Consider the following 57671-nt stretch of genomic DNA (forward strand, 5'->3'; position numbering starts at 1 on the left):
CTTCTTCCTTAACTATTCCTTCATCCTCCTGCTTATCGTAATCATAAGTTATTGTAATTGTGGCATCAGTCACGTCCAGAATAAGCATAATATCATCGGTGATGGCAGAAACAGATAAGTGCAAACCTCTAATGAAATCACTGAAATTGGCCTGACTTAATAGCTCTGACTGGCCTTCTTTATCTAAAATGTTTTGTTGAAAAAAATCAGGATCTAATGCCACCCGAATACCTGGTTGGATTCGCTCGGGCTCATTGAGAGATTCATCTGCCTCGGTGTCGGGATCGTCTTCAGGAAAAACCAGTGTTTCCTCATCTGATATAATTACCTCCCCGTCAAACAGTACGTCAGAAACAAAATCCGGTGAAAATTCCTGAGTTGAATAGTATTCCTGTGATTCCAGAAACCCTGTATCCGGATCCAAATCTCTTAAAAAATACGTAGATCGTTCTACTTTGAAATTAAAAGGAGCTTCCCGGTTTCCATAAATACTGTCAAGGTCAACTTTTCGTGGATACCTATTTATAGTATTATCCGTATCTGTACTATCGCCTATCCCATCACCATCCGTATCTTCATTAAGCGGGTTTGTTCCGAGTATTCTTTCATCATTATCGGTAAGGCCATCTCCATCACTATCACTGTTAGGGTCCTCTGGGTCTGCATCAAAAGTGTCTGGAACACCGTCAAGATCGCGATCACCATTTGGGTTTTGAAGATAAGGGATATAAAGAATTACTTCTTTTACAGTTTCATTCTCCTCAATCGCCGTCTCGTCTGGATCGGTTAGAGAATTATCTTCTCTTTGCTGGCTAGAAAGTCCAAATATTGGATTCCCAAAACCTCCTTGCAATCTTAGTTGGGAAGTAATACTCGCCTCGGTATTGCCAAAAAGTGGGTCATCATATATTCCTATTTGGTATATTGGAAGTTTGTTCGTCTCAACAGCAGTGATTTTTTTGTTAAATACAAAAACGTCATATACTGCTTTACTTGTTTTAAAAGGATCGTCTCCAATAAGACCATCTCCAATTGTTGTAAGGTCTTCATCACACGAAACGGCGCTAAGCATAAGTACCAAAACTGCAATTGCAGAGAATACCAATTTTAATAAAATCTTCATGAGGCCTATTTTAAAACTTCAGTGCTATAAAAGTTCGCATATGCTTCTTCAAATTCCTGTAAAGAAACATATGGCAACAGAGGTTTTTGGAGGTTGGAAATATATTCACTTAAATCTTCTGAAACTTCTTCGGAGGCTAAAATAATGGCATCAGAAAAATCTACAGCAACTTTTAACAAATTATTATAGGTGGGAGACTCTAGATGGGAGATACTATCCTCAGTAATCCCATCAAATAATATTTTTTTCTTCATATTACCATCCAGATTTCCATCAAAACCCTGGCTATAAACTGAGGTTACTATTTTGCTGTCGGCAAATAGTGGTTCATCTGCGTAATAGGTTCTTAAATATAAGGGCAAAAGTGAAGCCAGCCAGCCATGAACATGGATAATATCCGGTGACCAATTCAATTTTTTTACTGTTTCCACTACGCCTTTTGCAAAGAAAATCGCCCTTTCATCATTATCCGGGAATAGCACTCCATTCTCATCAGTAAATGTAGCTTTGCGTTTAAAATACTCCTCATTATCTATAAAATAGACTTGTATACGCTCCCGGGGTATTGAAGCAACTTTAATAATAAGCGGCATGTCCATATCATTGATGACGAGGTTCATACCAGAGAGTCTGATCACCTCATGCAACTGATGCCTCCGCTCATTGATATTGCCATATCTTGGCATAAATATTCTTATTTGGCCTTTTTTACTATTAACCATCCTTGGCGTTTCGTAAGACATTAAGGAAACTTCATTCTCTGGTAAATAGGGCACTAATTCAGAAGATACAAACAATATCTTTTTACCATTCATAAAAAAATGTATTTTGTTTATCGGAAAAACATAGCTGCAAAATTACAAAAATAATGTAGAATAGCAGTAATTATAGTAAGTTTGCTGGCTTTTATAATTGATTATGTTGTTATTCCGTAGAAAAAAGGATTTAATAGCTCATTTGGCCATATTAAAAAATACTTCAACATCTGTGGGTTTGGTTCCTACTATGGGGGCATTGCATGAAGGTCATCTAGCTATAGTCAAAAAAGCCATCTCTGAAACTAAAGTCGTTGTAGTCACTATTTTTGTTAATCCTACCCAATTTGATAATCAAGATGATTTAAACAAATATCCTGACACGCTTGATTCAGATCTTGAAGCTCTAAAAACTATTTCAGAGGAGCTCATTGTTTTTGCCCCAGCAGTAACAGAATTATATTCAAACAACATCAGTTCAAAGGAATATGATTTTGATGGTTTGGATACAACGATGGAAGGTAAATTCAGATCGAATCATTTTTTGGGAGTGGCAACGGTTGTGGAAAAACTTTTTTCGATTGTTAAGCCAAATAAAGCCTATTTCGGAGAGAAGGATTTTCAGCAACTATTAATCATCAAAAAATTAATTGAAATAACGAATATGCCAATTGAAATTATTGGCTGCCCAATTGTCAGAGAACCTCACGGACTTGCAATGAGTTCCAGAAACGAAAGACTACCAAAAGACTTAAGGGTTAAAGCCTCTTTTATCTATGAAACTCTTTTGGCTGCCAAAGAAATATTTGGCATGAAAAGTGCTACAAACGTAATGAATTGGGTTAAAAACAAATTTGATAAACAGGCTGAATTCGATTTGGAATATATAAATATTACTGATCAGGATACTTTGAATCCAGTAAAAAGAAAACAAAAAAATACAAAATATAGGGCCTTTATAGCAGTTTATGTCAACGGGGTGCGCCTCATAGATAACATAGTCCTTAATTAATTAACTTTGTGCCATGCAAATAGAAGTTGTAAAATCTAAAATACATCGGGTTCGAGTTACAGGAGCTGACCTTAATTATATAGGAAGTATTACTATAGATGAAGATCTTATGGATGCTGCCAATATTATTCAAGGTGAAAAAGTGCAGATTGTCAATAATAATAATGGTGAACGATTGGAGACCTATGTTATTCCCGGACCAAGGGGTACGGGTGAACTAACACTAAATGGTGCCGCGGCCAGAAAAGTGGCAGTAGGTGATATTTTGATTTTGATTACATATGCCCGAATGGATATAGAAGAAGCTAAAAAATTCAATCCGGCTTTAGTTTTCCCAGATGAAGAAACTAATTTATTAAAATAGTCTTGACCAAAGAACCGAAAAAGATCTTAAAAATTATACTCCCAATTGCTTTGGGAGTTTTTTTAGTCTGGTATTCATATAGAATTACTTCTGAAGAGGACAGGATACAAATAATCAGGTACATTAAAGAAGCTGATCTGTTTTGGGTAGGAATCTCAGTATTTATAGGAGTTTTGAGCCATATTTCCAGGGCGATCCGATGGAATTATCTTTTGGAACCCTTAGGGTATGCCCCAAAAGTGACTAACAATATTTTCATCATCTTAATGGCCTACTTTGCTAATTTAGGCATCCCAAGGTCTGGAGAAGTATTAAGAGCAACGGCACTAGCAACCTACGAGGACGTTCCTTTTCAAAAAGGTTTTGGGACAATTGTTACCGAACGGGTTGTAGACTTACTGATGTTACTTCTCATAATACTAATAGCCCTTTTTTCACAGACCGAAATAATACTTGCCTTCCTAAACGAAAAAGGGGTTGGCTTAACAACTACCCTAATTTTTCTTTTTTTGGGTTTTATAGGGCTATTTTTTATCATGGGCTTTTTAAAACGTTCAAGTTCGAGATTTGCCATTAAAGTCAGGGACTTTATGAAAGGTTTATTAGACGGTGTTTTAAGTATATTCAAAATGAAACATAAATGGCATTTTGTCATACACACTATTTTTATTTGGGGTGCTTATGTTCTTATGTTTTGGGTTATAAAATTTACCGTGCCAGAAACTATTAATCTTTCATTTGGGCAACTATTAGTAGCCTTTGTTGGTGGTGCATTTGCAATGTCTACGACAAATGGAGGCATAGGCCTTTACCCCATCGCAGTAAGCAAATCCCTAAATATTTTTGGTATTACAGCTGTTTCCGGAAATGCATTTGGTTGGATTATGTGGATATCACAAACTCTTATGGTTGTGTTTTTCGGTGCAATATCTTTCCTGCTCTTACCGTTATTGAACAGGAATAAATAGCATAAAGCTGTTTTCAAATATATTCGGATGGTACGTAATTTTTTTCTATTTGCTTTAATACTGTTCTGTACAGGTTTAAAAGCACAAATAACACAAGAGATTTTTGAATCTTTTAAACTGCAGGAGAGAAGGGATGTGAAATATTATATCCCAGAAGATTACAGCCCTGAGAAAAAATATCCTTTAGTGGTTGTTCTCGACGGAGAATACCTTTTTGATCAGGTAGTTGCAAATTCTAAATTTTATAGCACTTTTCAAGGAACTCCAGAGACCATAATTGTTGGTGTTTTCCAGAAAGAAAATGATTTGAGATGGGAAGATTGCGCCTTTGAGGAAGACTCCGGACTTCCTGCAGAAAAAGGGAAATTATTTTTTGAATTTCTAGGGATGGAACTGATTCCTTACCTTAAAACAACTTACAATACAGCTCCTTTCACCATGTTTGTTGGTTATGATATTACGGCAAATTTTGGGAATTATTATTTATTCAAAGAAAAATCGCTCTTTAATGCATTCATTAGCATATCGCCCTATCTGGCACCTGAAATGGAGAACCGAGTACCGGCAAGACTTAGTGAAATAAATCAGCAAATTTTTTATCATTTAATTGTTGGTGGAGAAAAGAATGATAGCAGAAATGCAATCCTGCAAATGGACAAGGCATTAAAAAGCATAGATAAAGTAGGTTTCAATTATCGTTTTGATGAATACCCTACGGCCAATGAGGTATCTATAGTAACCTATGGGATTGGGAAAGCCTGGGGAAGTATGTTTGAAATGTTTAAACCAATTAGTCCAAAGGAATACAAAGAAAATATCCTTACATCTGAAGAACCCGTTTACAAATATTTAGATGATAAATATAATTCTATTGAAGAATTATTTGGGTTCAGGAAAGAAGTTGAATTAAATGATATTATGGCCATATATGCGGCAAGCAGGAAAAAAGATGATTTTGAGTCTTTAAAACCCCTGTCGGAATTGTGTAAAGAAGAATTTCCGGGTACAATGCTTGGATTCTACTTTGAAGGAGAATATTATGAAGAATTAGGAGAGGGCAAAAAAGCATTGCGAACTTTTGAGAAAGCCTTTGCGATGGAAGAGATCGATTTTCTGACAAAAGAAATGGCTTTGGAAAAAATGGACGCTTTAAAAGCAGACTTTGGCTTTTAAAACAATACCGCTGTATTATTTTTTATTTGATATGGAATGATATTTAAAGTATCAACATTCTTTTGATTTTTATAGTAACCACAATATCTTTAGCCAAAACCAGCTTAGGTGCAAATGGCTAAAACGAAAACAGCTTTTTTTTGTCAGAATTGCGGCACACAATATGCCAAATGGGTGGGACAATGTGGTGCCTGTAAAGAATGGAATACCATCGTAGAAGAAGTAATCCAAAAAGATAATGATATTCCCTGGCGAAGCGCCAAAGATACTAAGACAATTACTTCCAAGCCCGTTCTTGTTGGTCAGATCAATACTTCCAGGGAATTTAGACTAGACATTTGCGATAAAGAATTTAATAGGGTTTTAGGCGGAGGTTTGGTCCCTGGTTCACTGATTCTACTCGGTGGAGAACCCGGTATTGGTAAAAGCACATTGCTGCTGCAAATTGCATTAAGACTCAACTTAAGGACCTTATACGTTTCGGGCGAGGAAAGTCTGAAGCAAATAAAAATGAGAGCTGAGAGGATTCATCCGAATAATCAGACCTGCTACATACTTACCGAAACCAAAACCCAAAATATTTTTAAACAGATAAATGATATTGCACCCGATATAATAGTCATTGATTCAATTCAGACGCTCCACTCAGATTATATAGAATCTTCCGCGGGTAGTATATCTCAAATTCGTGAATGTGCTGCAGAACTTATAAGGTTTGCAAAAGAAACGAATACACCTGTTATCTTAATAGGGCATATTACGAAGGATGGAAATATTGCAGGGCCTAAGATTTTGGAACATATGGTAGATACTGTCCTGCAATTCGAAGGCGATCGCAATTATGTTTACAGAATTTTACGGGCGCTGAAGAATAGATTTGGTTCAACAGCAGAGCTGGGAATTTATGAAATGCAGGGAGATGGTCTTAGGGAGGTAAATAATCCATCGGAAGTATTGCTTTCAAAAAGTGATTCGGGACTTAGCGGAACAGCCATTGCTTCAACGGTAGAAGGCATGCGGCCTTTGATGATAGAAATTCAGGCTTTAGTGAGTTCAGCAGTCTATGGTACTCCTCAACGCTCTACCACTGGATATAATGCTAAACGGCTGAATATGTTATTGGCTGTTTTAGAAAAAAGAGCGGGTTTTAGACTAGGGGCAAAAGATGTTTTTTTAAATATTACGGGGGGCATAACCGTAGACGATCCGGCTATAGATCTTGCAGTAATCGCTGCTATTTTGTCCAGCAATGCAGATATTCCAATTGAGAAAAATGTATGTTTTGCGGCAGAAATAGGCCTGGCCGGAGAAATAAGACCTGTGCAAAGAGTGGAACAAAGAATTCTTGAAGCCGATAAACTTGGGTTTTCTATAATTTTTGTTTCAAAGAATAATAAAATTGCACTTAAGAATACAAAAATAAATATTGAATTGGTCTCTAAAATTGAGGATGTGGTTAACAAACTCTTTAATTAAAAGAACTTTTAAAATATCCTTATTTAGCCTAAAAATTTATCCAACCTATAAATAATGATATACGCACTTAAAAATAAAATTAAGGCGCCGGATCAGGTATATTATTGTGAATAGATTCAATCCCCTTTATTAACTCATCAGAGAGATCAACTTCAATACTGGATATATTTTCCTCCAGTTGTTTCATGGACGTTGCACCAATAATATTGCTGGTTACAAATGGTCTTGAATTTACAAATGCAAGTGCCATTTTGGTAAGTGAAAGATTATGCTCCTGGGCTAGTTTGTAATATTCCTGAGTAGCCCGGCTTGCATTGTCACTGATGTAGCGGTTATATGCCGGAAATAAGGTAATCCTGGCGTTGGCAGGCTTCATGCCTCCCATATACTTTCCACTAAGAACTCCAAATCCCAAAGGAGAATAGGCTAGGAGGCCAATATTTTCTCGTATTGAAATTTCTGAAAGCCCCACTTCAAACTGGCGGTTTAATAAATTATATGGATTTTGAATGGTAATCATTCTGGGTAAGCTGGAGTGCACTTTACTTTCCTCTAAAAAACGCATGGTTCCCCATGGGGTTTCGTTGGAAAGTCCTACATGTCTTATTTTACCTTCACTAATCAGTTCCCTCAGGGTTTCCAATACCTGGTGAATATTATCTTGCCAATGATCTGTCAGATCATGTTTATAACCTCTTTTTCCAAAATAGTTGGTAGCACGCTCCGGCCAATGCAATTGATATAAATCTATATAATCTGTTTGAAGTCGTTCCAAACTTCCTTCAACGGCTTCAATTAAGGATTCCCTTCTAAAACCTGTTGATCTGATAAACTTAGTGAAATCGGCCTTCCCCGCAATCTTGGTTCCTAGAATAATCTTGTCTCTGTTCCCTGTTTTTTTAAACCAGTTGCCAATAATTTTTTCGGTATCAGCATATCTGTCGGGATGTGCCGGAATAGGGTAAAGTTCCGCGGTGTCAAAAAAGTTTATTCCCTTATCAACTGCATAATCCATTTGCTGATGTCCTTCCTCTTCGGAATTCTGACGGCCCCAGGTCATTGTGCCTAGACAAATCTTACTAACTTCTAAATCCGTATGAGGTAATTTTTTATATATCATAAGCAAACACTATTCTTTTTTGGCCCCACAAATTTAACAATTCCCACGTTTACATTTTGGTAAGAATCCTTTAATTATTCATGCAATTCAATCAGAATCGGGCAATGATCACTGTGTTTTGCTTCCGAAAGTATAACAGAACGCTTTAGTCTATGTTCCAGAGAACGACTTACCATACCATAATCCAGACGCCATCCTTTATTATTATTGCGGGCATTTGCCCTGTAACTCCACCAGGTATAATGATGTGGTTCTTTGTTAAAAAAACGAAAGCTGTCTATAAACCCGCTTTCAATAAAACTACCAATCCATTCCCGTTCAACCGGTAAAAATCCCGATACATTTTTGTTTCTCACCGGATCGTGAATATCAATTGCCTGATGGCAAATATTGTAATCCCCGCAAATAACAAGGTTAGGGTAATCTGTTTTAATTCTATTTATATACGACTGCAGATCCGCCATATATTGCAATTTCAGATCCAATCTGGCCAGATTGGTACCTGAAGGAAGGTACATACTCATAATAGAAACTCCATCAAAGTCTGCTCTGAGGTTCCTGCCCTCAAAATCCATATAGTCTATTCCTGTCCCATATTCTACATGGTTAGGCTTCTGCTTAGACAAAATCGCTACTCCACTATATCCTTTCTTTTGGGCACTAAACCAATGATTATGAACATATCCGTTTTGTTCAAAGATGGATAGATCCAATTGTTCTTTCATGGCTTTGATTTCCTGAAGGCAGATGACATCAGGATCTACCTGATTAAGCCATTCCATAAAACCCTTATTTAAGGCTGCCCTTATACCGTTTACATTGTATGAAACTATTTTCAAATCAATTTAATTTAATTTCAAAAATAGTGAATGTTTAAAGCAAGTTGCAAAGTGTATTTTAATATATAACTTAGGACAATCTCATTAGCATATTTTTTATACTTATTTTTAGACTGAAAATTAATTAATGAAATACTACATTCTATTTTTCATCTTTGTTTCCAATTATTTTTATGGGTATTCACAGGAATTGGAAAAAGATTCTATTACTTACCTTAAGGAAGTTATTATTTATAATCCAAGTAGAACTAACAAAACTCTTGGAATTACCCCATCGACGATTATTCGAGAAAAGGCTTTTCAAAATCACAGTCCGATAGATGTTGCCTCCTCAATAAATCAAATATCGGGAGTTTATCTGCTTTCAGGCGCGTTAAACACAAATCGTATAACCATTCGAGGTGTGGGTGCACGAACCCCATTTGGCACAGACAAATTGCGCCTATATTTTGAGGATATTCCTGTTACCAACGGAAATGGCTTTTCAACAATTGAGGCTTATGATCTGGAAAATCTTACTTCAATGGAGGTGATTAAAGGACCCAAGGGAACTGCCTATGGCACAAACCTGGGCGGTGCAATACTTCTTAAAACTAAAAAACAAATTAGTAACGGAACTTCTTTTTCCAATAACTTTACCGTAGGTTCTTATGGACTTATTAAAGACAATTTAAGTATCACACATTCCACAGATAGTCTGGAGTTTAATTTGCGTTATAACCATTTAAATACTGAAGGCTATAGAGAGAACAGTAACTTTAACCGTGATGGTTTACTTCTGACAACAGCTGTTAAACTTAACTCCAAGAGTTCAATTGCCATTTTGGCAAATTATATTGACTACACCGCTCAAATACCAAGTTCTTTAGGAATAACTGCTTTTACGGAAAACCCAAGACAAGCTGCTTTTACATGGAACCAGGCACAGGGATTCGAATCTAATAAATATACACTACTGGGGCTCTCCCATAACTATAAAATAAGTAGCAAACTAGAGAATACTACAAGTCTATTTTACTCATATCTAGATCATTATGAAGCCCGTCCCTTTAATATTCTAGATGAGTTTACTAATAGTTATGGTTTCAGAACCCAATTTATTGGTCATTTTGGATATCAGGATAGAAAAGCGTCTTACTTATTTGGAGGAGAGCTCTACAAAGATGAATACGATTGGGGAACTTATGAGAATTTATATGAGGATAACAATGGAAATGGAAGTCTGCAGGGAAATGAACTTAGCCGCAACAAGGAATACCGAAGACAATTTAATGCATTTGCCTCTCTGACACTGCCACTCGCCAAAAGATTCAATATGCAACTTGGTATAAACCTAAACAAAACGCATTACGATTACAGAGATTTATTTAACACAGGAGAAGCTAATAAGAATGCAAAACGAAATTTTGATCTTATAGTAATGCCGAGTCTGGATTTGGTCTATTCCATAAGTGAAGGGAAACAGGTTTATGCAAATATTAGCAGGGGATTCTCTAATCCGGGTTTGGAAGAAACACTTACACCTGAAGGAATAATAAACCCTGAGATAACACAGGAAAAAGGCATAAATTATGAGCTCGGCACAAAACTTTTTCTTGCAAGGAACAAACTATGGTTGAACCTGGCTATATTCAGGATGCATATTAATGATTTATTGGTTTCACAGCGTATAGGAGAAGATCAATTTGTTGGTAAAAATGCCGGAACTACAAGGCATCAGGGCCTTGAATTAGATGTTAATTATACTATCGATTTAAGCCCTGAATTACAAATCATTCCTTTTGCAAGTTATACTTTAAGTGATCATAAATTTGTTGATTTTGTAGATGGGGACAATGATTATTCAGGAAACCCTTTAACAGGTGTCCCAAAGAATAGAATAAATTTGGGACTGCGCTTTAACTATAAAAAGGATTTTTATTGGAATACCACCTATCAATATGTAGATGGTATTTCACTAACAGATGCCAATACCCTGTATAGTGAACCCTACAATATTCTAAATACAAGATTGGGTTACAAAAAAGAGATCGTAAAGAATTTTTACATTTCTTTAGATTTGGGCATCAATAATATTTTTGATGTTAATTATGCCCAATCTGTATTAATCAATGCAGTAGGATTTGGCGGAACCGAACCTCGCTATTATTACCCAGGGAATGACAGAAATTTTTATGTAAGTCTGGGGCTTAAATATCAACTATGAGCTAAACATTTGAATAAGACTTTATTCCGTTTTTTTCAACCAGTTCCTTATTCCAACTTCATTGGCTATAGTTTCATTTACAACACCTAAGGCTATTCTGTTCTGTTCCATGGTATCTCTATAGCGAATGGTAACTGTTTCGTCTTCCAGAGTTTGATGATCCACGGTAATGCAAAAAGGCGTCCCGGCAGCATCTTGCCTTCTATACCTCCGCCCTACGGCATCTTTTTCATCATAGACCACGTTGAAATCCCATTTAAGATCATCAATAATTTTATGCGCTATTTCGGGTAATCCATCCTTTTTAACAAGAGGCAGAACAGCTGCTTTGGTAGGTGCAAGTACCGCCGGAATTTTTAATACCGTTCGCGTAGTTCCATTCTCTAATTCCTCTTCCTTTAGGGAATTGGAAAAAACAGCAAGAAACATTCTGTCTACACCAATAGAAGTCTCCACTACGTATGGCACATAATTCTCATTGATCTCCGGATCAAAATACTGCAATTTTTTACCTGAATATTTTTCATGGCTCGCAAGATCAAAATCTGTTCTGGAGTGTATCCCTTCAAGTTCTTTGAATCCAAACGGAAACTTAAATTCGATGTCAGTTGCAGCATCTGCGTAATGCGCCAGTTTTTCATGATCGTGAAAACGATAATTCTCCTCACCCATACCCAGCGATAAATGCCACTTCATGCGTAATTCTTTCCACTTTTCATACCATTCTATCTGTGTTCCTGGTTTAATAAAGAATTGCATCTCCATTTGTTCAAATTCCCTCATCCTGAATATAAATTGCCTGGCAACAATTTCATTTCTGAATGCCTTACCAATTTGTGCTATCCCAAATGGTATTTTCAGTCGCCCGGATTTTTGAACATTAAGAAAATTTACAAATATGCCCTGGGCTGTTTCAGGTCTTAAATAAAGATCAGTGGCACTTTCGGCAGAAGCTCCTAATTTTGTTCCAAACATTAAATTAAATTGTTTAACATCTGTCCAGTTTTTAGACCCTGAAACGGGGCAAACTATTTCCAATTCTTCGATTAAATTCTTAACATCCTCTAAATCTTCAGCTTCCAAAGATCTGCCCAGGCGTTTAAGTATACTCTGCGCTTTTTCCTGATAGGCCAAAACGCGTGGATTAGTTGTCAGAAATTGGGCTTTGTCGAATGACTCACCAAATCGTTTTAGAGCTTTTTGAACTTCCTTATCAATTTTTGCTTCAATTTTGGCCACATAGTCCTCAACCAATACATCTGCCCGATATCTTTTTTTAGAATCTTTGTTATCTATTAGCGGATCATTAAAAGCATCAACATGCCCGGATGCTTTCCAGGTAGTAGGGTGCATAAAAATTGCGGCATCAATTCCAACAATATTCTCATGCATCTGCACCATGGCCTTCCACCAGTATTCCTTAATGTTTTTTTTAAGTTCTGCTCCGTTCTGAGTATAGTCGTATACCGCACTCAAACCATCATATATTTCGCTTGATTGCACCACATAGCCATATTCCTTAGCATGTGAAATTACCTTTCTAAAGATGTCTTCTTGATTTGCCATCCGGCAAAAATAGAATATTATGGCATTTAATTTTTAAGACTTTGAAATAAAATGGAATAACATTAAAAAAAGTAGCCTTTATTTCAATTGAAATTCTGAAGATGACAGTAGTTTTTCATCTTCAAAAACATTAAGGGTGTAGGTGCCAGGTTCCAACGAACCTTCAGGAATTGTTATAAAATCACATACACTAATATCATCTCCGGTGGATATAAGTTCCACCCTTTTACTGTAAATATTTCCATTTACTGAAATAATATTAGCATTGTCTTCTATAACGCCCATATTAGGGCCAAGAAACTGAAAGTAAATGATCTTTTCATTGTTCACATCATTAGGGTTTCCCATTATAGTTACACATCCTCTTAGCTTTTCAATAGTTGATGCCTTGGTAGTTTTAATAGGTTTCGCGCTTCTCAGTCTAAAACCACTTCCTTCGGAATTTTGCAATTTTAAATAACTCTTTATTCGCAATTCCTTGTTAAGCTCTTTATTTTTCTCACGTAACAATGCTTCCGCTTCTGCAAGGGAACTACTTTTGCCCCTTAATTCTTCAATCATTTTGCGAGTCTCCTCATATTTATCGGAGAGTAACATATTATTGTACTTAAGAAAATTGTTTTTAAGTTTAAGACTATCGTGTTTTACTTCCAATTCACGAAGCTCTTTCTTGTATTCCTTTAATTTGGCAACGGTAAAGTTGAGTCTGCCTACAGAATCCAACAGTTGCTGAACACGATATCTGGAATCTTGTAATTCTATTTCGTTTACCTCGTTAAGCGCAGAAAGGCGGTCTACTTCAGTCTTCATAAGGGTTAAATCCTTTACAAGCAGCCCTTTTTCATCTTCCAGGTAGTTTATTTGAGTTCTGGATTGGGCATAACTATAGTAGAAAGCAATTAATATGCCTATAATTACCGCAACTAATGCAGCAAGTATTATCTTATAGTTAAATTTATTATCTTGAATATCCATTCAGATAGGCTAAGTAAATAAGATTAGGTTTATTAAAGATTTGTACTTTTCCAAGCTTTCAAATATAATAAATGATATCAACACGGTACTTCTACCGAGGTTGTGTTTTGGATGTAATGTTCAATTATATCGAGGAGAGCAGCTCTTGTGTACACTTTGTCGGAACCAAATACCACTTACCGAATACGATTTTATTGAGCAAAATGCAGTGGATACGATATTTTATGGCCGAATTGACATAAAAAAGGCCTCTGCGTTCCTTTTTTATTCAGACCAAGGGATTGTTAAAAATTTAATCCACTTTTTAAAGTATAAAAATCAACCTCAAATAGGGCAATTTTTAGGGGATTGGTATGGCCAGGTTCTAAAAGAAAGTAACGCACTAGACTATATTGATATTGTAATACCTGTTCCATTACATAAAATAAAGCTCAAGAAACGAGGGTATAATCAAGTATCCGGATTTGCAAAAAGAATTGCAGACCACCTTAATGCTGGTTATATGGAGCATATTCTTGTTAAAACAGCCAATACGCGTACCCAAACAAAAAAAAACAGGTTTTATCGCTGGAGGAGTATGCCAGACCATTACAAAGTGACTAATCCAGATTTTTTATCTAACAAAAATGTATTATTGATTGATGATGTGATTACTACCGGTGCTACAATAGAAGCTTGTACCCGGGCCATAAAAGAGGCGAAAGATGTTACTGTTTCAGTTGCTGCAATGGCGGTTGTTCCTTAATTTCACAATTCTTTAAATTAATTGTTTCTTTGCCTTATAGAAAAATCTAATGCCTCGAATACAGCGTATTTTATCCTTTTTTTTTCTAATTGCAGTTGTTCTGGCCGCTTTACAGTGTGCCAGGAGAGGAACTCCTACCGGTGGGCCCAAAGACACTACACCTCCCGTTTTATTAAAAGCAGAACCTGAAAACCTTACCACTGAATTCAAGGCAAAAAAAATCAAACTCTATTTTGATGAATATATCAAATTGGAGGACGTTCAAAATCAGCTTATCGTATCTCCGCCTTTAAAATATAATCCTGAAGTTTCACCTCAGGGCGGGGCCAGTAAATATGTAGAAATCATTTTAAAAGATACTTTGTTAGAAAATACAACCTATACCTTAAATTTCGGACAGAGTATCGTAGATAATAATGAGGGCAATCCTAACAGCTTTTTAACTTATGTTTTTTCTACAGGTACCTATATTGATTCATTAACGGTATCGGGGGTAGTTAAAGATGCCTTCAATAAAAAAGCAGATGAGTTTATTAGTGTTATGTTATACGAAATAGATACTGCGTATACCGATTCAACAACCTTTAATAAACCTCCGAATTATATAACAAATACGCTGGATAGTACCACTATCTTCCAACTTAAATACCTCAAAGCGGGTAAATATGCCATTATTGCCATCAAAGATGAATCCAAAAACAATGTATTCGATCAGAATACGGATAAAATAGGCTTTATTGAAGACACCGTCTCACTGCCAACGGATACTGTTTATCTTCTTAATCTTTTTAAAGAGATCCCTAACTATAGTCTAAAGACACCAAATTATGCGGCGGCTAACAAAATTATATTTGGCTATTCTGGTGGTGATGTAAAATTAGATATTGAAGCTTTAACCGAAATCCCCGATTCTATAAGCACTCTTGTTGTCAAAGATCCTGAAAAAGATACGCTTAACTATTGGTTCACCCCTTTTGAAATAGATTCTATCATTTTTAAGGTGACTAATGAGAGATTGAGGAAAATTGATACGTTTACCGTAAAAACAAGAAAACTGGCGGCCGATTCTTTAATGCTTAGTCCCAGTCATCGAAGCAAAATAAACTTCGCTGATGAATTCTATATCACATCCAGTATTCCGGTTGTTGCTATAGACACAACAAAGATGGCTATTTTCAACAAGGATACCATAGCAGTTAATTTCAAAGCTCAGTTAGACACCGCAAAAAACCGGATGCTTATGGACTTTGAAAAAGAGGCTGATGAGATCTATTTCCTAAATTTGCTTCCTAATTCTATTACAGACTTCTTCGGGGAAACTAATGATACGATTAACTATAGATTATCTACCGGTGGGTATGCTGATTTTGGCAATTTGCGCTTGAATTTAGCAGGTGAAATAACTTATCCCATTATTGTACAATTAACCGATGCAAAAGAAAAATTATACAGGGAAATATATGTGTCCGAAGCGAAAACCCTGGATTTTAATACCCTTGAGCCCGGAAATTATCTTGTCCGGATTATTTTTGATAGTAATGGAAATGGGAAATGGGATACAGGAAATTATTTAAAGAAGATTCAACCAGAAAAAGTTATCTACTACCCAAGTGTTATTGAAATGCGGGCCAATTGGGAAAAAATTGAAACATTTACTGTTTTAGACTAAAATGATCCCTATCCTCTAAAAATTTAAATCGGGCCCTTAAATCCTTTAAATGTTTCAAGCTTAATGAAGCATAGAGAACCTCATCTTTTTTAGAGAAAACCATCTGATTTCCCAAAGGGTCATATAGGGCTGAATGGCCAGGGTATCTATGTGTATTATTATCCTCACCCAATCTATTAACCCCAATACAATAGCTCATGTTTTCAATAGCCCTTGCTTTCAATAAGGTATCCCAGGCTTCAATTCTGGGTTCAGGCCAATTGGCCACAAAAAGCAAAACATCATAATCTCCTTTATATCTCGACCATACCGGAAATCGAAGGTCATAGCATATTAAAGGGCAAATACGGAATCCTTTATAAGAAATCACCAATCTCTTTGTCCCGGAATCATATACGTTATCCTCTCCGGCAAATGTAAAAGTATGTTTCTTATCATAGCTTTTGGAAGTACCATCAGGATATATAAAAAAAAGGCGGTTTGTAAAGTTATTTTTTTTCTTAAATGAAATACTCCCAACCAAAGCCATGTTTTTTTCTCTGGCTGTTTCCTTCATCCATTTTACGGTAAATTCTCCCTCTTTGGCATTTACTCTTTCCGGATTCATTGTAAATCCGGTTGTGAACATTTCTGGCAGGATAATCATGTCCGTATCGCTTGGAATCTCCCTTATCTTTTCGGAAAACATTTGTCTATTCTCCAAAGGATTCTCCCATATTAATGCGGTTTGTATCAGCGCTATTTTAAGTACATTTTGCTCAATCATTACAAAATATCATTTTTGTCCAGAAGGGATATAATAGCTGGAAATCCCTGCATTTTAGCATGATCCAGGGCTGTATTTCCCCGGGCATCTTTCATGGATACATCTGCGCCATATTCCAGTAACAGCTTTACTAATTCTTCCTTATTAAAGGTAGCAGCATAAATTAGACAAGTGCCACCCATCTCATTTCTGACATTTACGTTAGCCCCTCTGTTTATTAAATCCTTGGCTATTTGAATTATGCCTTTAAAACTAGTCCCCATTAGCGCAGTATTCCCGGAAGCATCTTTAGCATCAATTTTAGCTCCCTGGTCCAAAAGGAAGTTCGTAATCTCTCTGTGATCATAATATGTTGCAAGAATTAAAGGAGTTGATCCTCTCTGATCTAAAGAATTTACCAGGTCGGGGAATTCTGTAACCAATTCTTTAACTGTTTCAATATTTCCTTTTCTTATTTCGTTGAAAAAAGTTGTTACTGTGTCTTCCATAAGAATTAAATGTATAAAAAAACTACCACTATTAGATCATACAAATGGTTACAGTTATTAATAAATTATCGTATTCCCGGCGAATAATCTTCAGGTGCATTCCGTGGTAAATTTAAAGTTTCGGAACCTCCTGTATCATTATAAATGGTCCATTCACTAAATGTAAAGACAGAGTTCCCGGTCACAATATTTATATTCCTTTCGGCTTTTCCATCCTCAAATTCATGATTTGTGCCGGAACCATCTTCTCCTATAACTCCAAAGATATCAATTACAGTTCCAAAAGGGTCTATCAGTACTAAATTGTCATCGCCATTAGAATCTGCCGGGCTATTGGTTCCTGATTCAAAATCAGGAGGAAAGCCGTATATAGTTTCAAATTCCATGGCGTTTGGTGAGAAAACCAAGGTGCTATTTGAATCTATTATTATCCCTGAAAGATTAATTTCAGATCCTGAAGTAACATTATCATTCGTGTATCTTAATAAAAACCAACCATCTAATTGAATTTGATTGTTACCCGCGTTATAAAGTTCAATAAATCGGGCTTCAGCATTATTATTGGGATCAGCTATCTCAGATATAAATATTTGGTCAGATGTCAAAAGAACTTCTGAATCTGCACAACGCTCATTTTGCATATCCATATCATTTAATTTGCGAATGATTAACTGATAATCATTATTTTCTCTGTAAAGAACCGCAGTTACGGATCCATTACCCGAAGGTAATATTGTATCCTGAAAATCTGAATATCCACTATTTAATAATTCAATCATACCACCATTGCAATCCGTAAGATTCCTTATGGTTTCCTCCTCCGGAAGAGCAAAGGTTAGGTTTTGTTCCTCCGCTATTACCTCCAAACTTTCAAGTTGTATTAAAGTGCTTATTAAGTCTTCGCTTAGTTCTGATATGGAGATAATTTTAGGAACCAAATTACTAGTAGGATCACATGAAAGAAACAGATGATCCCATACCGCTGTAGCTGGCAGCCTTCCTATACTTAAATTTCCAAAAGACGTGAACACGCCTCCCAGCTTGTAAACACCTTTACTCTTCCCTAAATATAGCCCCTTCAGCTTAATATAAATTTTCCTTCCCAACTCATAAAATAAGTAAGAATCCCTGAGTTCTATATCTATTTGAAAACCTGCTGTTGCGTTTATTGAATCATCTTGTATATGAAGTGTGCTAAAAAAATTTCCCGCCTGATCTGATGAGATAACATAACCCTCAATTACTAAATCCTGTTGTATTTGAATTACTTCTCCTTGAAATAAATTTTTGACCTCATCAAAAGTAACATTAGCCATTAATTGATTATTACAGGTAGTTTCCGGGCTCTTAAAATCAGGATCCTTTGCACAGCTGAAAATTAGAAGCAAACAATAATATTTTAGCAAAAAAGCTGGTTTCAATTTCTTTGTGATTTTCACTTTAATAATTATTCATATCTATTTAGTTGACTCTATTTTATCTTAAAAGCTTATGGCAAGGTTCAAAAAATAAGTCCGTCCATAACCAAACCAATATTTAGGGCCAAATGATGGTGAACCACTGAGATTGTCCTGAACTAATTGTCCGTAATTACCATTTCTATTTTGCTCATAACCTCCGGTTCTAAAAACTGTATTAAATAGATTGTTTACACTCACAAATACACTTAGGTATTTTCCATTTAGCAACCAGGATTTACCTCCTAGAAGATTTAAGAGATAAATATCACCCAAAGGTTTTTGCTTTAAGATTCTATCAACATTATCCGGTGTGGCAATATCAAATGGTTGACCTGTCTCGGGATTCAAATAAAAACTTCGGGTTCTTCTTATAGCTGATATACTTGTGTAATTATCAGACAGATAATTGATTTTGGTGCTAATCCACCAGAACTTGGGATCTCTGTATTCCACTCCCAAAGAAAGTGCCATTTGGGGTCCGGTTGGTAGTTTATAGTTTTTAATTTTTGCTATTCCTAAGTCCTTTGTTCCTTCAATGTTGATCAAATTTTCTTCATCCCCTGCAGTATCAAAATTTATTGCCAGATTGGGATCACTGGCATAAACATGCTTCCCCAGGGCAAAGGCCGCAGATAAATTTACAGATGAAGAAAGCTGGTAAGACAAACCCAACTCTATTCCCATATTGAGTTTATCAAGATCAGTAATTACTTCTTGTACAAAATCTGAACCTACTCCTGCATCTACAAAGAAAAAATTAATATCAGTAAGCTTTTGAAAACGGGTATAAAAGCAGGTTAATCTTCCAATAAGGTTTGGAAACCTGGTAATGTAATTTATATCAAAACTCGTGATTTTTTCGCTATTTAAATTGGGGACGATTGCATTGTTCTCCCTTGGGTTTATAAAGGTATTTACCAGTAAAGGGGCTCTATTTAAGAGTATTCCATTTGTAATAATCCATTGTCTCCCATTAAATTTATAAGTAAATCCGCCTTTAATCCCATAATTCCTGAATTGAACGGGCTTACTTTTTCCCATTGAATTTTCGGGGAAGCGTTCATTTAAAAAATACCCATTTCTCTGGTTCCTTGAATTGTTATAGTTAGCCGCTATAAAAAAGTTCCATTTACTTTTAAACATACTCATCTGGGCAAAAGCTTCAAATACTTGATAATTGAGAGTATAATCATAATTAAAGGTATCTCCCTTACCCTTTTTTAATTGCCCATTTACATCATTTCGGGTTTCTGAAAAAGGATCTCTATCTGCATGATAATCTGCACCTAACAGATCACTGATTTTAGCAAAATTATTGGAAATAGTGTTCCTAAAAGACAAATTCATGTCTATAGAAATCACGTCATTAGGCTTAATATTAAAGGTAGTATTTAGAGTCAATTGTTTGTCTGAGCTAGTATCGTTGTATAAAATATAGGCGGCCAGTCCATTCGCTAAGTTTGTAGAATTTGCTTTATAAAGATTTTCCCATTGTAATTGAGGTTTTAACAAAAAAGCTTTTTTAGCCAGATTAGCATTTAAAAAATTTGCGCCAATTGGGCTATTTATGTAAAAACTAGGTAAATATCTAAAATATGTGGGGTCGGGATTAGGAGCATTAAAATAACCTATCCTACTTTTTGAAAAGCTCCCAGATTGGTAAGATATTCCAGCATTGACACGAAGTTTTCGAAATTTACCGTAATAGTTAAGCATAACTATAGGCTCCATAATTTTGCGTTCCCTTGAATTGCGATAGTATCCGTTCTGAAAGCCCCAATAGGGATTGTACTTATTTCCGGCTAAGTGATATACCTCTTCGGTTATAGCTGCGGAACTGCCACGGCGATTGGAAGAAAGAATTCCCGTAAAAAGTAAACCATTATTAGTATTGAATTGATACTCCATTGCGCCGTATACGGAAAAGGCATCATACAGTGTTCCGTTTATAAAACCTTCCTTTGCCCATCTTCTAGAGGCTGCAAGAGAATAGATAAAATTACCCTTAGTCTTTCGGGAGGTATAACTTGCCATAATACGCCCGAAATAAGTCCGGTTAGAAAGGGAACCAGACAATCTAAATCCGGGGCGAAGTCCTGATGGTCTTGTGTCTATATTAGTAACACCCAGAAGGCCTCCAAACCGATATGGAGATGCCTTTAATCCTAAATAAAAATCCTGGTTCCTTAATACATCATTTAGACCACCCCAATTGTTCCATTGTGGCCTCCCATCACGTAGTTTATTCATCAGGACTCCATTTATTAATATACTACCATTTCGGGAGTCGTAGCCTCTAACTTTAAAAAATGCCTGCCCAAAATCAAAAGCAGCGCGGTTTAAAAAGACATCCTGCGTAGCTGTTAACATCCCCAAACTTCCTCCCTCTAATTCCCCATCAATAATTTGGTTATCAGTCAGTGTTATTAAAATATCATTTTGATCAATAGAAACATCTTTTTCCAATAATATTCGCCCCAACTTTAATTCGTTTAGAGAGATGTCTACAGGAAGCCTTTTTACAATATATTCCCTGGCCTTTATGGCTAAAATGAATACCCCGTTTAAAGTTGTGATTATTTCAAACCTCCCTTCCTTATCAGTATATACTTTTAATGAAGTACCCTCAATTTCTATACCTGCATAAGAAATTGCCCGACCACTTTGTGCATCCCATATACTCCCGTTTATACTTATTTGTTGGCCATTAAGTATTTGAAAAAATAAAAAGACTATAAAAATACAGCGGATAAATCGCATACAAATTGCCATAAGGTTCAGACACAAAGTATTCTTACTCGCTGCATTTTGCATGCGGCACTCAGGTATAACTTGCCATAAATAAAACCTTGTAATTGTTAGAGACAATAAAACCCCATGGTTTCAAAGCACCTATTTTTGATTTTTATTCTTTTATCAAATATTGCTCAATCCCAAAAAGAGGACCGGTATAGTATTCGCACTATCGCTTTCTATAATGTTGAAAATCTTTTTGATACGGTTAACGATTCACTATATTTTGATGATGAAATGACCCCGGAAGGAAATTACAAATGGACCTTAGCTCGTTATAGACTAAAAATAACTCATATAGCTGATGTACTTTCAAAGATTGGAAAATCAACTACACTGACTTGCCCCGATATAATAGGTCTTTGTGAGGTTGAGAATTTGAAAGTAATAGAGGACCTGGTAAAGCATCCCTTTCTTAGGCCTTACGATTACAATATTATTCATTATGATTCCCCGGATGAGAGAGGTATTGATGTGGCACTAATATATAAAGGCAGCCGATTTATTCCAATGTCATTTAAGAGTCACAGACTTTTGATATTTAATGATTCTGATGTGCGAGACTACACCAGAGATCAGCTGTTAGTAGGTGGATTATTAGAGGGCGAAGAACTATATATTATAGTTAATCATTGGCCTTCCCGTAGTGGAGGAACAGCAAGAAGCAGGCCTTACAGAAAAGCGGCTGCTAGGCTCAACAGAAGAATAATAGATTCTCTGAGGAGACTTAACATTGATGCCAAAATAATTAGTATGGGGGATTTTAATGATAATCCTACTGATAGCAGTATAAAAAATACGCTGATATTGTCTGATAAGGAGAATGAAAAAAGTCCTGCTTTCTTTAATCCAATGGAAGCCCTATATAATAAAGGTGACGGGTCTCTCGCCTATAGAGATCAGTGGAGTTTGTTCGACCAAATTCTACTCTCAAGAAATCTTATAAATGAAAATAGGAATTCATATACATTTTGGAAAGCTGGTATCTATCACCCATCATTCTTAAGGAATAAAACAGGGAAGTACAAAGGTTATCCGTTTCGCACCCATGTAGCAGGAAGATACACCGGTGGATATAGCGACCATTTCCCGGTTTATGCTTTTCTAATAAAAAAAGCCGAATAGGATTTACTCCGGAGTGGTAATTTTAATATTTCTCCATTTCACCTTTATTCCCCCGCCATCATGAATTTGTAGTGCTATAGAGCCTTCTCCCGCACCAATTTTATCATCTTTAATGGAAACCATTTCCACTCCATTGAGCCAGGAAACAAGCTCATCTCCCATAACCCTGATTTTCATCGTATTCCAGGTGCCTTCTTTAAGTACCTCCTCTTTTTCGGCTTCAGGTTTTATCAACCAGCCCCTGCCATAGGATTCATAAACCCCTCCGGTATGATGTCCTTTTGGGGCAACTTCTACCTGCCAACCACTAACTTTGGTTCCATCGACCGTAGACCTTATAAACACTCCGCTGTTACCATCCGCTTCCTGAAAAAATTCCAGTGTAAGTACAAAGTCCTTGTAATGTTTATCTGTTGCCAAATAACCGTATTGAGCGTCAGGGCCACTTTCAGAAACCAATAAACCATCTTCCACATACCATTTTTCTGTGCCGTAAATAGTCCACCCGGAAAGATCTTTCCCGTTAAATAAAGATTGTTCCTGCGCCAGAGCTACTATGCTACAAAACAGGATTACCAGCGTATTGATTAGTTTCATAATTTATATAGTTTAATTAAACCACTGCCCCCACGGTATTCTACTCAAGATAAGTACAAGACCAAGACCATAAAAAATGGCTATTGTTTTAAATTTCTTTTTAGCCTCCATAAACTTTTTATGGCGAGACCAGCCAATAGTGATTAAAACTATCGCTATTATATTGATAAAAGGGTGTTCTACCGCTAAAAGTCTTGCGGCCGAATTTAAACCGCCCATCCCAAGTTCTTTAATTGCAGCAAGCCCATTGGATGAAACAAAAAACAGGATAAGACCCAAAATTAATTGTATATGCGAAAGTATAAGGGCAAAAAGACTTATCCTAAAATCCTTTTCCAATGTAAACATTCTGTTGCCCATTAAACCCGTAATTGCATTAGCTACTGCAATAAAGAGAATTGCAAGAACCACATAAGCCAGGTAAGAATGAGCCGTTTGTAAAATTTCCATACTGATTTATTTTTTCTAAAAATACGGAATTTTAGCAATTAAAAAGCCCCAACAAAAATGTTGGGGCTTTTCTATTCAATTTTGGATAAACTTAATTAAATATATAACGTAATCCCAGTTGCATTTGCCATCTGGAAGACTGCAATCCTGAATCGTCCAATTCAACAATATTCGGTGATCCATCATCATTAATAACACCGGAATTAATATCGAATGTTGGTATATCACCGGTTGAAACAGTAGTAAGCGGGCTTACATTCTGTCTGACAAATTTTTTCTGTCCCCAATCTTTATTCACAAGATTAGTGAAATTAAAAATATCTGCAGAAATTTGAATGGTATTCTTTTTACCACCTACATCAAAGGAAAAATCCTGAAGAAATTTCAAATCAATAATATTACTCCATGGGCCCCGAGAGCCATTTCTCTCAGCATAGCTTCCTCTGTTTTCTCTTAAATAATCAACGCTGTTGATAAAAGTATCCAATTGTTGCCATTTAGCCGCCTGTTCAGCAGGATCACCTGAAAAAACTATTTCATCTTGAGATGCCGGAATATACATTAATGCATTGTCTCGAGAATCATCATTTAACAAGTCGCGCCCTTCCCTATAGGTAAAACTATAAGGTTGGGATTGTGACCCATCATAAAAAACACCAAAAGTTGTTTTGACATTTTCATTCCATCTAACTTCATAACTAACATTCGCAGTTACTCTGTTTCCCAGTGCAAAATCTGAACGACTAACCGGTAAATTGGAATTTTTACCATTAACAGATTGTATGTTTCTCCATTGAGAGCTATTCTGTGAAGAAGTGCCATCAAAAACCTTGAAAGAATCACCCCATGAATAGGATACCTGTCCGGCAAAACCATTCTCAAACGGTTTTCTCAACGAGAAAGTAAAGTTGGTAGCATCACCTCCACCGGTATTGGAGGCCAAATAAACACCCCCATAAGTGTCATCAATTAAATCCCTTCTATCATAAAAGGGTCGGTTATCTGCCCCGGAATAGAATCCAACAGGACCTTTAAGATTTAAATTCTCATAATAGATATCTGTAATAACATCTGTATAAAGAAAATCTGCGGAAGCTATCAATCCCCAAAGAGGCAATTTCTGATCTATTGCAATATTGTACTTAACAACCTGAGGCAGTTTAAAGTCTTTGGAAATTAAATCTATATTACCCCCAACACCACCTGTGCCTGGAAGAGGATCTTTAAACTGATTGTTTACGTCCGGTTCAAAAGGCTGATCAAATTCAAACATAAAGCCTCCTGTAACGCCATTATTGTTATAGGTGCCTCCTGGCCATACCAGCGGAAGTCTGGATGTAAACACACCTAAACCACCTCTTATTTGTGTGGTATTGTTACCATCAACGTCCCAGTTAAATCCAACGCGGGGCGCAATCATAGCTGTTGGGCTTATACCCTGTCCAACTCTGGCGCCTTGTAAATTTTTACCGGCAGCTTCAAGCAATCCAACAGTTCTTGTATTAAAATCTTCATTAACAGGACCGTCTGACCAATAAGGTATGTCTACCCGAAAACCTAAGGTTGCCTTTAAATTGTCTGATACCTGTATCTCATCCTGAACGTAAAGACCAAGTTGGAAGGTATCGAATTCTGATGCGCCGGCTGATTGATCCCCAACCGTACCATCGCCTACCAAAGAATATCCATGCTGGTACACATCACTATTTTGGATAGTTAAAAACTGATTCAAACCACTGGAAAGTAGCGTCCCAGCATCATCAAATTGGTCTTCAAAAGTGTAATCCCCATAGTTAAACGCAAAAAATAAGTTTTTAACTTTTGCAAATTCGAGGTTAGTACCAAAAGTAAATGTATGCCTGCCAGCATAAACATCAAAATTATTGGTAATTGTAAAAACATCCTGATCCAGTAAGTTGGCTGTTGAAAAAGGTTCAGCCCCAAAAGAAATTGTGCCTCCGCCATCCTGTATATCTACAGTTGGGAATGGAACTCCGGCCGGATCCCTGTCATCCCTTACCCGGGTATAGCCTAAAACAAAGTTATTGGCAAATTTATCCCCATACCTTGAACTCCATTCCAAGGCAGTTGAATTTGTGGATGTGATAAATTCTTCTGAACCATTGATAAAACCAATATTTCTATTCCCAGAGCTACGAGCTTCTAGATTCTCAGCTTTGACATAACTATGCCTCAAGGAAATCTTGTGATCCTGATTTATGTTCCAATCTATTTTCGCCACAAGTTTATTACTTGTAAGTGTCCTTGTGTTGTTATCGAAGATACCCGGGTCATAGCCATAAGTAGATTGCAAGAAATTCGAAAGTCCGTCAATATCTGCAAGTGATGAGTTACCTGTATAATTGCTGAAATTAAAAGGCTGGGGTGTTTCTTCATCTTGTCTTTCGTAGTTTACAAAAAAGAACAGTTTATCCTTTACAATTGGTCCTCCCAACCTTAAGCCGTATGTATAAGCACTAAAATCTGATACTTTTTCTCTTTGCTCATCATCACCTACCAAATCAGGAGGTGTATTTCCAACAAGATCCTGATTTCTGATAAAACCGTATGCAGAACCACTAAATTCATTGGAACCAGATCTGGTAATAGCGTTAATAGATCCTCCGGAGAAACCTGATTGCCTTACATCAAAAGGTGCAATATTCACCTGGAAGGTCTCAATAGCATCCACGGAGAACGGATTTACACCTGTTTGTCCCCCATTTGTACCTGATCCCGCCAATCCAAATACGTCATTGTTTACAGCTCCATCAATATAAATGGCATTGTACCTGTTGTTTTGACCGGCAAGCGAAATAGAAAAACCATCATTGCCCTCAGTAAGCTGTGCCTGAGGTGTAATCCTTACAAAATCTGCAAGGGACCGGGAGGCAGAAGGTAAGGTCTGAATATCCCTTTGAGACACATTGGTTTCCGTACCTGTTTTACTTGAACTGAAAACCCCATCACTTACCCCGGTTACAACCACTTCATCTAGCGCTGTAGCCGACTCCGATAATTCGGTGCTTATTCTACTTGACTGTCCTAAAGTCAGGCTTACATTTTCCTGAACATAATCGTTAAAACCAACATAGGAAATAGTAATTCTATAAGGGCCTCCAGATCTCATGTTGGAAATCCTGTAAAAGCCATCAAAATCTGTTGCAGCTCCATATTTTGATCCTGAAGGAACATGAACTGCAACTACTGTAGCCCCCGGTAATGGTTCGCCAGTATTGTCTGTTACTTTTCCTCCAATAGAAGAGGTTGTAACTCCTTGTGAAAATGCCATTACTGACACTAAAAAAGCAATTAAGCCAAAGTAGATTTTTTTCATTTTACTAAGTGTTAATTTATTTTTGTTTAATCCTGCAAATGTGCTGTATCTAAGGCACATATGCATTAAGGCAATGTTAAAAAACCAATAACAAACCTAACACTAGTTTGGCAACAAATCTTTAAAAATCAGCGTTATTTTAAAGAGAATTTTCGAATTATGAAGTAGCCTATTTAATTCTTAAAAAAATGCAAAAGATTTAATGTAGAACTATCATGTTTGGCAATATCTGAATTATTTATGTCTTTCAATATTCTGGAAGCTAGTTGCTTTCCTAATTCCACACCCCATTGATCAAAACTATATATGTTCCAAACAATCCCCTGAACGAATATTTTGTGCTCATACATGGCAATTAACATTCCTAATGTTTTGGGGGTAAGTTTATCTATCAATAAAGTGTTTGTAGGTTTATTTCCTTCAAAAGTTTTGAATGGAAGCAGTGCTTTGATCTCATTTTCGGGCATTTTTGCAGCTTCTAATTCCTGCCGAACCTCATCAGCGGTTTTGCCATTCATTAACGCCTCGGTCTGCGCAAAAAAATTGGCCATCAATTTATTGTGATGATCAGAATCTCCATGCAATGAATCCTTAAAACCAATGAAATCTGCCGGAATTAATTTTGTGCCCTGATGTATTAATTGAAAGAAAGCATGCTGCGCATTTGTTCCCGGTTCACCCCAAATAATAGTTCCTGTCTGATAGTTCGTAAAATTCCCATCACGGTCCACACTCTTCCCATTGCTCTCCATCATACCTTGCTGTAAATAGGCAGAAAATCTATTTAGGTATTGTGTATAAGGAATAATGGCCTCTGTTTCTGCCCCGTAGAAATTATTGTACCAAATGCTTAAGAGGGCGAGTATAACAGGAATGTTTTCATCAAAATTGGCAGTCTTAAAATGGGTATCCATTTCATTTGCTCCGGCTAAAAGAGCTTCAAAATTCTCATATCCTATAGCTAGTGAAATAGATAAACCTACGGCACTCCAAAGAGAAAATCTTCCTCCCACCCAATCCCACATGGGAAATACATTTTCATCACCTATTCCAAATTCACTAATCTTTTTAGTATTTGTAGAAACGGCAGCAAAATGTTTTGCCACATCCCTTTCTGTAGCAGATTTTAAAAACCATTCTCTAATTGTATTGGCGTTACTAAGTGTTTCCTGAGTAGTAAAAGTTTTAGAAACAATAATGAACAGTGTAGTCTCCGGATTCAGCTCCTTTAAGATCTCATAGACATGATCTCCATCTACATTACTAACAAAATGAGTACGTAAGTGATTTTTGTAATATTTTAAAGCCTCTGTGACCATTAAGGGTCCCAAATCAGATCCTCCAATGCCTATATTTACAATATCTGTAAACGCTTTACCCGTATACCCTTTCCTTTGTCCATTGATTACATCTTCAGAGAATTGACGAAGCTGTTCTTTTATTCGATAAACTTCAGGGATAATATTAACCCCTGAGACCATTACCGTTTCAGTTTTTTTTGCTCTAAGGGCTGTATGAAGAACGGCTCTGCCTTCGGTCTGGTTAATAGGGTCGCCATTGAATACTTTTTCAATGGCATCCTTTAAATTTACTTCTTCTGCAAGTTGCAATAAAAGTGATAAGGTTTCATCTGTTATTCTGTTCTTGGAATAATCAACGATAAACTCCTGAAATCTTAATGTGAATTTTGTGGCGCGTTCCTTGTCGTCTGCAAAGAGGTCCTTGAGTTGTAAGCTTTTTGTTTCTTTAAAATTCTCTCCAAGCAGTTTCCAGGCTGCAGTGGTTGTTGGGTTAGTGTTCAGTAATGGCATTGAGTTAGTTAAGTGTTAGCAATTCTTCATCAGGTTTTTCCGGAAATTCTATACAGTCTAATTGCGCTTTTTGTGGACTAATAAATTTGAAATAATCTGGTCTTACCTCTTCAGGAAGAGGTTCTGCGGCAGGAAGTTTTTCCCTGAAAGGATCCACCTGACGGCCATTTTTCCAAAAGCGATAACACACGTGCGGGCCTCCGGTATTTCCCGTCATGCCAACCCATCCAATAACATCTCCCTGTCTGACAAATTCTCCTCTCTTAACTTTTTGCTTTCTCATATGGAGATATTGAGTACTATATGTGCCATTATGCCTGATTTTTACATATTTTCCATTTCCCCCTTTTCTTGTGGATTCAGTAACGGTGCCATCGGCCGTTGCCATTATAGGGGTTCCAACCGGTGCAGCATAATCAGTACCCCGGTGTGGTCTAACTTTATATCCATAGTATCGAATTTTTCTCTTTAGATTATAGCGAGATGAAATTCTACTAAATTTTACAGGTGCCCTCAAAAAAGTTCTTCTAAGATTATTTGCCTCGTCGTCAAAGTAGTCAACTATATTTTTAAGGGAATCAGATTCATAGGCGAAAGCATATAGAGGTGTACCATTATGCTCAAAGTAGGCAGATTCAATGGGTTCTGCCCCTGCATAAATAGTATCGTTGATATACTTTTCCTTATAGATAACCTTAAATTTATCTCCCTTTTGCAATCGAAAGAAATCTATGGTCCAGGCATAAATTTCGGAAAGGTCATTGGTAACATTATAATCTATTCCCTGATCCAATATTGCCTCAGAAAGTGAAGTCTCAATTATTCCCGCCGCTTCTTTTTGTACATATTTTACCTGCTTACGATCTTTATAGGCCAGAACGGAGTCGCGAAAATCAACCACAGTGTAGTTTATAAGGTCGTTCTGGTAAATAAAAACCTGAGCCCCTTCTGTGGTATCTTTTGATTTGAGAATGAGATAAGGTTTGCCTACTCTAATTTTGCGAACATCAAAAGTATCCCTATAATCCTCAGATACTTTAGCAATTTTAGGATAATCCACTTTATTTTTAATCATTAATTCCCCAAAACTATCCCCGCGTTTTACAGTATCACGTACTACTAAATAGTCTTCAAGATTAAATCCGAATTGTTTAGCAGTGGATAATTCATTTGAGATTACGATTTCTTCAACCGCACTAACTTCTTTGTCGGTTTGAACTTGCTTGCAGGAATTAAATATACTAAGTAATAAAAATGTGCCCCAATATTTATACATGGTCAGTTTTCAATTTTTTCAGGGTTAAAGATATGGTCCACCCATTGTTTTCCCCAATTATTTAACTCTTGTTTTGAATACAAATTTGGAAAAAATACAACCTTTTGAAAACTTGGAGGCAAATATTCCTTCCAATTAGTTCCCCCGGTGGCCTCAATTGAAGTGTTCTCTTTGTTTAGATATCTATGGGCTGATCCCAAATGCATCAAAGGCCAATTTATATTTGCATTTATGTCCATTATTTTTAACGCCTTAATTAGCACTTTATTATGCCTGCCTTCTTCTGGTAAATTTAAATATTTGTGATATATCGTATTGTTTTTCAACTGTTTGGCAATTCGTATAAATCTGGGGGTATACCTGTATTCAAATTGTTTAAGCGTAAGGGTCTTTTCACCGGTACTTTTATCAGTCGCTCCCTTTTTCCAATAGATTTGTTCATATAGCTCTTCAATACTATTTTTTTTAGAAAATTCTTTTCTTTTTGGAGGAAACACTAAGTGTTCCAGGGGCGTTGCATAAATCTCTATTGTCCTATATTGAGCAGATTGAAATCCACTGGCCGGCAACAATGCCATTCTATATTGAAGGAATTGTTCACGTTCCATTCCATGAATCATAATACTAAAGGAAGAAATTAATGCTTTGTAATAATTATTAATGCGATTTAATTTTTCAATAAAGAAATCCACATTTTGGGATTTATCATCTACAATTTGTTTTTCTTCGTGTAGTATTAGCTTAAAATACAGTTCTGTGATTTGATGATACATGATAAATATTTCCTCATCGGGGAAATGTGTTCGGGGGACCTGCAAACTCAAAAGCGTATCGAGATGAATATAATCCCAGTAGGTAAGGTAACGTTGGTACAAAAGACCATCTAGGTAAGAGCTTAAATCCTGACCCGAATCCTTATATTTTTCTTCTAGTTTTAATATTTGGGATTCTAAGCGCTCCTTATTTTTCATATTTGTTTAGTCCATTATTATTTTGAACTGGTGCTTTAAACCATTGTACCCATCCAAATCTGCCGAAATTGCACCCACCGTGAGATTCGCTTTAATCCTAATTGGTATTTTGTTCGAATCATTTGACACCCATAAGGCTAAACTTTCCTGTTCTTTAAAAACGCGTCCAGATTGGACCAAAGGCTGAAATTTAAGGCATTCTACTTTACCAAATTTTGTTTTAATTATTTCCTTACCCAAATATCTCAGTTTAAACCTATATATACCGTCATCGTCATAAAGAACTTTAAGTTCCAAAGCCTCTCCCTGGACCAAATCATCAAATTCATAGTTATTTCTTAAATAATAAAACGCCGAAATAAGATCCTGAACACTATCCTGTAGGGTAAAATTAAGTTTTTTATCGTTCTTTTTATCATTTAGAACCGCTACTTCTTTTTCGTGATCAAAATTTATTTCCACGTCCTTTGTGTAGCCACCTTCATATAACTTCCTGACAAAGCGGTAAGGTTTGCCGTCCTTTTTGTCAAAATAGCTTTCATAGGTGTCATCAACTTTAAAAAAAATGCTTGCGAAACCAGTTGTTTTCCCCCTGCCCACTACGTGATATACCGGAATACTGTCTATCATATTATTCTTCACGTGTAGTGTGGCATAACTTGCGTTTAAAAAGCCATAGTGCACCCTGAATTTTAGCCATTCTCCCGGTTTGAAAGCTGAAGACTTAGAATCTTCCTTAACTGCGTTATCGTCGTTTTTTTTGTAGGATTCAACAACAGCATACTGCCCGGCTAGTGACAGGGTTATAGTAGCAAAAAATAGAACAATGATCTTTTTCATATCCAATTTTCGAATCAAAATTATCAAAAAATGAGCTTATATAAATTTTAATTTACAATTACATAAACAAAATTTATTCCAAAGTATTGTATTCTACATATCATTCAGTCTATCCGGTTTATGTAAAGGCCTTAGAAAAGGCCTGTCAATTATAACTATTTGAATTAGGTGCTAGACACATAACCCACATATAAGTAGGTTCATGTTTTTCATTTTAATTCAAAAAAAAGCCCCGATTAAGAAATCAGGGCTTTTCCTAAATAACCAACCAAACTTTAAATTATGAAAAACCAATACTTAAAGTTATAAGGGAACCACCCCTTATGTCTTCCAAATTTACTTAATAACTATTTCCCTTGAAAATCTTTTAACTTACTTTAACTAGGCTATTAACAATACTTTATAAAAGCAAGTCAAATTTTGACAAAATCTTAAGAAAAATGCCTCAAAGTGTGCCTCTGGAAGCTTGTTCTCTTTCAATGGCCTCGAAAAGTGCCTTAAAATTACCTTTACCAAAAGACTTAGCCCCTTTTCTCTGAATAATTTCTATAAACATTGTGGGTCGGTCCAAAACGGGTTTCGTGAAAATTTGTAGCAAATATCCCTCATCGTCCCGGTCAATGAGAATGCCCAATTCACTTAGAGGCACTAGATCCTCATCTATTTCTCCTACCCTGTCCAGTACATCTTCATAATAACTAGAGGGAACTGTCAAAAATTCAACGCCTCTATCCCTGAGGGCTGTGACGGTATTTATAATATTATCCGTCGCCATTGCCATATGCTGAACTCCTGCACCATTGTAAAATTGGATATATTCTTCTATTTGAGATTTCTTTTTTCCATCGGCTGGTTCGTTAATAGGAAACTTTATCCTGCCATTACCATTACTCATCACCTTACTCATTAGGGCGGTGTAGTCTGTTGAGATATCCTTATCGTCAAATGAAACCAATTGTGCAAAACCCATTACTTTCGCATAAAACTCACACCACTTGTTCATTTCATTCCAGCCCACATTACCTACCATGTGATCTATATATTTAAGTCCTACATCCGCGGGCTTGTAATGCGGGTCCCATTTAATATATCCCGGCATAAAAACCCCACTATATTGACCCCGTTCCACAAATACGTGAACAGTTTCTCCATATGTGTGTATTCCCGACAAAATTATCGACCCGTTTTCATCTTTAAGTACTTTAGGCTCTAAATAACTCTCAGCACCCCTACTGGTAGTTTCTGCATAACTTTTAGCAGCATCATCCACCCACAGAGCTATAGCTTTTACACCATCACCATGGGATTCTACATGTCTGTTTATTTCTCCTCCGGGTACAAGAGAAGAGGTAAGTACAAGTCTAATTTTGTCCTGTTCTATCACATAAGACACTCTGTCTTTAAGTCCGGTTTCCAAACCAGCATATGCTAAAGGTTGAAAGCCCCAGGCCGACATATAATAATATGCTGCCTGTTTCGCATTACCCACATAGAGTTCGACATGATCTGTACCCAATAGGGGCAAAAAATCTTCTGCTTCAAGGTTTTCCTTTGGCAACTTTAAGGATGAATTATCTAATATTTCCATGATATTTTTTGAATTGATTAGTAGCTAAAAGTGTTTTTAGACCGGATAGTCCCTATCTGAGATTGGCGTATTTACCACATTGCCCTGAGATGGGCAGAAATATCAATTCTGGTTTCTAACATTATGCTTACTATACCATGCAAATATCGGAAAAAACTACCAATCTTGGTAAAAACCACGAGCATTTCCCATCAATTGCATATAACCTAAACTTCTAAAACCAATAACCAACACTGACGAAAAAATTACCATCATCTATTTCCGGAGTCCAGGAGTACATTAGCTGCACAGGGCCTATAAAGGAATCCCATCCATAAGATAGGCCATACCCTGAAAAATCGGGCAGTGTAAACCATTCCCCGGTTCTGAAAAGATCATCTTCAACATTGGCGATATTAGCAGAAAACATCACATGATGCTTTTTAATAAATTCAAAGTCCAAGCGACCATAAGCCTTAACATAGCTATTCCCAGGCAAGCTTAGAAAATTATACCCTAAAAAAGGAATAAAGTTATTGATAAGATCATTGCCATAACCTCCCAAAACAAAATCCAGTGCTTTCACCTGAGAATTCCCCAGTTTAAACCCCCCTTCAGTCTCCAGGTTAATGGAAAGATTTCGGATTATAGGAAAGGCAGCCCCCATTCTTGCCTTTGCAATAGAGAACTCTTTAAAGTTATTATTGAAGTCGGAGGAAAATAAGTACAAATGAAAATCTCCATTAAAATACAGCCCTTTTGAGGGAAAGTATCTGTTATTATAGGTATCCAGTATTAATTTTCCATAAGTGCTAAAATAATTGCTGTTTTCAAAATATAAGCGCTTACCGGATGTAGGTGGAACAAGACTATCCTGATTGTTAAAAGTCCTGGAACTATACTTTAGCAATTTATGCTCAGCGCCCATTATGAAAGCAAATTCCTCTTTAAAAACAGTCTGGAGGTATAGTTGATTGGTGAAATCTGAAACATCAAGATTTATTTCATTAATATTTTGATCATCCTGGACAACAAAATTAGAGCGTATTACCTCATAATTAATTTCATCATAAAAATCATTGAGTCGTGAATTAATTCCAAAGCTCCAGTAAGAACCTTTATCCAGATAATATTGAAAATTATATCTAATATTATCCCCGATAGCAAAATCAATTGAGGCAACATCGTCCTTCGTCAACAAATTCTTTTTGGTAAAGTTAATCAGGGCAGCAGTTTTGTATAAATCATCATAATGCACCCCTAGTCTTAAATAAGATTTATTGGGGTTTTCTCTAAGCTTTACAATTAAATCTTCCCCTAGCCCGTTTGAAATCAGCTCATAACGAATTGTATTAAAATTGTTAGTAGCGGCCAGATTGCTAATACCCTGTTGTAGCTTTTGAAAAGTGGTTTTGATCGGTAGGTTAATCCTTAATTTACCCTTAACATAGGCACGGGAATAATTAATATTTCCTTCCAGGACTAATCTATTGATAAATATGGAATCCGTTGGCACGATATTCCCGGTACTTTTTTTAACACGATTCTGTTTTGCAGCTAATTTCTTTAAAGTATCGAGATGTTCAAGGGCTGCAGTTCGCCCGTTTTCTATTATAGGCCCGGCCAGATCAAAATCAATAACAGAAAATTCGTCAATATCAGGTCTGATATAAATATCCGTTTCCTTGACCTTTACTTTCATATGGTCAACGGTCCTAAAATTATTAATCTGAAGTAATATATCAGTAGCCGACTGCAAAGATTCACGGTCTCTCAGGGTATGCTGCACATCAACTCCAATAATGATATCAGCCCCTAATTGTTTTACTTCCATGATGGGATAATTATTTACAACACCTCCATCAATCAAAATTTGATCATCTAATTCTGTAGGTTCAAATAGTGATGGAAATGTACCACTTGCCATAACTGCTTCCGGCAGATATCCTTTATTTAATAAGACTTCAGCCCCGGTCTCAATATTAGTTGCAATGCAAAAAAATGGAATGGGTAAGTTGTTAAAGTCGTTTACATCCCTTACATGATATAGCAGTCTTACGAGCTCATTGTAAATTCTTTGGCCCCCGGAAATTGCCGATGGGAACGATATTTTGAAATTATTAAAAGGAAGCGTAAGTGCGTATCTTTCAGAATCTTCTTTTTCATAGAACGTTTTCGCACCTCTCGGAAGATTGTCCTGAATAAGATCACTAAAATCAGCATCTCTAAATAATGAATCCAGCTCATTGGCAGAATATCCCGAAGCATATAATGCTCCGACAATGGCTCCCATGCTTGTGCCTCCAATATAATCTATGGTTATGCCAGCTTCTTCTATTACCTTAAGTGCACCTATATGCGCCATCCCTTTAGCCCCTCCGCCACTGAGAACCAGACCTACTTTTAGCTCCTTGACCGGTTCATTTAGTTGGGCCCGACTAACTCCGACACAGATAAAAAACGTAAGAATTAAGGCCAATCTTTGCATAAGGTTAAGATATGGGATTAATGGAAATTTTCATAAATTTTCTTTGCCATGGCATTTCCAACAGTTTTCGATAGATCCTCAATTGAAGCTTTTTTTATTCTGTTTACAGATTTAAAGTTTTTGAGCAACTCTTCTGCCGTTTTCTTACCTACTCCACGAATCCGTTCCAATTCAGAATCAATAGCTGCTTTGCTTCTCTTATTTCTATGAAAATTAATCCCGAATCTATGTGCCTCATTTCTTAATTGTTGAATTATCTTCAGTGTTTCAGACTTTTTATCCAGATATAATGGTATTGGATCATTGGGAAAGTAAATTTCTTCCAGCCTTTTCGCAATCCCAATAATTGCTATTTTACCTCTTAGACCGAGCAAATCGAGGCTCTTCACTGCCGAAGATAATTGTCCTTTACCTCCGTCAATCACTATAAGTTGAGGCAGTCCGGAATCTTCTTCCAATAATCTTTTATAGCGTCTGTATACCACCTCCTCCATTGATTTAAAATCATCGGGGCCATCCACCGTTTTAATATTAAAGTGTCTGTATTCCTTTTTAAACGGTTTTCCGTTTCTGAAAACCACACATGCCGCAACAGGATTACTTCCCTGGATATTTGAATTGTCAAAACACTCTATATGCCTTGGCTCTTCAGCCAGATGAAGATCTGTTTTCATTTGAGCCATAATCCGGTTTGTGTGTCTATCCGGATCTGTAATCTTAACTTGTTTAAATCTTTCTTGTCTATAGTACTTCGAATTTCTTTCGGACAACTCCAATAGCTTTTTTTTATCCCCTAATTTGGGAACAGTAACTTTTATATCATCACCTAAAGTGCATGAAAAAGGGAGTAAAAGATTTTTGGACTGAGAATTAAAACGCTGTCGAATTTCAATAATTGCCAATTGTAAAAGCTCTTTATCAGATTCTTCCAATTTCTTTTTTATTTCCATGGTATGAGACCGAATTATGGATCCGTGGGAAAGTTGCAGGAAATTTACATAGGCAAATGCATCATCTGAAATAATACTGAATACATCAACGTTGTTTATTTTGGGATTAACTATTGTAGATTTAACCTGATAGTTTTCCAGGACTTCAATTTTATCCTTAATGCGTTGTGCTTCTTCAAATTGCATCTCCTTAGCAAGTGATTTCATTTGCGTTTTAAAATAATGAAGGGAGGACTTAAAATTGCCTTTGATTATCTGTCTAATATCATCTATCTGTTTATGGTACTCTTCAGAATTTTGAAGGCCTTCACACGGGCCTTTGCAATTTCCAAGATGGTACTCCAGGCATAATTTATATTTTCCGGCATTAATTTTTTCAGGGGATAAATCATAATTACAAGTCCGTAAAGGATACACACTTTTTATAAGTTCAAGTAAAACTTTTACGGTTTTCATACTGGTATATGGGCCATAGTATTCAGAACCATCCTTAATTAACTTTCGAGTCGGAAAGATTCTTGGAAAGCGCTCATTCTTAATACAAATCCAAGGATATGATTTATCATCCTTAAGCAGCACATTATACCTTGGCTGGTATTTTTTTATCAGGTTATTCTCAAGAAGTAATGCATCAGATTCCGTTTTTACAACTATGTGTTTTAAGGAATCTATTTTCTTTACCATTACACGAGTCTTTCCGTACTCATGCGTCTTGTGAAAATAAGACGAAACTCTTTTTTTAAGATTCTTTGCCTTCCCTACATATAAAATTTTACCATCAGCATCATAAAATTGATATACTCCCGGACTGTCAGGTAATGTACTCAGTTTAATCTCTAATGGTATTTCGGGCATAAATTTGTTAATAAAATGGTCCTCTTATATACAAAGGTAAGTTACAATACAATTATTATTAACCCTGTTACCCTCAAGTTAAGTTTGAAATAAAAAGGACCAAAATCAATAAATTGATAATTTGTCAACACCTTCAGTTAACAATTATTTGCCTTAAAAAGTTATCCCCTCCAAAATATTTTCGGTAATCAATTGATTGTCAATTTTTTAACATAATATGCCTAAGGAACTTGCATTATTTAATAGCAGGTAAAATGTTAAGAGTATTGTAAAAGTTGTGCATTTCAACGATTAAATTGTGCCTTTTATAGGACAATTGACATTTATTTCTTTATATTTAACCAGAAAAATAAATTAACTACATGGAAAATTATGTCATCACTTTAGGTATGTACCTCATTTTGATGCTATTTTTTAAAATATATTTTGCTGTTGCGGCAAAAGAGTAATTTTATTAAAATAGTTCCCCAAACTAGCTACATGTTTAATCGGTATTTATGCTAAAAAAAGAGCTTCGATTAAACTTCCTTCAATTAAGAAATGAATTATCTTCAGAAACAATTTCAAACTACAGTTTAGAAATTGCTAACAGGGTATTGCAATTACCCATTTGGACGTTCAATTTTTACCATCTTTTTTTATCAATCTCAGAGAAGAATGAAATTGATACAGGTTTTATTATGTCTATCCTACAGGGAAAAGATAAAAATATTGTGCTCCCAAAGGTTTTAGATGATACTAAACTGGTTCATTATTTACTTACAGATAATACCATTTTGAGAAAAAACAAATGGAATATTCCGGAACCTGTAGACGGGTTATTGGTGCCCCCACTTAAAATTGATGTCGTTTTTGTTCCTCTTTTAGCTTTTGATAAACTTGGCCACAGGGTAGGTTATGGTAAAGGTTTCTATGACAAGTTTTTAAATGATGATTGCCGTAAAGACGTGATAAAAATTGGTCTTTCCTTATTTAAACCCGTGGATAAAATTAGTGATATACAGAAACACGATATTGTAATGGATTACTGCGTTACTCCGGATAAAGTCTATATTTTTTAAGAATCTTTTTTTCCGAAAGCTTTTTTATTAAATACGATTAATATCCCTACTCCCGTACTAATGGCGGTATCGGCTACATTAAATACCGGTTCAAAAAATCGAAAATTATCCCCCCCAACCCAAGGAACCCATTCAGGCCAATTCGTATCAATTAATGGAAAGTAAAGCATGTCTACTACTTTACCATAAAATAAGCTCCCATATGGTTCTTCAGAAAACAATGTCGCCAACTGGTTATAACTGTCGTTGAAAATTATCCCATAGAATAAAGAATCAAGAATATTTCCAAGCGCTCCGGCAAAAATCAGGGAAACAGCCGTAATAAGAGTTATCGTTGCTTTCTTCTTAATAATGTCATAAAGCCAGTACCCAATTCCGATGATTGCAAAAAGGCGAAAAACTGTGAGAACCAATTTGCCGATTTTGTCTGATATAGGTAAAATATCACTTAATTTGGCCCCCCATGCAGCTCCTTCGTTTTCAATAAAAAGAATTCTAAACCAGGAAAAAACTTCCGTTGATTCTCCTAGTTCAAAATTGGTTTTAATATATATTTTACTAAGCTGATCGATTAATAAAACAATGGCTATAATCAGTATTGACCTCTTAATATTCATTCTTTTTCAAAATAGATTCGGCTAAAATAGGGATTATTCTACCAACAAAAGACCAGGATATTCAATTAAAACTAACCAATGGAAATTACGAATTGATCTTCTTCAATAGAATGTTCTGGCCTTTTGGCAGATGATATAGAATTTTTGCCGGAATTGGCTAGGGCCTTATAGCCGAAAAATGCAAAACACTTACTGAATTTACGGTAAAATAAATGCTTAAAATTTTTAATCAGTATAAACTTAAATCAACTAAAGATAAAAGTATCTGATCGCTATTTTTGCATGTTTTTAGCTTCAATGCTAAGCGTAGCATGAGGAACTAACCTAAGACGTTCTTTATTAATAAGTTTCCCTGTTACACGGCAAATACCATAGGTCTTATTTTCTATTCTTAGCAATGCATTTTTAAGATCCCGAATAAATTTTTCCTGTCGTATTGCTAATTGAGTGTTTGCTTCTTTGCTCATTGTCTCTGAACCCTCTTCGAAAGCCTTGAAAGTTGGAGAAGTATCATCCGTACCATTATTTCCATCATTCATGTAGGAGCTCCTGAGTAATTCGAGATGGCTTTTAGCTTTCTCTATCTTTTCCTCTATCAGTACCCTGAATTCTTCTAATTCCTTATCGGTATACCTTACTTTTAAATCTTGTCCCATAATTTTAGTGTTTTTGGATAGACAATTTTGTGTTTACATCATCAAAGGAAATGGCCACGCCATCTTCCATTTGTTCTTCAAAATTAAGTTCAGAGGTTAAGGTTTCGTTCTTTATATAACTAATATTACTCTTAACTGCTCCTTCGACTAAACCGTCCTTTAATATTCTTATATCTATTTTATCTGTTACTTCAAAACCAGAATCTTTTCTCAGGTTTTGAATTCTATTTACAAGTTCCCGAGCTATCCCCTCTTTTTTCAGCTCCTCATCAATGGTGATATCCAATGCCACTGTAAGTGAACCCGAACTGGCGACCAGCCAGCCTTCTATATCCTGAGAAGATATCTCTACATCCTTTAACTGTAATATAATACTTTTATTTTCTATTTCAAGTGAAATTTTACCTTCACGTTCAATTTTTTGAATATCATTTTGATCAAGCTTGTTAACTGCTGCACTTATCAGTTTCATGTCTTTACCAAACCTCGGGCCCAGTACTTTGAAATTAGGCTTAATACGTTTTACCAATATCCCTGAGGCGTCATCCAAAAGTTTAATTTCTTTTACATTAACCTCTGTTTTTATCAAATCTGCTACTGCTTCAATTTCTGAACGCTGTTTTTCATCCAAAACGGGGATCATAATTTTTTGTAAAGGCTGTCGCACTTTAATCTTTTCTTTCTGACGAATAGATAAAACAAGTGAAGATATGGTTTGCGCCTTTTGCATTTTACTTTCCAATTCCTTATTTAAAACAGAAGATTTATATTCCGGAAAGTTAGATAAATGAACACTCTCACAAAGATCTATCCCTGTGGTTCTGGTCAAATCTATAAACAACCTGTCCATAAAGAATGGTGCAATTGGAGCAGAGAGTTTAGCGATAGTAACTAAACAAGTGTATAGCGTCTGATAAGCAGATATTTTGTCTTCCTGATAATCTCCTTTCCAAAACCTTCTCCTGCTTAAACGAACGTACCAATTACTTAAGTTTTCCTGAACATAGTATGCAATGGCCCTGGCAGCTCTTGTAGGCTCATAATTATCATAAGCTTCATCGACTCTTTTTATCAGGGTATGTAATTCCGACAAAATCCATTGATCAATCTCAGGTCGATTTTCCAAACGTATTTCTTCTTCAGAATAATTAAATTCATCGATATTGGCATAAAGAGAAAAAAATGAATAGGTGTTGTATAATGTTCCGAAAAATTTTCTTTTTACTTCCGCAATTCCCTCAGGATCAAACTTAAGGTTATCCCATGGGTTGGCATTTGAAATGAGATACCAACGCGTTGCATCCGGGCCATATTCCTTTATCGTCATCCACGGATCTGCGGCATTTCCCAACCGCTTTGACATTTTTTTACCTTCCTTGTCAAGCACCAGTCCATTGGAGACTACATTTTTATAGGCCACGGAATCAAAAACCATTGTTGCAATAGCATGCAATGTATAAAACCAACCTCTGGTCTGGTCAACACCTTCCGCTATAAAATCTGCCGGAAAGGTTTCCCGCTTATCAATAACTTCTTTATTTTCAAAAGGATAGTGCCATTGTGCATAGGGCATAGATCCGCTGTCAAACCAAACATCAATAAGGTCATTCTCCCGCTTCATCGGTTTCCCTGTATCTGAAACCAGGACAATCTGATCTACTATATTTTTATGAAGATCTATCTTATCATAGTTCTCTTCAGTCATATTTCCTACTTCAAAATCCTTGAACGCTTCAGATTTCATAAGACCTGCCTCAACCGATCTGGTCATTTCCTTTTTCAATTGTTCCACAGAACCAATAATAATTTCTTCCTTACCATCCTCAGTTCTCCAAATTGGCAAGGGTATACCCCAAAATCTGGATCTTGAAAGATTCCAATCGTTTGCGCTTGCAAGCCAATTACCAAATCTTCCCTCCCCTGTGGCTTTAGGCTTCCAATTTATGGTTTGGTTGAGTTCATACATGCGTTCCCTTACATCCGTAATTTTTATAAACCAAGAATCCATGGGGTAATATAAAATTGGTTTATCTGTACGCCAACAATTGGGATAGCTATGTACGTATTTTTCAACCTTAAATGCTTTGTTCTCTTCCTTTAGTCTAATGGCAATTTCAACATCAACTGAACGCTCCGGGGCTTTCCCATCTTCGTAGTATTCATTTTTGACATATTTGCCTGCCAGATCCCCCATTTCTTTTCGAAACCTTCCTTGTAAATCCACCAGGGGTACTGCATTCTCATTTTCATCCAATACTAATAATGGAGGTACGGGTGGATCTGCCTTTTGTGCCACCTGCATATCATCTGCCCCAAAGGTGGGTGCAGTATGCACTATCCCTGTACCATCTTCCGTAGTAACAAAATCACCTGCTATTACCCTGAAAGCATTTTCGGGATTGCTATAGGGCTTAGCATAGTCGATTAGCTGCTCATATTTTATGCCTTCTAATTCTTCACCGATACAGGATCCCTGAATGAAGTATGGGATTTTTTTATCTTCCTTAGAAAAAGATAATAGCTCTCCCTCATTTTCCACCTCGATAAATTTACCTGCAAACTGCTGGTCTACCAGGTTTTTTGCCAAGATGACTGTAATAGGCTGAAAAGTATATTGATTGTACGTTTTTACCCAAACGTATTCAATTTTTGGCCCAACGGTCAGCGCAGTATTTGATGGCAGTGTCCACGGCGTAGTTGTCCATGCCAGGAAATACAACTCGTCTTTAAACGGTTCCAGAAATTGGGGCAATGAACTACTTACAACTTTAAATTGAGCGGTTACCGTAGTATCGGTTATGTCCTGATAAGTGCCGGGCATATTCAATTCATGAGAACTTAGACCTGTGCCTGCCTTTGGCGAATAGGGCTGAATTGTATATCCTTTATAGATAAGTCCTTTATCGTAAATCTGTTTTAACAGCCACCAAACGGTTTCCATGTATTTGGACTTGTAGGTAATATATGGGTCATCCATGTCTACCCAATAACCCATTTTTTCCGTAAGATCATTCCAGGCATCTGTATACCGCATTACCGCTTTTTTACAGGCCTCATTGTATTGTTCTACGGAAATCTTTACCCCAATATCCTCTTTAGTTATTCCCAGTTCTTTTTCTACCCCCAGTTCAATAGGCAGACCATGTGTATCCCAGCCTGCTTTTCGTTTTACCTGAAAACCCTTCATTGTCTTATATCGGGGGAATATATCCTTTATAGTCCTGGCCATGACGTGATGGATACCAGGCATTCCATTTGCCGAAGGTGGGCCTTCATAGAAAACATAGTTTTCCTGACCTTCTCTTGTGGTAATACTTTTTTCAAAAATATGCTGGGCTTTCCAAAATTGAAGTGTTTCTTCCCCAACCTTGGTTAAATTCAATCCCTTATATTCCGCAAATTTCATACAAACGGTTTCCTTTGATATAATTAAGGCTGCAAAATTAAGGAATTAGATTGAAATTATGGGTCTTTCTTAAAAATGTCAATATATGATAAATACAGTCGCTTTTTTTGGTATTCCTGAAGCTTCTAGATACAATAACCCGGCATATGAGTGAAAAGAGTATGGAAATCTGAAATAATTTTAGAATTAAATAAACGCCCTTTTTATAATCTCAAAAACGAAAACTCAATCCCAGAATGAAATTAATTCCTGACGCTGCTATTCCGGATGAATATGATCGATACCTCTGATTGGTAATATTCTCAATAGCAAGTGTCAGTTTTAAAGGATTAGAAATTTGATACTGAGACCTTAAGTTTAAAGTATACCAGGAGGGTGAATAAGGATTTCCATCTGCGTCTTTGGCATAGATATAACTTTTATTTATTTCTGAAATCGCGAGGTCTTTAAACGATATTTGACCATTGTAATTCAGGAAAAGATCCGTCTTAAACCTTTGGTTCCTCCAAATAAGGTGAAAATCAGCGAAAGTCGGTGGTACGTGCCTTGCCGGAGTGTCATTGCCATTTTCGTCCTCTTCTGTTCCTTCAGTTAAAGTGAGGTTTGATAAAATGGAGAAATTATCTGAAAGAAATGCCTCCAAACCAAATTCGAAGCCATACACATATGCATTGGAAGCATTCTGAATGGCTTGTACATTACTTAATTCCCCATTATAAATGATTTCTTCTTCCCCGTTAAACAGATAATCTCTTCGAACCAGAGCATCTACCAGGTAGGTATAATAAGCCGCCCCTTTTAGTACTACTTTATCTTTAAAATTCTTATGTACTCCAAATTCCGCGTTGTAGGCATATTCCGGTTTCAGATATGGATTTGGTACTACCACGGATCCTGGTTCAGAATCAAATACCTTACCTATATCATCAATATTCGGAGCTCTAAAGCCAGTTGCTCCGTTAAGTGTGAACTGTAAATCTGCTTTAGGGAACCAGCTAAACCCTATGTTTCCAGTCAAGGCTCCATTATTCAAATCTGAATTATCAAAAGGAAAAGGATAGAAAGTTGTATCAAAATCTGCATTAATCCAGACATGGCTATAGCGAATCCCCGCCAACCAGGTGAAATTTGGTTTAGCTTTCAATTCACTATTCACATAAGCTGCCAGGGTCTGCCAGGTAGAACCATCCGGATACCTGGACTGGGAGGCTTCTACAAATCCGGTTTCAATATTGGTTTGCAACCCTTCGGATCCCACTTTATTAAAAATATATTCAGCTCCATAATACAGTCTTAAATTTCCAATTTTTTTGTTTTCAAAATCAACATTTAAGGAAAGTGCATCTATATTTTCTTTTGTTGTATAGCGTATGGAATCCTGAAATTGCCTGTCATTTCTGCTTTCCTTAAAATTTTGGAATGCTGTTGTAATTCTTAATCCATCATAAAACCTGCCCCGGCCTTTATTATAAATCTGCATATTCCCCATAAACCACTTTTGTGGCCCGTAAAACCATTCTGCGGAACGCAATCCGGTTTCACTGCTGTTTGGTCTTATTAACCTGTCGTATCTGGAGTAATCTGAAGTGCTGGAAAAAAACAATCCTAAATCATAACTCCAATTATTATTTGGTTTATGAGATATCTTTTGCATAAGATTAATCTGATCATATCCTGTTGGGATTTGAATACGGGGATTTTTATTTTCAACCAATACATCAGTCCCATTCAACCGTTTTACATATTCATTTCTGAGATAAGAATCCGGACCATGTTGGCCCATTTTCAAATCATTAAAATTATTATATGAAGCACTGGTTAAAAAAGCCCATTTATGTGATCCCAGGTTTATAGCGAAATGCCCTGTATTTTCACCATTCGCCGAAGCATATCGATAGTTCATATTTCCTGTAATATTTAAACTATCAGTGGTTGAAAATTGGGGCTTATTTGTAATGAAATTCATTACTCCACCAATGGCATCACTTCCGTATATTACAGAACCAGGTCCGAAAACCACCTCAGTATTCTTAATGGTAAAAGGGTCTATAGATATTATGTTCTGAATATTTCCACCCCTAAAAATGGCATTATTCATTCGTACCCCATCCACTGATAATACAAGTCGGTTTGTTGCAAAACCCCTGATTATAGGGCTTCCGCCGCCCAACTGACTTTTCTGGACAAATATTTTACCACTGTTTTGTAAAAGATCTGCTGAAGTCTGTGGATTTGTAAATGCTATTGCCTGCGCGTTAATGGAAACTATTTTTTGCGGTATGTCTTTTTTTTGCTGTTCCCATTTAGAAATCGACATCACCACCTCATCCAGCTGTTCACGTTTTAAACTAAGATAAACTTTCCCCTCCCTTTTTATAAGTAGCTGCTTGGTGGATCTTTTAGTCTGATAACTAAGGTGTCTTAGTGTAATACGTTCATTATTGTTAAAAACAGATATATCACATTTTCCGTCAAAATCGGACAAGGCAGTCTTTGACTTATCATTATTGTAAAGAACTGCATTAATCACTGGTTCCTGTGTTTCCACATCAAGAATCGTTATTTCCTGACCAGAAATAACGTTAATAAAAAGAAGTAAAATAAGAAAAATTCCCCTTTGCATTTTAGCTAAAAACTTCATTCAAAATAGCGAGTGATCTGGGCTTTTTAAATCCGTGCAAATGTACTTCAAAATAGAGTACAAGGGATTGTAATAGTTCTTGCCTGGTTTTTTTGCCCATCCTTACCATATGAATCTCATCAAAATTTATGCCTAAAAATACCTTGAAGAGATCAAGGGTTTCCTCTTTTAGAATTGGATTTATGCCTGGAAATTCAATAAACGCGCCTTCCACCAAATCGAAATACGGGTAATCCATTTTTCCTGTGTCTGGATAAAACCCCAAATATTTTGATAATCCCAATAGAAAAAACAAATGAAAATTACTTATGCTATCATGTGTGTCCAGCCATTGAAGTGAAGCTTCCAGAAAATGGAATAAGTCTTTGTTTTGCTCTTCTTCAAAAATGCTGTTGACCAGCATTTCTGCCAAAAATAAGATCATTGCATTTTTAGCAATATCTGTATGAACAGTTTGGTACGGATAATTGACTTTAGCGTCAATAAGTCTTTCCAGAGTACCCTTGTTTTTGTGGTTCACAACTATTTCCAGTTGTGTTAAGGGTTGAAAGTAGGCGGTTTTTAATTTGCCTTTTTTGGAGGCTAAAATTCCCTTAAGAAGATACGATTTTAATCCATCTGAGTAGGTAAATGCTTTAACTATTAAACTTGTATCTCCATATTTTAAAGAAGATAGAATTAAAGCTTTAGTGGTAATTTGCATCTATTGCGCTTAGAATAAAGCAAAGATAGGTTGAATTAACAATAAAATAAGATTGGCAATAACGGGAGCTACATCTTTCGCAAAATTGAAAGCTCAGTTCCCGTTATTACCAACCGCCTAATTATTATTTAGATCACACCTTGTGCGAGCATAGCGTCTGCAACCTTAACAAAGCCAGCAATATTGGCTCCTTTCACATAATTGCAATATCCGTTATCCTCAATTCCATATTCAATACAGGAATCGTGAATATCTTCCATAATTCGACGTAACCTTTCATCTACTTCCTCTCTCGTCCAGCTAATTCTTAAAGAATTCTGAGACATCTCCAGGCCTGAAGTGGCTACACCACCGGCATTAGAAGCTTTACCAGGTGCAAATAAGACTTTTGCATCATGAAAAGCGTGGATTGCCTCAGGAGTAGAAGGCATATTTGCCCCTTCAGCAATACAAAGACAGCCGTTAGTCATTAATTCTTTAGCATCATTACCATCCAATTCATTTTGAGTTGCACATGGCAGGGCAATATCACATTTAACTGACCAAGGGCGTTTGCCTTCATGATAAGTTGCCGATTTATATTTTTTCACATATTCAGATATTCTACCGCGTTTATTATTTTTGAGATCCATAATGAAAGTCAATTTTTCATTATCAATCCCATCCTTATCATAAATATATCCACCCGAATCAGATAATGTTAAAACTTTTCCGCCCAGTTGTAAAATCTTTTCAGCAGCGTATTGAGCAACATTTCCAGATCCTGAAACAACAACCGTTTTTCCTTTAATTTCCTCATTCTTTGTCTTTAACATACTTTGAGCAAAATATACGGTACCATATCCGGTTGCCTCAGGGCGAATTTTTGATCCACCCCATGATAATCCCTTGCCTGTAAGCACACCGGTAAACTCATTTCTAATCTTCTTATACATACCAAACAGGAAACCAATTTCCCTTGCTCCTACTCCAATATCTCCCGCCGGAACATCCGTGTTCGGTCCTATATGCCTGCATAATTCCGCCATAAAAGCATGGCAAAACCTCATAACTTCATCGTCAGATTTTCCTTTAGGGTCAAAATCCGAACCTCCCTTTCCTCCTCCCATTGGAAGAGTAGTTAAACTATTTTTGAATACCTGTTCAAAAGCCAGAAATTTAAGAATACTTGCATTAACCGATGGGTGAAAACGAAGTCCTCCTTTATAAGGACCAATTGCCGAATTCATTTGAATACGATATCCTCGGTTTACATGTATCTCCCCTTCATCATCTACCCAAGAAACTCTAAAGGAAATCAAACGCTCCGGTTCGACCATTCTTAACAAGATGTTTTTACCGTAATAGATTTCATGTTGGATGATGTAAGGAATTACTGTGTCGGCTACTTCCTGTACAGCTTGAATGAACTCCGGTTCATGACCATTTCGGGTCCTAACCTCATCCATAAATGCTTCAATAGTTGTGTTCATATTATAATTGATTAGCTGAAGTTTTTATTGAATTAATAATTCAAGCGCAAAATTATATCTTTTCTGTAATTTAAAGCAGCTTTTTTTTAAAATATGATAAAATTTATCCGATAGCCTGTTCCAGATCAGAAATAAGATCCTGAACATCTTCAATTCCAACACTAAGCCGAATAAGTGAATCAACAACTCCGCTTTTTTCCCGTTCTTTTTTAGGAATACTGGCATGGGTCATACTTGCCGGGTGACCCGCTAAACTCTCCACCCCGCCTAATGATTCTGCAAGTGTGAAAACCTTTAGCTTTTCGACTATAGAAATAGCATCCTTTAAGCTGCTCCCTTTGGGTACAAAAGATATCATTCCGCCATAAGCTTTCATTTGTTTTTTGGCAATTTCATGATTGGGATGATCCTTAAGGCCAGGCCAATATACTTTTTCAATTTTAGGATGTTCAAGCAAGAATTCGGCAATCTGTTTCCCATTTTCACAATGCCTCTGCATTCTTACATGCAATGTTTTAATTCCTCGAAGCACTAAAAAACTATCCATAGGACCACATATGGCACCACTGGCATTCTGAATGAAATATAATTTCTCCGCCAATGCAGCATCCTTTACAACTAAAGCTCCCACAACCACGTCGCTATGCCCGCCAAGATACTTAGTAGCAGAATGCATAACTATGTCGGCCCCCAATTCCAGCGGTTGCTGCAAATACGGTGTTGCGAAAGTGTTATCTACTGCCATAAGCAACTTATTACTTTTAGCCAATTCAGAAACAGCCTTAAGGTCAATAACATTCATCATTGGATTTGTTGGAGTCTCAACCCAAATCAGTTTTGTATTTGAATTTATTAATGCAGCAATTTTGGATACTTCCTGCATACCTATGAAGTGAAATTTGATTCCATACTTTTCAAAGATCTGTCGGAAAAGACGATAGCTTCCGCCGTAAAGATCATTAGTTGAAATCACTTCATCTCCTGGCCCCAGTAATTTAATAACTGCATCCATAGCTGCTAATCCACTGGCGAATGCCAATCCGAAATTTCCATTTTCAATACTGGCAAGTGCATTTTCCAATGCAGTTCTTGTTGGGTTGGCACTACGGGAATATTCATAGCCCTTGTGCTCGCCGGGGCTGGTTTGAGCATAAGTGGATGTCTGATAAATAGGGGGCATTACAGCACCATAAGCCTTGTCTGGCTTTTGTCCACCATGTATTACTTTGCTATTAAATCTCAATTCTTTTTCACTCATATTATAAATTTATGTTCACAAATGTATTGTTATCTTTTGGAGAAACCAATGAATCCTTAGTTTTGCAATAGATCCAAATTTAACTCAATGAAGCGCAATGTAACCTACCTTTTTATTCTAGCCCTAATAGTTAGCTGTCAGGACAGCGGTAATATTACATTTGAAGCCTTAACTCTGGCAAATACCAAATGTGAGGAGTGTCCGGAAGTTACCATTGAAGTTCCAAATGCATTGGGTAATAACAAACTGGCCAAATCTATAAATCGCGCATTGCAGGAAGAAGTTATTTCCAAATTAACTTTTGATGATGAAATTAATGCCGAAACCATTCAGGAGGCCATTGAGTCATTTACAAATGGATATTTTGAATTAAAAAAAATCTATCCTGATGAAACTATTGGATGGCAGGCAAAAATTAATGGAATGGTTACCTATGAAGATAATGAACTCCTAACTATTGAACTACAGTCTTATTTGTTTACCGGTGGAGCTCATGGTTATGGTTCAACAAATTTTCTAAACTTTAGCAAAAAAAGAGGCAAGGAAATGGATGACTGGGAGTTATTTAAAGATAAGGAAGGGTTTGAGCAGTATGCTGAAACCCAATTTAGATTACAACACAATATCCCGGTAAATAAGCCTATCAACAGTACAGGCTTTATGTTTGAGAAAGATCATTTTTATTTACCTGAAAATATTGGTTTTACTGAGAAAGGGATCAAACTATTGTACAATCAATATGAAGTGGCTTCTTATGCCGATGGCCCTATAGAACTGACACTTCCATACAAGGATATCCGAAAATTTTTATCCGGGAACATCAAAACCTAGAACGCCTCTTCTTTTAGGAGGATTTTTTCCAAAGAAAGTATTACTCCAAGGTGTAAGCCTTCATGATATAGATTAAACGCCAAAGCGTCTTCAACATTTCGCAATGTGACTTTGGTACTGGTCTTATATTCATTGTACTCCTTGAATACACCATTTTCATAGTCCTCCTGTGCCCATTCTGCCGTAGAAAACAAAAAAGCGGCAATATGATCTATCTCTTCATCTGTGGGATTTGTATCCGGCAAAGTGCCTTTTCTGAATTTTTGAATTAGAGAATCATCGATGCGCGCAGGGAGATTACTAAATTTGTACATAAGTATTTGTTGAGTCGCAACTACATGAGCTATATTCCACCAAATATTATTGCGATAGCCTTCCGGGATTTCAAATAGAAGTTCAGGAGGAGTTCGTTTTAATATTTTGTATAGTATCTTCCTGTTTTTAATTGTGATGTCAAATATTTTTTCCAATGCGTGCTTATTTTACGATTAGTAACAAGGCGTTATCAATTAATAAAAATAGCATATTCATTTAAAAATAATTAGCAGTAGTTGTTATAATTTTGAATTCGATAAAAAATAACCATGAAGAAAATTTATTACTTAAGTAGTTGTGATACCTGCAAGCGTATTTTAAATGAACTAAAACCTCTTGGCGATATTGAGCTTCAGGATATTAAATCAGATCCAATTACTCCTCAGCAATTGAAAGAAATGCGAAATTTAGCAGGTAGTTATGAAGCCTTATTTAGCAAAAGGGCTCGCCTATTTAGTGAACGCCAATTAAAAGACAAGCAACTTGAAGATAAGGACTATGAGGTATTGATATTGGAACATTACACCTTCTTAAAAAGACCTGTTATTTTGGTTAACAATCAAATATTTATTGGGAATAGTAAAAAGGTAGTTGCTGCTGCCAAAGAAACTATACATACTTGAGCAAGCGAACTCTCGCCATATTAGCCGCCCTGGGAGCCACAACAATTTATGGATTAAACCATACTATTGCCAAAGGGGTGATGCCTACGTATATTACGCCTTTCGGTTTTATAATGCTTAGGGTATTAGGAGCCTCCATTTTGTTTTGGAGTATTTCCTTTTTGGGGCCAAAAGAAAAAATTGAACGGAAGGACTGGGGTCGGATAATGTTGTGTTCACTCTTTGGCATGGCGATTAATATGCTGGCATTTTTTAAAGGTTTGGATTTATCCACTCCTATAAACAGTGCGGTTCTTGTAACTACCACCCCGATCATAGTGGTGATTTTATCTTTTTTTTTAATTAAAGAAAAAATTAGAGCGCTAAAAATAGTCGGTATAGTGATTGGTCTTACAGGAGCCCTTTTTCTTGTTCTTTATGGTAATGAAATCAGGCAAGACGCATCAAATATTCCTTTAGGCAATACCCTCTTTTTGCTGAATTCTTTATTTTTTGGGCTATACCTCATTCTTGTAAAAAAGTTACTTGAAAAATACCATCCCATTACACTTTTAAAGTGGATGTTCCTGATTGGCATCTTTTATAATTTACCAATTGCCCTTCCTGAATTTTTAGAAGTTTCCTGGTCATCCCTGCCGTTTGAAGCAATATGGAAAATGGCATTTGTGGTAATAGGGACTACTTTTTGCGCTTATTTATTTAATGTATTTGCCTTAACTCAATTAAAAGCATCCACAGTAAGTGCATTTGTATATGTACAACCTGTCATTGGGATTCTTTTTGCCGTTCTGAGTGGCAGAGACAAACTCACCACCGTTAAAATAGCTGCCGCATGTTTGGTTTTGTTAGGAGTTTATCTTGTAAGTAAAAAACCAAAGCCAGGGAAAATCACCAAATAAGTAGTTATATCCTTTGTATTTATGGGATATTCATACCGAGTTAATTTTTTTTTCTTTAAACTTTTTTAATCAGGAATGACCATAACTCAGAAGCATAATTTTATGATGAGCAGATTATACTAAATGCTTTTTAACATTCAAATGACTCCTAAGAATTTCACAATCCATTAGAAATAAAAATATATTGCTTTACAATGAATGCATAAGAGTCTTAAAAATAAATGGTTTGATATCCCCGGGCTTGCGTTGACTAAGAATTTATACCTATTTTTAAAATCACAAAATTAAACTATGTCTAAGAAACCCGCATTTATCAAAGAGCTTTCTTTACCTGTCATCGCAGCGCCCATGTTTCTCATCTCTGGTCCTCAATTGGTCATTGAATGTTGCAAAAATGGAATTATAGGAACTTTTCCTGCCCTTAACCAACGGACAAGTGAAGGATTTGAAGAATGGCTAATTCAAATAAAATCCGAATTAGACTCTTTTGAAGAAAAAACAGGAACTAAAGCAGCACCATTTGGTGTAAATCTTATTGTTCATCCTACAAATCCAAGATTGGAAGCAGATCTGAAATTATGCATAAAACATAAAGTTCCTATCATTATTACCTCTTTGGGGGCAGTGTCGCAGGTAGTTGATGCCGTGCACAGTTACGGCGGGCTGGTTTTTCATGATATAATTAAAAAAAGGCATGCAGAAAAGGCGGCTTCAGCCGGCGTAGATGGGCTAATATTAGTTGCTGCGGGGGCAGGGGGTCATGCAGGCACGATTAATCCGATGACCCTTGTGGCAGAGATTAAAAAGTTTTACCATAAAACCATTATCCTTTCTGGTTGTATAAGTACCGGCAGGGATATTGCATCTGCTTTACAAATGGGCGCAGATTTGGCTTATATGGGTACTCGATTTATTAACACTCTTGAAAGTAAAGCGCCTGAAGAATACCGGCAGATGATCATAAAGGCAGGGGCCAGCGATATAAGGTACACCGCGGCCATATCGGGAGTACACGCTAATTTTCTTGGAGCCAGCCTTACTGCAGCAGGTATAACAGAAGAAGATTTAAAAAAGGATGTTAAAATTGACTTTGGAAAGGAATTAGATACGGAGGCAAAAGCCTGGAAGACCATTTGGTCTGCAGGTCAGGGAGTAGCTACCGTAGAAAATGTGCTTAGTGTTGCAGAGCTTGTAAAAAATCTTAAATCTGAATTTAAAGCAGCGATTGAAGAACAAATTGCCTCATTGGAAATTTATCCAAAATGATACTTAAGCAATTAGCAGATTTGTATGTTAAAAGAAATATTGGCTTGTAGTAATTCTGAGATATGCCTCTGATTGAATCTAATTACAATCCTCCTCTCCCGTTTAAAAGTGGTCATATCTCTACTATTTATTCTGGCCTGATTAGAAAGGTTTCTGACCTTAACCAGCAAAGGGAGCGTCTCGAACTTGAGGATGGAGACTTTATAGACCTTGACTGGAGCTTTTCCACTACCCCCAGTAATGTTGTAGTTATTCTTTTACATGGACTTGAAGGGCATGGGCAACGCCCCTACATAACAGGAAGCGCAAAGCATTTCAATACTAATGGGGTAGATAGTTGTGCAGTTAATTTCAGAGGATGCAGCGGAGAAACCAACCGTCTATTCAGATCCTATCATTCCGGAGCAACAGAAGATCTCAAAGAAGTAATACAACATATCCTTTCTACGCGGAAATATAGTAGTATTTATATCAAAGGATTCAGCCTTGGAGGAAATCTGACACTAAAATATCTTGGAGAAGGGCCTGTGCCCAATCAAATAAAAGGAGCTGTAACCGTATCCGTTCCATGCAGTTTGCACGATTCCCTCATTCAATTGCTAAAATTGAAAAATACACTTTACGCCAAAAGATTTAAAAAACATCTGGTGGAGAAATTGTATTTAAAACGGCAGAAATTCCCAGAATTAATATCCGTAGAAGAAATAAACAACATCCGGAACCTAAAAGATTTTGATGATATTTATACCAGTAAGGCTCATGGGTTCAAAGATGCTTTAGATTATTATGCACAGTGCAGCAGTCTTCAGTTTTTACCCCGGATAAAAATTCCAACTTTGATTATCAATGCCCGGGACGATTCATTCCTAGGTAGGGATTGCTACCCAATAGAAGAAGCAAAAAATAACCCACTTCTTTTTCTTGATATGCCGAAGCATGGCGGACATGTAGGCTTCTTTGGCCCACGAAACATATCTTATTCTGAAAAAATCGGCTTAAAATTTATAAATGAATTCTTTTGATCCGTGCTATTTCATATATTAGTGCCTCTAATCTAAAGAACATGCGAAAAATATTTGCCATAATTGGAATTTGCGCCCTGCTAGTGAGCTGCGGCGAAAAAAAAGAAGAGAAAAAAGAAGGGGGTTTTGAAATGAACCGTGCCAAAAAGGAGGTGAAAGTAGAAACTAAATCTGAAACAGTCCCGGTTGATTTGAATAACAAAGGAGTTGGACCTATAACCTCCTTAGAATTTGGAGCAGAAATTGATTCTGAATTAGCTGCCGCAGGTGAAGCAAAATACAACACTATTTGTACCGCTTGCCATATGGCTAACCAACGTATGATAGGACCTGCCTTGGCGGGCGTTTATGACCGCAGAAGTCCGGAATGGGTGATGAATATGATCCTAAACCCGGATGTTATGCTTAAAGAAGACCCTATTGCTCAAGCCTTATTAAAGGAATACAACAATGCCATTATGCTCAATCAAAATCTAAGTGAAGAAGAAGCGCGGGCTGTTGCAGAGTACTTACGTACCCTTTAAAAGCGAATTAAGAATTTTTTAAGTGCTGTTCTCGGTTATTAAATTTACGAGTTCAGCACTTTTCCCTTTTGAAGAATTAAATCAATGGAGTGGTATTTACTTTCCTATAGGTAATGAACACTCACAGAGGTAAGGACTTCCCTCATTATATCTTTCAAAAGCAATAAGAAAGATTTAGTTTCGTACAGACAAATTGGAAATATGAAATATTTAATTCGACAAAAAATGGCTATTCGGTTTTTGATTACACTGCTTTTAATAACAAGTCTCACAAGTTACGGGCAAAGTAAAAACTTTATTGATCAACCGTATTTAGAAACCACTGCTAGGGTAGATACCTTAGTCATACCAGACCGTATTTATTTGTCAATCCTAATTACAGAAGCAGACACCAAAGGAAAAATTTCGGTTGAAAAATTAGAAAATAAAATGGCCGACAAACTGAAAACACTAGGTATTGATATCGATAAGCAACTTACCCTTTCTGATTTGGGGAGTAATTTTAAAAAGTATTTTCTTAGGAAAGCCGATGTCCAAAAAGATAAAGAATATTCATTAGTAGTGTATGACGCCGTAACGGCTGGTAGCGTAATACAGGCTCTTGAAACTATTGGGGTCTCAAATATAAGTTTGACAAAAACCGAATATTCAAAAATTGAAAAGCTAAAAATTGACCTAAGACAAAGAGCTGTAAGGGCAGCAAAAATCCAGGCAGAAGCAATGCTCATCCCTCTAGATCAAAAGCTTGGACATGCTCTTTTTATATCTGATCTAAACACAGGGGTCCAGAATAGGATGGCAGAAAGAATGGTTAGGGTACAAATGTCTAAAGAAGCAGATATAGATCAACCCATTGAAATTGAATTTGAAAAAATAAAAATAGAAAGTACCGTGAATGTAAAATTCGCAATTCAGTAAGTGTCAGACCTTATCTATTGCCAGTTTATACGTAGGGTCCTCCAGGACATTTACGTCAATTATAGCATCTGCATTTGTTAGCAAGCGCCTGCAATCCTCACTTAAATGCCTTAAATGTACCTTCTTCCCAACTTTGTGATAGCGTTCCGTTATTTTGTTTAACGCTTCAATGGCAGACATATCTACTACCCTGCTTTCCTTAAAATCTATGATAACCTCGTCCGGGTCCTCAAGAACATCGAACTTTTCATTAAACAAAGTCACGGATCCAAAAAATAGCGGCCCATAGATCTCATAATGCTTAATTCCATTCTCGTCAATAGATTTTCTTGCGCGTATTCTCTTAGCATTGTCCCAGGCAAATACAAGAGCAGAGATAATTACACCAACCAAAACAGCCAGCGCCAGATTATGAAGAAAAACTGTAACCAGGGTAACTAATATCATTACAAGGACATCAGATTTCGGCATTCTTCTAAAAGTACGCAAACTAGCCCACTCAAATGTTCCAAGTGCTACCATAATCATTAATCCTGTAAGTGCAGCCATAGGCACTTTTTCAATCAAATCAGCACCAAACATAATAAAGACAAGGAGCATCACCGAAGCCACAATACCTGATAATCTAGCCCTTGCGCCGTTGGAAGTGTTGATTAAACTTTGGCCTATCATGGCACAACCACCCATCCCGGAAAAGAGTCCGGAAAGTATGTTTGCTGTTCCCTGGGCAACTGCTTCTTTATTACCGCGCCCGCGTGTTTCTGTAATTTCGTCAATAATATTGAGGGTCAATAAACTCTCTATTAGCCCAACCCCGGCAACTATAGCTGCATAAGGAAAAATGATCTGCAGGGTTTCTAAAGTAAAAGGCAGTTCCGGGATATGAAAGGGCGGAAAACCTCCCTGAATAGAGGCAATATCGCCAATTGTTTTTGTATCAATATCGAATGCAAGAACGAGCCCAAAAACAGCCAGGATAGCAATCAAGGATGCAGGAACTGCTTTACTTAGTTTGGGTAATCCCCAAATTACCAGCATTGTGATTAAAACTAATCCTAAAAAAACAAACAAGGTGCTACCAGATAACCATGAGCCATCTGGCAACTTGAACTGGTCTAACTGCGACATAAAAATAATGATAGCCAGACCGTTTACAAATCCAAATATAACAGGATGAGGCACAAGGCGCATCAATTTGCCTAAACGAAGAAATCCAGCTGCCAACTGCATTATTCCGGCCAATATCACCGCGGCAAACACGTATTCCACACCGTAATCCATGGCAAGTGAAACTATGACCACTGCTACCGCCCCTGTTGCTCCGGAAATCATTCCAGGTCTACCTCCCAGAATAGAAGTAACCAGCCCCATCACAAAAGCTGCATATAAACCAGTTAATGGGGATAAGCCCGCTATAAGAGCGAATGCTATGGCCTCTGGAACCAAAGCCAACGCAACAGTTAATCCAGATAGGACTTCAGTTTTGTAATTTACTTTTTGTGAAAAATCAAATAGATTTAAGTACTTCTTCAAACCCTGTGTATTTTAAGGGGGCAAAAATAGGACTTATTAACTGTTAAAAGCCTTAATTGAAAAGAATTATGGATTTCATAAATTACCAGTGATTCAGCCCTAATAATTTCTTTCCAAGTTCAGATAATTTAGCAGTATCGTATTTTACCTGTTCCCAATTT

The 57671-nt window shown here is 36.6% G+C and carries 47 protein-coding genes (2 of these 47 cut by a window edge); 17 read left to right on the plus strand and 30 right to left on the minus strand.

Going from position 1 to position 57671, the window contains the following annotated elements; all coding sequences use genetic code 11:
- Together Q0874_RS01760 and Q0874_RS01765 are read right to left on the minus strand one after the other, a co-directional pair.
- Positions 1-1123 carry the 5' portion of a DUF4270 family protein gene (locus tag Q0874_RS01760; protein WP_299158599.1) on the minus strand. It extends 704 nt beyond the left edge of the window, so only the first 1123 of its 1827 coding nucleotides appear in the window; the start codon lies at positions 1121-1123; the stop codon falls past the left edge of the window.
- Positions 1124-1128: 5 nt separating this feature from the next.
- Positions 1129-1938: a glycogen/starch synthase gene (locus Q0874_RS01765; protein WP_299158601.1), complete on the minus strand. Its 810-nt coding sequence runs from the start codon at positions 1936-1938 to the stop codon at positions 1129-1131.
- Positions 1939-2041: 103 nt separating this feature from the next.
- Between Q0874_RS01765 and panC the strand changes: the two genes are divergently transcribed.
- The 5 genes from panC to radA all read left to right on the plus strand — a co-directional run bounded on the left by panC (position 2042) and on the right by radA (position 6871).
- The gene (gene panC / locus Q0874_RS01770) at positions 2042-2890 is read left to right on the plus strand and encodes a pantoate--beta-alanine ligase (RefSeq protein WP_299158604.1); all 849 of its coding nucleotides are present in this window, start codon (positions 2042-2044) and stop codon (positions 2888-2890) included.
- Positions 2891-2903: 13 nt separating this feature from the next.
- Positions 2904-3254 (plus strand): aspartate 1-decarboxylase, encoded by a 351-nt coding sequence (panD, locus tag Q0874_RS01775; RefSeq protein ID WP_299158607.1) that lies wholly within the window; start codon positions 2904-2906, stop codon positions 3252-3254.
- 2 nt (positions 3255-3256) lie between these two features.
- Positions 3257-4222, plus strand: a complete 966-nt coding sequence (locus Q0874_RS01780) for a lysylphosphatidylglycerol synthase transmembrane domain-containing protein (protein ID WP_299158610.1) — start codon at positions 3257-3259, stop codon at positions 4220-4222.
- 27 nt (positions 4223-4249) lie between these two features.
- Positions 4250-5395, plus strand: a complete 1146-nt coding sequence (locus tag Q0874_RS01785) for an alpha/beta hydrolase-fold protein (RefSeq protein WP_299158613.1) — start codon at positions 4250-4252, stop codon at positions 5393-5395.
- 114 nt (positions 5396-5509) lie between these two features.
- Positions 5510-6871 carry a DNA repair protein RadA gene (gene radA, locus Q0874_RS01790; protein ID WP_299158616.1) on the plus strand — a complete coding sequence of 454 codons (1362 nt, stop codon included), beginning with the start codon at positions 5510-5512 and terminating at the stop codon, positions 6869-6871.
- 79 nt (positions 6872-6950) lie between these two features.
- On the opposite strand, the gene Q0874_RS01795 is transcribed toward radA, so the two are convergent.
- Together Q0874_RS01795 and Q0874_RS01800 are read right to left on the minus strand one after the other, a co-directional pair.
- Positions 6951-7991: an aldo/keto reductase gene (locus Q0874_RS01795; RefSeq protein WP_299158619.1), complete on the minus strand. Its 1041-nt coding sequence runs from the start codon at positions 7989-7991 to the stop codon at positions 6951-6953.
- Between the two features lie 74 nt (positions 7992-8065).
- Positions 8066-8830, minus strand: coding sequence for an exodeoxyribonuclease III (locus tag Q0874_RS01800; protein ID WP_299158622.1), 765 nt, complete (start codon positions 8828-8830; stop codon positions 8066-8068).
- A 127-nt stretch (positions 8831-8957) separates the two neighbouring features.
- On the opposite strand from Q0874_RS01800, the gene Q0874_RS01805 reads away from it, so the two are divergent.
- Positions 8958-11036 carry a TonB-dependent receptor gene (locus Q0874_RS01805; protein WP_299158625.1) on the plus strand — a complete coding sequence of 693 codons (2079 nt, stop codon included), beginning with the start codon at positions 8958-8960 and terminating at the stop codon, positions 11034-11036.
- 21 nt (positions 11037-11057) lie between these two features.
- Here the strand turns inward: Q0874_RS01805 and Q0874_RS01810 are convergent, their stop codons facing one another.
- A complete protein-coding gene (locus tag Q0874_RS01810) occupies positions 11058-12602 on the minus strand; it encodes a glycine--tRNA ligase (protein ID WP_299158628.1) in 1545 nt (514 codons plus the stop codon).
- Between the two features lie 78 nt (positions 12603-12680).
- Positions 12681-13577, minus strand: coding sequence for a hypothetical protein (locus Q0874_RS01815; protein ID WP_299158631.1), 897 nt, complete (start codon positions 13575-13577; stop codon positions 12681-12683).
- Positions 13578-13785: 208 nt separating this feature from the next.
- Between Q0874_RS01815 and Q0874_RS01820 the strand changes: the two genes are divergently transcribed.
- Together Q0874_RS01820 and Q0874_RS01825 are read left to right on the plus strand one after the other, a co-directional pair.
- A complete protein-coding gene (locus tag Q0874_RS01820; RefSeq protein ID WP_299158633.1) occupies positions 13786-14322 on the plus strand; it encodes a ComF family protein in 537 nt (178 codons plus the stop codon).
- A gap of 49 nt (positions 14323-14371) precedes the next feature.
- On the plus strand, positions 14372-15991 hold the full coding sequence (locus Q0874_RS01825) for an Ig-like domain-containing protein (protein WP_299158636.1): 1620 nt from the start codon (positions 14372-14374) through the stop codon (positions 15989-15991).
- Here Q0874_RS01825 and Q0874_RS01830 read toward each other — a convergent pair.
- The 4 genes from Q0874_RS01830 to Q0874_RS01845 form a co-directional block, all read right to left on the minus strand.
- Entirely contained in the window at positions 15975-16757 is a 783-nt protein-coding gene (locus Q0874_RS01830; RefSeq protein ID WP_299158639.1) for an amidohydrolase, read from the minus strand. The genes Q0874_RS01825 and Q0874_RS01830 overlap by 17 nt on opposite strands.
- Positions 16757-17245, minus strand: a complete 489-nt coding sequence (locus tag Q0874_RS01835) for an ankyrin repeat domain-containing protein (protein WP_299158642.1) — start codon at positions 17243-17245, stop codon at positions 16757-16759. Before Q0874_RS01835 ends, Q0874_RS01830 begins: the two co-directional genes overlap by 1 nt.
- A gap of 65 nt (positions 17246-17310) precedes the next feature.
- A complete protein-coding gene (locus Q0874_RS01840) occupies positions 17311-18633 on the minus strand; it encodes a DUF5689 domain-containing protein (protein ID WP_299158644.1) in 1323 nt (440 codons plus the stop codon).
- A gap of 93 nt (positions 18634-18726) precedes the next feature.
- A complete protein-coding gene (locus Q0874_RS01845; protein WP_299158647.1) occupies positions 18727-21519 on the minus strand; it encodes a TonB-dependent receptor in 2793 nt (930 codons plus the stop codon).
- Positions 21520-21582: 63 nt separating this feature from the next.
- Here Q0874_RS01845 and Q0874_RS01850 point away from each other — a divergent pair, with 63 nt between their 5' ends.
- Positions 21583-22623, plus strand: coding sequence for an endonuclease/exonuclease/phosphatase family protein (locus tag Q0874_RS01850; protein ID WP_299158650.1), 1041 nt, complete (start codon positions 21583-21585; stop codon positions 22621-22623).
- 3 nt (positions 22624-22626) lie between these two features.
- On the opposite strand, the gene Q0874_RS01855 is transcribed toward Q0874_RS01850, so the two are convergent.
- The 10 genes from Q0874_RS01855 to uvrC all read right to left on the minus strand — a co-directional run bounded on the left by Q0874_RS01855 (position 22627) and on the right by uvrC (position 37765).
- A complete protein-coding gene (locus Q0874_RS01855; protein ID WP_299158653.1) occupies positions 22627-23220 on the minus strand; it encodes a DUF1080 domain-containing protein in 594 nt (197 codons plus the stop codon).
- A 12-nt stretch (positions 23221-23232) separates the two neighbouring features.
- Positions 23233-23670, minus strand: coding sequence for a hypothetical protein (locus Q0874_RS01860; protein ID WP_299158656.1), 438 nt, complete (start codon positions 23668-23670; stop codon positions 23233-23235).
- Between the two features lie 91 nt (positions 23671-23761).
- Entirely contained in the window at positions 23762-27007 is a 3246-nt protein-coding gene (locus tag Q0874_RS01865) for a TonB-dependent receptor (protein ID WP_299158658.1), read from the minus strand.
- 173 nt (positions 27008-27180) lie between these two features.
- Positions 27181-28818: a glucose-6-phosphate isomerase gene (gene pgi, locus Q0874_RS01870; protein ID WP_299158660.1), complete on the minus strand. Its 1638-nt coding sequence runs from the start codon at positions 28816-28818 to the stop codon at positions 27181-27183.
- A 4-nt stretch (positions 28819-28822) separates the two neighbouring features.
- On the minus strand, positions 28823-30094 hold the full coding sequence (locus Q0874_RS01875) for a peptidoglycan DD-metalloendopeptidase family protein (RefSeq protein WP_299158663.1): 1272 nt from the start codon (positions 30092-30094) through the stop codon (positions 28823-28825).
- Positions 30095-30096: 2 nt separating this feature from the next.
- Positions 30097-31065 carry a tryptophan 2,3-dioxygenase family protein gene (locus Q0874_RS01880; protein WP_299158666.1) on the minus strand — a complete coding sequence of 323 codons (969 nt, stop codon included), beginning with the start codon at positions 31063-31065 and terminating at the stop codon, positions 30097-30099.
- Positions 31066-31071: 6 nt separating this feature from the next.
- Positions 31072-31905, minus strand: a complete 834-nt coding sequence (locus Q0874_RS01885; RefSeq protein ID WP_299158669.1) for a DUF3108 domain-containing protein — start codon at positions 31903-31905, stop codon at positions 31072-31074.
- A 445-nt stretch (positions 31906-32350) separates the two neighbouring features.
- The gene (gene hppD, locus Q0874_RS01890) at positions 32351-33493 is read right to left on the minus strand and encodes a 4-hydroxyphenylpyruvate dioxygenase (RefSeq protein WP_299158672.1); all 1143 of its coding nucleotides are present in this window, start codon (positions 33491-33493) and stop codon (positions 32351-32353) included.
- Positions 33494-33707: 214 nt separating this feature from the next.
- Positions 33708-35960 carry a patatin-like phospholipase family protein gene (locus tag Q0874_RS01895; protein WP_299158675.1) on the minus strand — a complete coding sequence of 751 codons (2253 nt, stop codon included), beginning with the start codon at positions 35958-35960 and terminating at the stop codon, positions 33708-33710.
- A gap of 17 nt (positions 35961-35977) precedes the next feature.
- Positions 35978-37765, minus strand: a complete 1788-nt coding sequence (gene uvrC / locus Q0874_RS01900) for an excinuclease ABC subunit UvrC (protein ID WP_299158677.1) — start codon at positions 37763-37765, stop codon at positions 35978-35980.
- Between the two features lie 497 nt (positions 37766-38262).
- Here uvrC and Q0874_RS01905 point away from each other — a divergent pair, with 497 nt between their 5' ends.
- Complete coding sequence (locus Q0874_RS01905; protein WP_299158679.1) at positions 38263-38826, plus strand: 5-formyltetrahydrofolate cyclo-ligase; 564 nt, start codon at positions 38263-38265, stop codon at positions 38824-38826.
- Here Q0874_RS01905 and Q0874_RS01910 read toward each other — a convergent pair.
- The 7 genes from Q0874_RS01910 to Q0874_RS01940 all read right to left on the minus strand — a co-directional run bounded on the left by Q0874_RS01910 (position 38823) and on the right by Q0874_RS01940 (position 49579).
- Positions 38823-39443, minus strand: coding sequence for a lipoprotein signal peptidase (locus tag Q0874_RS01910; RefSeq protein ID WP_299158681.1), 621 nt, complete (start codon positions 39441-39443; stop codon positions 38823-38825). The two genes, Q0874_RS01905 and Q0874_RS01910, sit on opposite strands and share 4 nt — an antisense overlap.
- Before the next feature lie 272 nt (positions 39444-39715).
- Positions 39716-40099 carry a TraR/DksA C4-type zinc finger protein gene (locus Q0874_RS01915; protein WP_299158683.1) on the minus strand — a complete coding sequence of 128 codons (384 nt, stop codon included), beginning with the start codon at positions 40097-40099 and terminating at the stop codon, positions 39716-39718.
- Positions 40100-40103: 4 nt separating this feature from the next.
- A complete protein-coding gene (gene ileS, locus Q0874_RS01920; protein WP_299158685.1) occupies positions 40104-43505 on the minus strand; it encodes an isoleucine--tRNA ligase in 3402 nt (1133 codons plus the stop codon).
- Positions 43506-43716: 211 nt separating this feature from the next.
- Positions 43717-46146, minus strand: a complete 2430-nt coding sequence (locus Q0874_RS01925; RefSeq protein ID WP_299158687.1) for a TonB-dependent receptor — start codon at positions 46144-46146, stop codon at positions 43717-43719.
- Positions 46130-46849 (minus strand): DNA repair protein RecO, encoded by a 720-nt coding sequence (gene recO / locus Q0874_RS01930; protein WP_299158690.1) that lies wholly within the window; start codon positions 46847-46849, stop codon positions 46130-46132. The genes Q0874_RS01925 and recO overlap by 17 nt, the downstream gene beginning before the upstream one ends.
- 128 nt (positions 46850-46977) lie before the next feature.
- Positions 46978-48321 (minus strand): NADP-specific glutamate dehydrogenase, encoded by a 1344-nt coding sequence (gene gdhA / locus Q0874_RS01935; RefSeq protein ID WP_299158692.1) that lies wholly within the window; start codon positions 48319-48321, stop codon positions 46978-46980.
- Positions 48322-48424: 103 nt separating this feature from the next.
- On the minus strand, positions 48425-49579 hold the full coding sequence (locus Q0874_RS01940) for a cystathionine gamma-synthase (RefSeq protein ID WP_299158694.1): 1155 nt from the start codon (positions 49577-49579) through the stop codon (positions 48425-48427).
- 87 nt (positions 49580-49666) lie between these two features.
- Between Q0874_RS01940 and Q0874_RS01945 the strand changes: the two genes are divergently transcribed.
- On the plus strand, positions 49667-50410 hold the full coding sequence (locus Q0874_RS01945) for a DUF3298 and DUF4163 domain-containing protein (RefSeq protein WP_299158696.1): 744 nt from the start codon (positions 49667-49669) through the stop codon (positions 50408-50410).
- On the opposite strand, the gene Q0874_RS01950 is transcribed toward Q0874_RS01945, so the two are convergent.
- The gene (locus Q0874_RS01950; protein ID WP_299158698.1) at positions 50407-50880 is read right to left on the minus strand and encodes a DinB family protein; all 474 of its coding nucleotides are present in this window, start codon (positions 50878-50880) and stop codon (positions 50407-50409) included. The two genes, Q0874_RS01945 and Q0874_RS01950, sit on opposite strands and share 4 nt — an antisense overlap.
- 114 nt (positions 50881-50994) lie before the next feature.
- Between Q0874_RS01950 and Q0874_RS01955 the strand changes: the two genes are divergently transcribed.
- The 6 genes from Q0874_RS01955 to Q0874_RS01980 all read left to right on the plus strand — a co-directional run bounded on the left by Q0874_RS01955 (position 50995) and on the right by Q0874_RS01980 (position 55977).
- The gene (locus Q0874_RS01955) at positions 50995-51348 is read left to right on the plus strand and encodes an arsenate reductase family protein (RefSeq protein WP_299158701.1); all 354 of its coding nucleotides are present in this window, start codon (positions 50995-50997) and stop codon (positions 51346-51348) included.
- Entirely contained in the window at positions 51345-52247 is a 903-nt protein-coding gene (locus Q0874_RS01960; RefSeq protein WP_299158703.1) for a DMT family transporter, read from the plus strand. The genes Q0874_RS01955 and Q0874_RS01960 overlap by 4 nt, the downstream gene beginning before the upstream one ends.
- Before the next feature lie 291 nt (positions 52248-52538).
- The gene (locus Q0874_RS01965) at positions 52539-53513 is read left to right on the plus strand and encodes a nitronate monooxygenase family protein (RefSeq protein ID WP_299158705.1); all 975 of its coding nucleotides are present in this window, start codon (positions 52539-52541) and stop codon (positions 53511-53513) included.
- Between the two features lie 62 nt (positions 53514-53575).
- Positions 53576-54535: an alpha/beta fold hydrolase gene (locus Q0874_RS01970; RefSeq protein ID WP_299158707.1), complete on the plus strand. Its 960-nt coding sequence runs from the start codon at positions 53576-53578 to the stop codon at positions 54533-54535.
- Between the two features lie 41 nt (positions 54536-54576).
- Entirely contained in the window at positions 54577-55059 is a 483-nt protein-coding gene (locus Q0874_RS01975; RefSeq protein ID WP_299158709.1) for a cytochrome c, read from the plus strand.
- 201 nt (positions 55060-55260) lie between these two features.
- On the plus strand, positions 55261-55977 hold the full coding sequence (locus Q0874_RS01980) for an SIMPL domain-containing protein (protein ID WP_299158712.1): 717 nt from the start codon (positions 55261-55263) through the stop codon (positions 55975-55977).
- Positions 55978-55980: 3 nt separating this feature from the next.
- Here Q0874_RS01980 and Q0874_RS01985 read toward each other — a convergent pair whose 3' ends face one another.
- Both Q0874_RS01985 and Q0874_RS01990 read right to left on the minus strand, forming a co-directional pair.
- Complete coding sequence (locus tag Q0874_RS01985) at positions 55981-57510, minus strand: SulP family inorganic anion transporter (protein WP_299158715.1); 1530 nt, start codon at positions 57508-57510, stop codon at positions 55981-55983.
- A gap of 82 nt (positions 57511-57592) precedes the next feature.
- On the minus strand, positions 57593-57671 hold the final stretch of the coding sequence (locus tag Q0874_RS01990; protein WP_299158718.1) for a phytanoyl-CoA dioxygenase family protein. Its footprint extends 896 nt past the window's final position; only the last 79 of its 975 coding nucleotides appear in the window; the start codon falls outside the window, past its right edge; its stop codon occupies positions 57593-57595.

This window comes from uncultured Eudoraea sp. (assembly GCF_947490415.1).
GTDB lineage: Bacteria > Bacteroidota > Bacteroidia > Flavobacteriales > Flavobacteriaceae > Eudoraea.

Excerpts from the sequence above, each read along its gene's own strand:
- radA (WP_299158616.1), top strand. The coding sequence starts at position 5,510 with ATGGCTAAAACGAAAACAGCTTTTTTTTGTCAGAATTGCGGCACACAA.
- Q0874_RS01925 (WP_299158687.1), bottom strand. The coding sequence starts at position 46,146 with ATGAAGTTTTTAGCTAAAATGCAAAGGGGAATTTTTCTTATTTTACTT.
- Q0874_RS01860 (WP_299158656.1), bottom strand. The coding sequence starts at position 23,670 with ATGGAAATTTTACAAACGGCTCATTCTTACCTGGCTTATGTGGTTCTT.
- panC (WP_299158604.1), top strand. The coding sequence starts at position 2,042 with ATGTTGTTATTCCGTAGAAAAAAGGATTTAATAGCTCATTTGGCCATA.
- Q0874_RS01830 (WP_299158639.1), bottom strand. The coding sequence starts at position 16,757 with ATGATTGAGCAAAATGTACTTAAAATAGCGCTGATACAAACCGCATTA.
- Q0874_RS01875 (WP_299158663.1), bottom strand. The coding sequence starts at position 30,094 with ATGTATAAATATTGGGGCACATTTTTATTACTTAGTATATTTAATTCC.
- Q0874_RS01850 (WP_299158650.1), top strand. The coding sequence starts at position 21,583 with ATGGTTTCAAAGCACCTATTTTTGATTTTTATTCTTTTATCAAATATT.
- Q0874_RS01880 (WP_299158666.1), bottom strand. The coding sequence starts at position 31,065 with ATGAAAAATAAGGAGCGCTTAGAATCCCAAATATTAAAACTAGAAGAA.
- Q0874_RS01905 (WP_299158679.1), top strand. The coding sequence starts at position 38,263 with ATGCTAAAAAAAGAGCTTCGATTAAACTTCCTTCAATTAAGAAATGAA.
- Q0874_RS01915 (WP_299158683.1), bottom strand. The coding sequence starts at position 40,099 with ATGGGACAAGATTTAAAAGTAAGGTATACCGATAAGGAATTAGAAGAA.
- Q0874_RS01975 (WP_299158709.1), top strand. The coding sequence starts at position 54,577 with ATGCGAAAAATATTTGCCATAATTGGAATTTGCGCCCTGCTAGTGAGC.
- Q0874_RS01970 (WP_299158707.1), top strand. The coding sequence starts at position 53,576 with ATGCCTCTGATTGAATCTAATTACAATCCTCCTCTCCCGTTTAAAAGT.
- Q0874_RS01955 (WP_299158701.1), top strand. The coding sequence starts at position 50,995 with ATGAAGAAAATTTATTACTTAAGTAGTTGTGATACCTGCAAGCGTATT.
- hppD (WP_299158672.1), bottom strand. The coding sequence starts at position 33,493 with ATGGAAATATTAGATAATTCATCCTTAAAGTTGCCAAAGGAAAACCTT.
- pgi (WP_299158660.1), bottom strand. The coding sequence starts at position 28,818 with ATGCCATTACTGAACACTAACCCAACAACCACTGCAGCCTGGAAACTG.
- Q0874_RS01910 (WP_299158681.1), bottom strand. The coding sequence starts at position 39,443 with ATGAATATTAAGAGGTCAATACTGATTATAGCCATTGTTTTATTAATC.
- uvrC (WP_299158677.1), bottom strand. The coding sequence starts at position 37,765 with ATGCCCGAAATACCATTAGAGATTAAACTGAGTACATTACCTGACAGT.
- Q0874_RS01825 (WP_299158636.1), top strand. The coding sequence starts at position 14,372 with ATGCCTCGAATACAGCGTATTTTATCCTTTTTTTTTCTAATTGCAGTT.
- Q0874_RS01805 (WP_299158625.1), top strand. The coding sequence starts at position 8,958 with ATGAAATACTACATTCTATTTTTCATCTTTGTTTCCAATTATTTTTAT.
- Q0874_RS01855 (WP_299158653.1), bottom strand. The coding sequence starts at position 23,220 with ATGAAACTAATCAATACGCTGGTAATCCTGTTTTGTAGCATAGTAGCT.
- Q0874_RS01865 (WP_299158658.1), bottom strand. The coding sequence starts at position 27,007 with ATGAAAAAAATCTACTTTGGCTTAATTGCTTTTTTAGTGTCAGTAATG.
- Q0874_RS01815 (WP_299158631.1), bottom strand. The coding sequence starts at position 13,577 with ATGGATATTCAAGATAATAAATTTAACTATAAGATAATACTTGCTGCA.
- Q0874_RS01940 (WP_299158694.1), bottom strand. The coding sequence starts at position 49,579 with ATGAGTGAAAAAGAATTGAGATTTAATAGCAAAGTAATACATGGTGGA.
- Q0874_RS01965 (WP_299158705.1), top strand. The coding sequence starts at position 52,539 with ATGTCTAAGAAACCCGCATTTATCAAAGAGCTTTCTTTACCTGTCATC.
- recO (WP_299158690.1), bottom strand. The coding sequence starts at position 46,849 with ATGCAAATTACCACTAAAGCTTTAATTCTATCTTCTTTAAAATATGGA.
- gdhA (WP_299158692.1), bottom strand. The coding sequence starts at position 48,321 with ATGAACACAACTATTGAAGCATTTATGGATGAGGTTAGGACCCGAAAT.
- Q0874_RS01785 (WP_299158613.1), top strand. The coding sequence starts at position 4,250 with ATGGTACGTAATTTTTTTCTATTTGCTTTAATACTGTTCTGTACAGGT.
- Q0874_RS01945 (WP_299158696.1), top strand. The coding sequence starts at position 49,667 with ATGAAGCGCAATGTAACCTACCTTTTTATTCTAGCCCTAATAGTTAGC.
- ileS (WP_299158685.1), bottom strand. The coding sequence starts at position 43,505 with ATGAAATTTGCGGAATATAAGGGATTGAATTTAACCAAGGTTGGGGAA.
- Q0874_RS01845 (WP_299158647.1), bottom strand. The coding sequence starts at position 21,519 with ATGCAAAATGCAGCGAGTAAGAATACTTTGTGTCTGAACCTTATGGCA.
- Q0874_RS01835 (WP_299158642.1), bottom strand. The coding sequence starts at position 17,245 with ATGGAAGACACAGTAACAACTTTTTTCAACGAAATAAGAAAAGGAAAT.
- Q0874_RS01810 (WP_299158628.1), bottom strand. The coding sequence starts at position 12,602 with ATGGCAAATCAAGAAGACATCTTTAGAAAGGTAATTTCACATGCTAAG.
- Q0874_RS01765 (WP_299158601.1), bottom strand. The coding sequence starts at position 1,938 with ATGAATGGTAAAAAGATATTGTTTGTATCTTCTGAATTAGTGCCCTAT.
- Q0874_RS01895 (WP_299158675.1), bottom strand. The coding sequence starts at position 35,960 with ATGCAAAGATTGGCCTTAATTCTTACGTTTTTTATCTGTGTCGGAGTT.
- Q0874_RS01980 (WP_299158712.1), top strand. The coding sequence starts at position 55,261 with ATGAAATATTTAATTCGACAAAAAATGGCTATTCGGTTTTTGATTACA.
- panD (WP_299158607.1), top strand. The coding sequence starts at position 2,904 with ATGCAAATAGAAGTTGTAAAATCTAAAATACATCGGGTTCGAGTTACA.
- Q0874_RS01795 (WP_299158619.1), bottom strand. The coding sequence starts at position 7,991 with ATGATATATAAAAAATTACCTCATACGGATTTAGAAGTTAGTAAGATT.
- Q0874_RS01885 (WP_299158669.1), bottom strand. The coding sequence starts at position 31,905 with ATGAAAAAGATCATTGTTCTATTTTTTGCTACTATAACCCTGTCACTA.